The sequence below is a fragment of the Microvirga sp. genome, assembly GCF_014699075.1.
Classification (GTDB): domain Bacteria; phylum Pseudomonadota; class Alphaproteobacteria; order Rhizobiales; family Beijerinckiaceae; genus Microvirga.
The window spans coordinates 112640-170310 of sequence record NZ_JACXAB010000007.1; the positions used below are offsets into that span (position 1 = coordinate 112640).

Annotated in this window: 50 protein-coding genes (2 of these 50 running past the window's edge); 10 read left to right on the forward strand and 40 right to left on the reverse strand. The window is 64.6% G+C overall.

The genetic code is table 11. From position 1 onward, the window contains the following. From IC232_RS13470 to IC232_RS13490, 5 genes are all read right to left on the reverse strand, one after another. Positions 1-239, reverse strand: partial view of a CarD family transcriptional regulator gene (locus IC232_RS13470; protein ID WP_190845493.1) — the 5' portion only. Its footprint begins 343 nt before the window's first position; the window shows 239 of its 582 coding nt (coding positions 1-239); it begins with the start codon at positions 237-239; the stop codon falls past the left edge of the window. Between the two features lie 358 nt (positions 240-597). Continuing rightward, positions 598-936 (reverse strand): ferredoxin FdxA, encoded by a 339-nt coding sequence (fdxA, locus tag IC232_RS13475; protein WP_036358241.1) that lies wholly within the window; start codon positions 934-936, stop codon positions 598-600. Positions 937-987: 51 nt separating this feature from the next. Beyond that, entirely contained in the window at positions 988-1290 is a 303-nt protein-coding gene (locus tag IC232_RS13480) for an RNA-binding S4 domain-containing protein (protein WP_190845494.1), read from the reverse strand. Positions 1291-1302: 12 nt separating this feature from the next. Next, a complete protein-coding gene (locus IC232_RS13485) occupies positions 1303-4497 on the reverse strand; it encodes a helicase-related protein (protein ID WP_190845495.1) in 3195 nt (1064 codons plus the stop codon). Between the two features lie 193 nt (positions 4498-4690). Then, positions 4691-5551: a DUF3108 domain-containing protein gene (locus IC232_RS13490; protein ID WP_190845496.1), complete on the reverse strand. Its 861-nt coding sequence runs from the start codon at positions 5549-5551 to the stop codon at positions 4691-4693. Positions 5552-5784: 233 nt separating this feature from the next. Here IC232_RS13490 and rpmB point away from each other — a divergent pair, with 233 nt between their 5' ends. Together rpmB and IC232_RS13500 are read left to right on the forward strand one after the other, a co-directional pair. Further along, positions 5785-6075 (forward strand): 50S ribosomal protein L28, encoded by a 291-nt coding sequence (gene rpmB / locus IC232_RS13495; RefSeq protein WP_036358230.1) that lies wholly within the window; start codon positions 5785-5787, stop codon positions 6073-6075. Positions 6076-6265: 190 nt separating this feature from the next. Further along, a complete protein-coding gene (locus IC232_RS13500; RefSeq protein ID WP_190845497.1) occupies positions 6266-6889 on the forward strand; it encodes a queuosine precursor transporter in 624 nt (207 codons plus the stop codon). Positions 6890-6916: 27 nt separating this feature from the next. Here IC232_RS13500 and IC232_RS13505 read toward each other — a convergent pair whose 3' ends face one another. The 8 genes from IC232_RS13505 to IC232_RS13540 all read right to left on the reverse strand — a co-directional run bounded on the left by IC232_RS13505 (position 6917) and on the right by IC232_RS13540 (position 15861). Further along, positions 6917-7666 (reverse strand): peptidase, encoded by a 750-nt coding sequence (locus IC232_RS13505; protein WP_190845636.1) that lies wholly within the window; start codon positions 7664-7666, stop codon positions 6917-6919. 53 nt (positions 7667-7719) lie between these two features. Then, a complete protein-coding gene (locus IC232_RS13510) occupies positions 7720-8538 on the reverse strand; it encodes a transglutaminase domain-containing protein (protein WP_190845498.1) in 819 nt (272 codons plus the stop codon). A gap of 3 nt (positions 8539-8541) precedes the next feature. Beyond that, positions 8542-9486 carry an alpha-E domain-containing protein gene (locus IC232_RS13515; RefSeq protein ID WP_190845499.1) on the reverse strand — a complete coding sequence of 315 codons (945 nt, stop codon included), beginning with the start codon at positions 9484-9486 and terminating at the stop codon, positions 8542-8544. Between the two features lie 16 nt (positions 9487-9502). Then, complete coding sequence (locus tag IC232_RS13520; protein ID WP_190845637.1) at positions 9503-10900, reverse strand: circularly permuted type 2 ATP-grasp protein; 1398 nt, start codon at positions 10898-10900, stop codon at positions 9503-9505. Positions 10901-11107: 207 nt separating this feature from the next. Continuing rightward, positions 11108-12112 carry an esterase-like activity of phytase family protein gene (locus IC232_RS13525; RefSeq protein WP_190845500.1) on the reverse strand — a complete coding sequence of 335 codons (1005 nt, stop codon included), beginning with the start codon at positions 12110-12112 and terminating at the stop codon, positions 11108-11110. Then, positions 12109-14010, reverse strand: coding sequence for a cobaltochelatase subunit CobT (gene cobT, locus IC232_RS13530; protein ID WP_190845501.1), 1902 nt, complete (start codon positions 14008-14010; stop codon positions 12109-12111). The genes IC232_RS13525 and cobT overlap by 4 nt, the downstream gene beginning before the upstream one ends. A gap of 115 nt (positions 14011-14125) precedes the next feature. Continuing rightward, complete coding sequence (gene cobS, locus IC232_RS13535; protein ID WP_190845502.1) at positions 14126-15115, reverse strand: cobaltochelatase subunit CobS; 990 nt, start codon at positions 15113-15115, stop codon at positions 14126-14128. Between the two features lie 116 nt (positions 15116-15231). Continuing rightward, on the reverse strand, positions 15232-15861 hold the full coding sequence (locus IC232_RS13540; protein WP_190845503.1) for a J domain-containing protein: 630 nt from the start codon (positions 15859-15861) through the stop codon (positions 15232-15234). A gap of 90 nt (positions 15862-15951) precedes the next feature. Here IC232_RS13540 and IC232_RS13545 point away from each other — a divergent pair, with 90 nt between their 5' ends. Further along, complete coding sequence (locus IC232_RS13545; RefSeq protein ID WP_190845504.1) at positions 15952-16218, forward strand: BolA family protein; 267 nt, start codon at positions 15952-15954, stop codon at positions 16216-16218. Positions 16219-16354: 136 nt separating this feature from the next. Here IC232_RS13545 and IC232_RS13550 read toward each other — a convergent pair whose 3' ends face one another. Beyond that, positions 16355-17521 carry an acetyl-CoA acetyltransferase gene (locus IC232_RS13550; RefSeq protein ID WP_190845505.1) on the reverse strand — a complete coding sequence of 389 codons (1167 nt, stop codon included), beginning with the start codon at positions 17519-17521 and terminating at the stop codon, positions 16355-16357. A gap of 136 nt (positions 17522-17657) precedes the next feature. Here IC232_RS13550 and IC232_RS13555 point away from each other — a divergent pair, with 136 nt between their 5' ends. Next, positions 17658-18236 (forward strand): TIGR00730 family Rossman fold protein, encoded by a 579-nt coding sequence (locus IC232_RS13555; protein WP_190845506.1) that lies wholly within the window; start codon positions 17658-17660, stop codon positions 18234-18236. A 7-nt stretch (positions 18237-18243) separates the two neighbouring features. On the opposite strand, the gene IC232_RS13560 is transcribed toward IC232_RS13555, so the two are convergent. Together IC232_RS13560 and IC232_RS13565 are read right to left on the reverse strand one after the other, a co-directional pair. After that, the gene (locus IC232_RS13560) at positions 18244-19398 is read right to left on the reverse strand and encodes a 2OG-Fe(II) oxygenase (RefSeq protein WP_190845507.1); all 1155 of its coding nucleotides are present in this window, start codon (positions 19396-19398) and stop codon (positions 18244-18246) included. A 69-nt stretch (positions 19399-19467) separates the two neighbouring features. Further along, positions 19468-20370, reverse strand: coding sequence for a DMT family transporter (locus IC232_RS13565; RefSeq protein ID WP_190845508.1), 903 nt, complete (start codon positions 20368-20370; stop codon positions 19468-19470). A gap of 189 nt (positions 20371-20559) precedes the next feature. On the opposite strand from IC232_RS13565, the gene IC232_RS13570 reads away from it, so the two are divergent. The 3 genes from IC232_RS13570 (at position 20560) to IC232_RS13580 (ending at position 24212) form a co-directional block, all read left to right on the forward strand. After that, on the forward strand, positions 20560-21978 hold the full coding sequence (locus IC232_RS13570) for a D-alanyl-D-alanine carboxypeptidase family protein (RefSeq protein WP_190845509.1): 1419 nt from the start codon (positions 20560-20562) through the stop codon (positions 21976-21978). 183 nt (positions 21979-22161) lie between these two features. Further along, entirely contained in the window at positions 22162-23067 is a 906-nt protein-coding gene (locus IC232_RS13575) for a DMT family transporter (protein ID WP_190845510.1), read from the forward strand. Between the two features lie 5 nt (positions 23068-23072). Then, on the forward strand, positions 23073-24212 hold the full coding sequence (locus IC232_RS13580) for a CobW family GTP-binding protein (RefSeq protein WP_190845511.1): 1140 nt from the start codon (positions 23073-23075) through the stop codon (positions 24210-24212). A 337-nt stretch (positions 24213-24549) separates the two neighbouring features. On the opposite strand, the gene IC232_RS13585 is transcribed toward IC232_RS13580, so the two are convergent. The 3 genes from IC232_RS13585 to IC232_RS13595 form a co-directional block, all read right to left on the reverse strand. After that, the gene (locus IC232_RS13585) at positions 24550-25317 is read right to left on the reverse strand and encodes an ABC transporter permease (protein WP_190845512.1); all 768 of its coding nucleotides are present in this window, start codon (positions 25315-25317) and stop codon (positions 24550-24552) included. Positions 25318-25324: 7 nt separating this feature from the next. Next, complete coding sequence (locus IC232_RS13590; protein WP_210335356.1) at positions 25325-26116, reverse strand: ABC transporter ATP-binding protein; 792 nt, start codon at positions 26114-26116, stop codon at positions 25325-25327. 156 nt (positions 26117-26272) lie between these two features. Further along, positions 26273-27301: an ABC transporter substrate-binding protein gene (locus IC232_RS13595; protein ID WP_246812203.1), complete on the reverse strand. Its 1029-nt coding sequence runs from the start codon at positions 27299-27301 to the stop codon at positions 26273-26275. A gap of 305 nt (positions 27302-27606) precedes the next feature. On the opposite strand from IC232_RS13595, the gene IC232_RS13600 reads away from it, so the two are divergent. Further along, positions 27607-28614 (forward strand): TerC family protein, encoded by a 1008-nt coding sequence (locus IC232_RS13600; RefSeq protein WP_190845514.1) that lies wholly within the window; start codon positions 27607-27609, stop codon positions 28612-28614. Between the two features lie 103 nt (positions 28615-28717). Here IC232_RS13600 and IC232_RS13605 read toward each other — a convergent pair whose 3' ends face one another. Then, a complete protein-coding gene (locus IC232_RS13605) occupies positions 28718-29179 on the reverse strand; it encodes an Lrp/AsnC ligand binding domain-containing protein (RefSeq protein WP_190845515.1) in 462 nt (153 codons plus the stop codon). A 114-nt stretch (positions 29180-29293) separates the two neighbouring features. Between IC232_RS13605 and putA the strand changes: the two genes are divergently transcribed. Next, complete coding sequence (gene putA / locus IC232_RS13610; protein WP_190845516.1) at positions 29294-32392, forward strand: bifunctional proline dehydrogenase/L-glutamate gamma-semialdehyde dehydrogenase PutA; 3099 nt, start codon at positions 29294-29296, stop codon at positions 32390-32392. Between the two features lie 244 nt (positions 32393-32636). On the opposite strand, the gene IC232_RS13615 is transcribed toward putA, so the two are convergent. The 8 genes from IC232_RS13615 to IC232_RS13650 all read right to left on the reverse strand — a co-directional run bounded on the left by IC232_RS13615 (position 32637) and on the right by IC232_RS13650 (position 41188). Then, on the reverse strand, positions 32637-33149 hold the full coding sequence (locus IC232_RS13615; protein ID WP_190845517.1) for a 2'-5' RNA ligase family protein: 513 nt from the start codon (positions 33147-33149) through the stop codon (positions 32637-32639). Between the two features lie 57 nt (positions 33150-33206). Further along, a complete protein-coding gene (locus tag IC232_RS13620) occupies positions 33207-33608 on the reverse strand; it encodes a F0F1 ATP synthase subunit epsilon (RefSeq protein WP_190845518.1) in 402 nt (133 codons plus the stop codon). A gap of 116 nt (positions 33609-33724) precedes the next feature. Beyond that, positions 33725-35179 (reverse strand): F0F1 ATP synthase subunit beta, encoded by a 1455-nt coding sequence (gene atpD, locus IC232_RS13625; RefSeq protein WP_190845519.1) that lies wholly within the window; start codon positions 35177-35179, stop codon positions 33725-33727. A 22-nt stretch (positions 35180-35201) separates the two neighbouring features. After that, positions 35202-36074 carry a F0F1 ATP synthase subunit gamma gene (locus tag IC232_RS13630; protein ID WP_190845520.1) on the reverse strand — a complete coding sequence of 291 codons (873 nt, stop codon included), beginning with the start codon at positions 36072-36074 and terminating at the stop codon, positions 35202-35204. Positions 36075-36128: 54 nt separating this feature from the next. Continuing rightward, positions 36129-37658: a F0F1 ATP synthase subunit alpha gene (gene atpA / locus IC232_RS13635; RefSeq protein WP_190845521.1), complete on the reverse strand. Its 1530-nt coding sequence runs from the start codon at positions 37656-37658 to the stop codon at positions 36129-36131. Continuing rightward, entirely contained in the window at positions 37658-38230 is a 573-nt protein-coding gene (locus IC232_RS13640) for a F0F1 ATP synthase subunit delta (protein ID WP_190845522.1), read from the reverse strand. The genes atpA and IC232_RS13640 overlap by 1 nt, the downstream gene beginning before the upstream one ends. A gap of 208 nt (positions 38231-38438) precedes the next feature. Next, positions 38439-38999 (reverse strand): histidine phosphatase family protein, encoded by a 561-nt coding sequence (locus tag IC232_RS13645; RefSeq protein ID WP_190845523.1) that lies wholly within the window; start codon positions 38997-38999, stop codon positions 38439-38441. 26 nt (positions 39000-39025) lie between these two features. Further along, positions 39026-41188 carry a primosomal protein N' gene (locus IC232_RS13650; RefSeq protein WP_190845524.1) on the reverse strand — a complete coding sequence of 721 codons (2163 nt, stop codon included), beginning with the start codon at positions 41186-41188 and terminating at the stop codon, positions 39026-39028. A 54-nt stretch (positions 41189-41242) separates the two neighbouring features. On the opposite strand from IC232_RS13650, the gene IC232_RS13655 reads away from it, so the two are divergent. Further along, on the forward strand, positions 41243-42220 hold the full coding sequence (locus IC232_RS13655) for a tyrosine recombinase XerC (RefSeq protein ID WP_246812204.1): 978 nt from the start codon (positions 41243-41245) through the stop codon (positions 42218-42220). A gap of 119 nt (positions 42221-42339) precedes the next feature. Here IC232_RS13655 and IC232_RS13660 read toward each other — a convergent pair whose 3' ends face one another. The 12 genes from IC232_RS13660 to sdhA all read right to left on the reverse strand — a co-directional run. Beyond that, positions 42340-42966 (reverse strand): thymidine kinase, encoded by a 627-nt coding sequence (locus tag IC232_RS13660; protein ID WP_190845526.1) that lies wholly within the window; start codon positions 42964-42966, stop codon positions 42340-42342. A gap of 9 nt (positions 42967-42975) precedes the next feature. Next, positions 42976-44373, reverse strand: coding sequence for a dihydrolipoyl dehydrogenase (gene lpdA, locus IC232_RS13665; RefSeq protein ID WP_190845527.1), 1398 nt, complete (start codon positions 44371-44373; stop codon positions 42976-42978). Positions 44374-44492: 119 nt separating this feature from the next. Further along, positions 44493-45728, reverse strand: coding sequence for a 2-oxoglutarate dehydrogenase complex dihydrolipoyllysine-residue succinyltransferase (odhB, locus tag IC232_RS13670; protein ID WP_190845528.1), 1236 nt, complete (start codon positions 45726-45728; stop codon positions 44493-44495). A 69-nt stretch (positions 45729-45797) separates the two neighbouring features. Then, positions 45798-48758, reverse strand: a complete 2961-nt coding sequence (locus tag IC232_RS13675; RefSeq protein WP_190845529.1) for a 2-oxoglutarate dehydrogenase E1 component — start codon at positions 48756-48758, stop codon at positions 45798-45800. 60 nt (positions 48759-48818) lie between these two features. Further along, on the reverse strand, positions 48819-49706 hold the full coding sequence (gene sucD / locus IC232_RS13680; protein ID WP_190845530.1) for a succinate--CoA ligase subunit alpha: 888 nt from the start codon (positions 49704-49706) through the stop codon (positions 48819-48821). Between the two features lie 11 nt (positions 49707-49717). Continuing rightward, positions 49718-50917 carry an ADP-forming succinate--CoA ligase subunit beta gene (gene sucC, locus IC232_RS13685; RefSeq protein WP_190845531.1) on the reverse strand — a complete coding sequence of 400 codons (1200 nt, stop codon included), beginning with the start codon at positions 50915-50917 and terminating at the stop codon, positions 49718-49720. 69 nt (positions 50918-50986) lie between these two features. Beyond that, complete coding sequence (mdh, locus tag IC232_RS13690; protein ID WP_190845532.1) at positions 50987-51949, reverse strand: malate dehydrogenase; 963 nt, start codon at positions 51947-51949, stop codon at positions 50987-50989. Between the two features lie 233 nt (positions 51950-52182). Continuing rightward, a complete protein-coding gene (locus IC232_RS13695) occupies positions 52183-52812 on the reverse strand; it encodes a TetR/AcrR family transcriptional regulator (RefSeq protein ID WP_190845533.1) in 630 nt (209 codons plus the stop codon). Beyond that, positions 52809-54008, reverse strand: coding sequence for a cell division protein ZapE (zapE, locus tag IC232_RS13700; protein WP_312895162.1), 1200 nt, complete (start codon positions 54006-54008; stop codon positions 52809-52811). The genes IC232_RS13695 and zapE overlap by 4 nt, the downstream gene beginning before the upstream one ends. 316 nt (positions 54009-54324) lie before the next feature. Next, a complete protein-coding gene (locus IC232_RS13705) occupies positions 54325-54912 on the reverse strand; it encodes an AprI/Inh family metalloprotease inhibitor (RefSeq protein ID WP_190845534.1) in 588 nt (195 codons plus the stop codon). A gap of 184 nt (positions 54913-55096) precedes the next feature. Then, a complete protein-coding gene (locus IC232_RS13710; RefSeq protein ID WP_190845535.1) occupies positions 55097-55879 on the reverse strand; it encodes a succinate dehydrogenase iron-sulfur subunit in 783 nt (260 codons plus the stop codon). 15 nt (positions 55880-55894) lie between these two features. Next, a protein-coding gene (sdhA, locus tag IC232_RS13715) for a succinate dehydrogenase flavoprotein subunit (RefSeq protein WP_190845536.1) crosses the window boundary here: on the reverse strand, positions 55895-57671 show its 3' portion. 47 nt of this gene lie beyond the right edge of the window; only the last 1777 of its 1824 coding nucleotides appear in the window; the start codon falls outside the window, past its right edge; it ends in the stop codon at positions 55895-55897.

Sequence of the window (57671 nt, forward strand, 5' to 3'; positions counted from 1 at the left end):
GCTTTTTGGACCAGAGCCGGTTCGGCAAGCTTGCGCATGCCGACGCTGGAGGCTTTACCCGTGGGGACACGGAGGACCATCTTGTCCTTGTCGAAGGAGACGACGTACAGCTCCAGTTTGAAGCCTGCGATTTCCTGCTCTTCGATGGCCGTGATGCGGCCGACGCCGTGAGCGGGATAAACGATGGCTTCACCGGACTTGAACCCAAGGCGCTGGGCGGACTTCTTGGCGGTTGTCATGCGAGAGAGGCCTCCTTGCATGGCCCTTGCCTGAACGGCGAGGGAGCTGTTGCCCCACCGGACAGGGTCCCGGTGGAACGAGGATAGGATGTGAGTGTCGCGGAACTTGATTGCTCCGCTCGTCTCCCTGATGTAAGCCAGCGGCTACAAACGCTTATGCCCTTGACCAAGGCAGCAACGCTCCCTTAAGTCAAAGGACGCGAATCTTTGCTTCATGATGTGAACCGCCGGTCTGCAGGGACGGTGCACGGCTTGAGCGCAAGCGACGGCATTCACGGACCCTATCACAGTCCGGCCGAAAAAGCAAAAATATTTCAAAGCACAGCGTTAAAGACGCCCGTTTGAGACAAGCCTTAGCTTAGTCCCCTTCGCCGGGATTGGGCGAGAAGAACGCCTCGAACTTGCCTGCCACGCCGTCGAATTCCTTCGCATCGGCGGGCGCATCCTTCTTGAGGGTGATGTTGGGCCAGCTCTTGGCCATGTCGGCATTGAGCTTCAGCCACTGCTCGAGGCCCGGCTCCGCGTCGGGCTTGATCGCCTCGGCCGGGCATTCCGGCTCGCAGACGCCGCAATCGATGCACTCGTCCGGATGGATGACGAGCATGTTCTCGCCCTCGTAGAAACAATCGACCGGGCATACCTCGACGCAGTCCATGTATTTGCACTTGATGCAATTTTCAGTGACGACGTAGGTCATGCACGGTCCTTCGCAGGTCTGTTTCAGGCGAGAGATGAATATGGTGCCGCTCTAGCCCTTGTCAGGGTCGCTGACAAGCGCCGCATTGTCCTGGCTGAGATCCAGGTAGAGCAGCCTTGCTTCCGGTGCAGGGCCCCGGCGTTCGCCAAGCCCCTCGATCCGGACCACAAGGGTGGCCCGGGGCAGTGCGATGGTCACCACATCCCCGACAGCCACCGCCTTGGCGGCGCTGTCGGTGCGCTGTCCGTTGAGGCGGACATGGCCGTCGGTCACCATCTTGGCGGCCAGGGTCCGGGATTTCGCGAAGCGCGCGAACCACAGCCACTTGTCGAGCCGCTGACGGTCCTCACGCATGCCCTCAGAACCTCACTTTTTGCTGTCCTCGAGCTGAGCCTTGAGAGCCATCAGCTTGGCGAAGGGCGAATTCGGGTCCGGCTGCTTCTCACGCCGGTCGCGGCCGCCGTCCTGGCGGTTGTCAGGGCGCTTGTCGGGCCTCGGACCCCGGCGCTCCTCCCCGCGGCGGCCTTCTCCCTGATGGGGGGCACGCGGCGGACGGCTCTGCGGACGACCGCCCTCCCCTTGCGCTTCGCGGCGCTCGGGACGAGGCCGGCGCTCGCCTGTCTGATCGCCCTGGCCTCCTCCGTGGCGCGGGCGACGGTCGCCGCGATCTTGGCGCTGCTCCGTTCGGTCGGAACGCTCGCCGCGCTCGTGCCGGCCGCCACGGGCATCGCGACTGCGGTGAGCCTGAGCGCCTTCGTGATGGCGGCGGCCCTGGCGCCAGACCTCGATCATGCCAGGCTCGGCAGGGGCCGTTTCCGCAGCGGGTGCCTCGGTCGGTGCGTCCGCGGGAGCCATCGCCTCGCCTTCGGGCGAAGCCACGGCCTCGGCGGCGCTGGCCTCGACCTCCTGTTCGGAGACGGAGGCCTCGGGAGCCTCGACGGAAACCGCGCCGATTTCCTCGGTGCCGACCGCAGCCTGAGGCGTCTCGGCGGGAGCTGCCTCGGAGGGCGCTTCCTCGGCCGGAGCGGCAGCGTCGCCCCCAGGAGGCGCGGTTGGGGGCTCAATAGCCCGCGGGGCTTCAACGAGCGGCACGGTGATGGCAGGACCTGCACGACGATCCACCACATAGCCGAGCGACTTCAGGATCGTGGCGAAATCCTCGCCGGCGCAGCCTACGAGAGACGTCATCGCAACCGTCGGCACGAAGCCTTCGCCGTCAGCGGCACCTGCCGGCGGCTCGCCAGGGGTGATGCCGGGACGGTAGGCGATCGCCGGACGGATGAGATCGGCTAGGCGCTCCAGGATGTCAACCCGCACGGCGCGGCCACCGAGCACCCGGAAGCCTGCGGCCCGGTAGAGCCCATGACCGATCTCCGGATCGACCGGAATCGAGGTGCGGCCGGACTGGGCCAAATGCGCGATCTCGTCGATGCCCTTCTGGTCGAGGCCGCCGTTCTGCAGCGCCCAGAGCTGGGTTGCGAGCACGCGGGGTGCCGGCTTCAGCAGGGCCGGCAGGTAAAGATGATAGGCGCCGAAGCGCACGCCCGCCTTGCGCAGGGCGCCACGGGCATCCTGGTCGAGGCTGCGGACATCGTTGAGGACCTTGGACCGCTCCAGAACACCAAGCGCCTCACCGATCTGGAAGCCGATGCCACGCGCCAAGCCCGTGAGCTCCTGGCTGTCTTCGAGCTGCAGCAGAGGGCCGAGCAGGCGCACCACATAGGCCTTGAGCCAGGCGCGGAGACGGTTGTCCACCTTGTCCCGGGCCGGGCCCGTGAGATGCTCGTCCGAGAGGATACGAAGCTTGGGATCGAACAGTTTGTCGCCCGGCTCCAGCTTGGCCACCGGGTCGCCCATCCAGCGAATGGTGCCGTCGTTGGACAGCACGAGCATCGTATCGGGGGTTTCGGCGAATCGGTCCGCCCGGGCCTCGATCTCGCCGGCCAGCGCCTTGCTGGCGGCGTTGCGCAGGGTCTTGACCTCCGTGGTGTCGGCCTGGGGATCAGGCACGAAATGGAAGCCGTGCAGGTGACCGATGTGCTGACCCTCGACGGTGACATCGCCGGTGGTCGTAATTTCCGCTTCGAGCATCTTGTTCTCTCTCAAGCGCCGCATGAGAACGCTCGTCCGCCGGTCGATGAACCGTTGGGCGAGGCGTTCATGGAGCGCATCCGATAGCTTGTCCTCTACCTGACGCGCAACATCCTGCCAATGCTCCGGATCCTTCAACCAGTCGGGACGATTGGCGACGAAGGACCAGGTCCGGACCTGGGCGATGCGGTTGGAGAGGGTATCGATATCCCCATCGGTCCGATCCATAGCGGACAGATGGCGGGCAAACCAGTCGGCCGGGATGGCCCCGTCCTTCATGAGAAAACGGTAGAGCTGGCCGACGAGATCCGCATGGGTCTGCGGCGAAACTTTTCTGTAATCCGGCACCTGGCAGATCTGCCAGAGCCGCTCCACGGCGTATTGCGAGCGGGCCATGGCCTGGATGTCGTCCTCCCGGGCCAGAACCTCGAGGGAGAGGACGTCCTCGCCGGTGGGAGCCCGCACGAGCCCATGCTCCCGGGGCTGGCTGCCGAGCGAATCGCGCAGGCGCGCCAGCGAGGAGAAATCGAGATCAGGGTTGCGCCATTGCAGGATGCGCACCGGGTCGAAGATGTGGTTCTCGAGCGCCTGGACGGTCTCCGCGTCGAAGGGCGGGCAGCGGCCGGACGTGCCGAAGGTCCCGTCGCGCATGTAGCGGCCGGCACGGCCGGCGATCTGGGCCAGCTCGGGGTTGTTCAGCTTGCGGAACTGGAACCCGTCGAACTTCTTGTCGGACGCGAAGGCCACATGGTTCACGTCGAGGTTGAGGCCCATGCCGATGGCATCGGTGGCGATGAGATAATCCACGTCGCCGTTCTGGAAGAGCTCGACCTGGGCGTTGCGGGTGCGGGGCGAAAGCGCCCCGAGCACCACGGCCGCGCCGCCGCTCTGGCGGCGGATGAGCTCGGCGATGCCATAGACCTCCTCGGCCGAGAAGGCCACGATGGCCGAGCGCCGGGGCAGGCGCGACACCTTCTTCTCGCCGGCGAACGAGAGCTGCGACAGGCGCGGGCGGGTGACCACATGAACGCCCGGGATCAGCGCCTCGATCACCGGGCGCATGGTGGCCGAGCCGATGAGCAGCGTCTCCTCGCGTCCACGCTGGTTCAGCAGGCGGTCGGTGAAGACATGGCCCCGGTCGAGATCGCTGGCGAGCTGGATCTCGTCCACGGCCACGAAGGCAACGTCGAGATCCCGCGGCATCGCCTCGACAGTAGAGATCCAGTAACGTGGCCGGTCCGGCTTGATTTTTTCCTCGCCGGTGACCAGGGCGACGTTGTGAGCGCCCGCCTTCTCCACCACCCGGTTGTAGACCTCGCGCGCAAGCAGGCGCAGCGGCAGGCCGATCATGCCGCTGTCGTGGCCGAGCATGCGCTCGATGGCCAGATGGGTCTTGCCGGTATTGGTGGGGCCGAGCACGGCCGTGACGCCGCGCGAGCGCACCTGCGGGGGAAGGGAACGACGGGCCATGCCTGGATGTCGGGTAATCTTGAACGTCCCGGAGTAACGAGAGGCTGTACGGGCCGGATACGTGAGCCGGACGCCTTCTCTTCAAGGCAGCCAGGCCCTCGCGGCCGGCTGCGGGCTATGCCCTTATATGGGTGCGGGCGCCGCGTTCGCCACCCGCCACAGGTGCTTTCGCCAAGGATTCTCAGAGCTTAATTTATTGCACGGCCCCGGCCTGGACGGCCTCATCGGCCCGCACGGCCCGGCGCATCGGCCGGGACGCCTTGCCGTCGCCTTCGAGCGACCAGAGCGAGGCCTGCATCTCGCCAACGCCGATCATGGTGCGCACGGAAACCTTCAGAGGAAAGAGCAGGCGCGGGCCTTCGACGGGGGCAAGCCAGACGGACATGTCCCGGTTCTCCTGCATGAACTTGGTGGCCGGGCGCTCGGGCCTGTGGCCGGAGACCGGCACATAGCGGGCGTTGCAGACGAGAACCGGACCGGAATAGCCCCCCACCTCCACAGTCTTGGTCTCCGCATAGGTGAGAACCACGTTCATGCGGGAGGCTCCGTCGAAGACCGGAAGGGTCCGGTTGCAATTATCAGGATCGGTCAGGCCCTTCGATGCCAGCGCCGGCATGAGCAGCGCGCTCATGGGATCGACGACACCCTTCTTGTCCGCAGGCTGGACCGGGATCCGGTCCTCCTTGGGCTCAAGAGGTGGGTCGATCTCGACATCAGCCACCTGGCCGCCCTTCAATCCCATGCGAACGCTGCGCTGATTGTCGGAGGTCTTCGACACCACGGCGAAGCTCGTCGAGCGCGGGCCGGCTCCGGCAAGCGTGCCTGACGCGGAAGCCTCGCCCTTGCCGCCGGTCAGGACCATGGCGAGGCCGGTCAGCTTCGCATTGCCCTGCATCTGGTATTTCCGGCCCTTGAAGGACGAGACGAGGTCTGCTTTTCCTAGGGGCAAGCCCGCCAGGGAGAGGTCGTACGTCACCTTGAGGGTCTGCCCTTGAGCGAACGAAGCCGTTCCGGCAAAGGCCAGGGTGACGAGAGCTGAGGCGATGAGGCGCATAGGGCTGTTCCGATAGTCTATTCTGTTGCATCGCACGAGATTCGGAATAAATCGTGACCACGCGGCCGAAAAAAAGAGGGTGCGACGTCGCGCTATTCTTGACCCACACCCCTGTTTCGGCTTATAGGCTCGCACCTTCCAAGGACTTCTGGTGTCCGGCCGCGTGGGATCTGCGATCTTGCAAACCCGCGAATTGTGGTCGCGACCCTCACACGACGAATAGGATTGAACCCATGTCGCGCCGTTGCGAACTGACCGGCAAGGCCGTGCTGAGTGGCCACCTGGTGAGCCACTCGAACCGCAAGACGAAGCGGAAGTTCCTGCCGAACCTCTGCAACGTCACGCTCCAATCTGACGCCCTGCAGCGCTCCTTCCGCCTGCGCGTCACCGCCAATGCGCTTCGCTCGGTCGAGCACCGCGGCGGCCTCGATGCCTTCCTGGCCAAGGCCAAGGCTGAAGAGCTCTCCACCACTGCCCTGGCAGTGAAGCGTGAGCTCGAGAAGAAGCTCGCCGCTGCAAGCTGATCTCGGATCGCTAAAAATTGGCTTTGCGGGCGGCCTCAGTGCCGCCCGTTTTGCGTTAGTCTGCACATCGTCCAGATTGGTCCGGACGATGTGCAGCTTATTGGATTCAGCATCAGATGGATCTCAAAGGTGCAAATCCACTTTTGAGTCTGATGCTCAAGGCTTAAGCATTGCCTGGAAGGCCCGCCCCATGACCCAGATTGACCGCCGCGACTTCCTCATTGCGCTCACGGCAATGACCCTGGTCGTCCTCTCGTCGAATATTCTGGTCCAGCATCCCTTCACCCATTGGGGCATGGGCGACTACCTGACCTGGGGCGCCTTCAGCTATCCGTTCTCGTTCCTGGTCACCGACCTGTCGAACCGCCGCTTCGGGACACAGGGCGCCCGGCGTGTGGTCTATGTGGGCTTCGTGCTGGCCGTGGCTCTCTCCATCGTCCTGGCGACGCCGCGCATCGCCATCGCGTCAGGCTCCGCCTTCCTCGTGGCCCAGCTTCTCGACATCAGCATCTTCGCCCGCCTCCGCGACAAAGCCTGGTGGATGCCGCCCTTCATTTCCTCGGTGATCTCATCGGGGCTCGATACCGCGATCTTCTTCTCGTTCGCCTTCTATTGCGGCGTGGTGCCGGGCCTCGGCCTCACCATCAGCGAAATGCTGGGCCAGGCGGGGGTCGTGGACCAATGCATCGCCCTCCCGTGGGTTAATCTCGCCGTCGCGGATTACGGGGTGAAGCTCGCGCTGGCCGCCATCGCGATCGCCCCCTACGGCGCCATCCTGGCGTTCATGCGCCCGCGACTGCAGCGGGCGGCCTGATTTTAGGCGGCCATCCTTCATGGCCGTTCAGAGAGCCTCTTCCGCATAGGGCGGATGAGGGATGGCCTGATGCGCCGCGCGCAGGGCCGCCGACCAGCGCTCACGCAGGTCGCGGAAGTAAGGCTCATCCTCTTGGATCCTGTATGTCACGCCTGCCCTAAGCGCGGCGCGCTTGGCTACCACAATGTCAATTGGCAGGCCGACCCCCAAATTGGACTTCAGTGTCGAATCCATCGAGATGAGCCCGAGCTTCAGGGCCTCGACGAGGCTGGTGTCGTGGGCGATCGCCCGGTCCAGGATCGGCTTGCCATATTTGGGCTCGCCGATCTGCAGGAAAGGCGTGTCGATGGTTGCCTCTATCGCGTTGCCGGCCGCATAGATCTGGTAGAGCCGCATCTGACCATGGCCGATTTGCCCGCCAAGAAGCATGGTGACATCGAAAGTCATGCTGCGCTTCTCCATCTCGACCCCATCCATCTCATAGACACGACGGATGGCGCGTCCGACGAGCTGGACCGCCTTGAACATGCTCGAAACCGTGAAAAGAGTCTCGACCTCACCAGTCTCGGGATTCTCGATTCCGTCCGAGAGCAGCGACAGGACGGATTGGCTCGCCGAGAGATTGCCGGCCGTGGCCAAGGTGATCAGCCGTTCACCAGGCTTCTCAAACAGATGAAGCTTGCGGAAGGTTGCAATGTTGTCGACGCCAGCATTGGTGCGCGTGTCGGCGATCATCACAAGGCCGTCCTGCACGAGGATGCCGACACAATACGTCATGGGTGTTCCTCCAGGAGCCTTCTGGTCGAGCTGCTGCGTCGTCGGGGTCATTCTCACGCCTGTGCTTGACGGGCGCTTTCGATTCTCAAACGAACGTCGAGCGCTTCATGGGTAGCGCCGTAATAGCTTCCTCGGACCGGGGCCGCATCAAGATAATCGAGCCCGATGGCGAGCCGAACGTAGTGTTCCGTAGCGGAAACAGCATTGGTCGGGTCGAAACTCACCCAGCCGAGATCCGGCAGATAGGCTTCGACCCAGGCATGACCGGCCTCCTGCTCGATCTCTCCCGGCTTGTGAAGATAGCCGGAGACATAGCGGGCCGGAATTTTCAGGGAGCGCGCCGCGCTCAGGAAGATGTGAGTGAAATCCTGACAGACCCCATGACCGGCCGCGAAGGCTTCCGTCCCCAGGGTCGTGGAACTCGTGGCTTGCGTATCGAAGCGCAGGCGCTTGGGGATCGCGTTCATGAGCGCATGAGCTTGATCAAGGGGATTGGTGAAGTGGCCTGCCGTGACCTGGGCGAATTCGCGAATGTCAGCATCGGCGCGGGTCAGGGGCGTCTCGCGCAGATAGAATACCTCCGGAAAGCGCTCGACCCCTCCCCGGATGACACCGGCCGTATCCGTTGTCTCCACCTCGCCGGCCACACGCAGAACGATCTGGCTGACCGGCCCGGACACCGACAAGCTGTGGGCGATGTTGCCGTACCAGTCCTCCCGGCGCATGAGCCGCGCTTCGCCATCCATGTCGATGTTCCAGGACAGGATCGTCTGGCTGTCGCTGCCACGGGGCGTGAGCCGCAGGAGCTGGATCGCCGATCGTGCGGGCTCCCTATAGTGATAGACCGTCTCGTGGGTGATGCGGATGCGCATGGTTCAGCAAAGGTATTGGTTCGAGATGGCAAGGCTGAGCCGGTTGTTGTCCGCCAGGAAGTTCTGGAGAAACTCATGCAGCCCGTGCTGGAAGATATCCTCGATGTTTCGGTTCGTCAGCCGGGCATGGGTCGCTCGTGCCTGACGTTGCGCCGCGCCCGATGTGCCGTAGCGATGCGAAAGATCATCGAGATGGCGTGAAAGCGCACCATAGCAGGCGGCCAGCGACCGGGGCATCTCCTCGCGCAGGATCAGAAGATCCGCCACGAGCCACGGCCTCAGATTCTGGTGATAGACCCACTGGTAGCTGACCAGCGCCGAGACCGAGCGGAGAATGGCGGCCCATTGGTAATAGTCGATGCCGCCACCCACAGGCGCATCCTGCGGCAGGAGCACGTGGTATTTGACGTCCAGCACCCGTGCCGTGTTGTCGGCGCGTTCGATGTAGAGGCCCAGCCGCGAGAACCAGTAGGCATCGTTGCGCAGCATGGTGCGCATCGCCGAACCGTCGTAGCGAAGCGACGCCTCCTTCACGAGGTTCAGGAACCGCGGCAGATCCTCAACCTTGATCTTTCTTGCCTTGTAGCGACGCAGATCGAGCCAGGCGGAGTTGATGGCCTCCCACATCTCCGACGTCAGAGCAGAGCGGACGGAGCGGGCATTCTGGCGCGCGGTATCGAAGCTGTTCCGGATGCTTGAGGGATTGACCTCTGAGAAGGCCAGAAATTCGATCACGTTCTCGGGTGTCGCCTCATCATAGGCCGACCGGAAGTCATCGATTCCTCCAGCCGTGATGAGGGCCGACTCCCATTCATTGGTTTCCAGGCCGCTGTAGGAGATCGGCATCGATGCCATGCGATAGGCGACATCAAGGACACGTGCGGTATTCTCGGCCCGCTCCACGTAGCGAGAGAGCCAATAGAGGCTGTCCGCATCACGACTCAGCATGAAAGACGCTCCCTGCTCATTCGCTTAACACCCAGGTGTCCTTGGTTCCGCCACCCTGGCTCGAATTCACCACGAGGGAGCCTTCCGTCAGCGCCACGCGAGTGAGGCCGCCAGGCACGAGCCGCACGCCGTTCCGGCCGGTAAGCACGAAAGGTCGGAGGTCAACATGGCGCGGCGCCAAGCCCTTCTCCGTAAAGATCGGGCTTGTCGATAGGGCCAGCGTCGGTTGGGCGATGTAGTTGTCCGGATTGGACAGAACCCGCGCCTTGAAGTTCTCGCAAGCCTCCTTCGTTGCATGCGGCCCCACGAGCATGCCATAGCCGCCCGAGCCGTTAACCTCCTTCACGACAAGCTCGTGCAGATTGTTGAGAACATAGGAGAGAGCCTCCTGCTCGCGGCAGCGCCATGTCGGGACATTCTTCAGGATCGGCTCCTCGCCCATGTAGAAGCGCACCATGTCCGGCACGTAAGAGTACATAGCCTTATCGTCGGCAACGCCCGTTCCGGGCGCATTGGCGATCGCCACGTTGCCTGCTCGGTAGGCGGCGATGAGGCCCGGCACGCCGAGGGCGGAATCGGAACGGAAGACCAAGGGGTCGAGGAAGTCGTCGTCGATGCGGCTGTAGATCACGTCGACGCGCTTCGGCCCCTCGGTCGTGCGCATGTAGACCATCTCGTCGCGCACGAAGAGATCGCGCCCTTCGACCAGTTCCACGCCCATGCGATCGGCCAGGAAACTGTGCTCGTAATAGGCCGAATTGAAGGAGCCGGGAGTGAGCAGGACCACGGTGGGATCCCAGGGGGAACTCGCCGGTGCCACCGATTTGAGCGTGCCCAAGAGCTCGTCCACGTAGTTCTCGATGGGACGAATACGCTGCATGCCCACGAGTTCGGGAAAGAGCCGCATCATCACCTCCCGGTTCTCCAGCATGTAGGAGACCCCGGAGGGCGTGCGCAGGTTGTCTTCCAGTACATAAAAGTCTTGGTCATCGACCCGGACGATGTCGATGCCGGCGACCTGCACATAGATGTTGCTGTTGAGATTGAGCCCCTGCATCTGCGGGCGGTAATAGGGATTGAGATAGACCAGCTCCGGCGGAATGATCCCAGCCCGCAGGATGTCCCGCTGGCTGTAGATGTCCTTCAGAAACAGGTTGAGTGCCTTGACCCGCTGCTCCAGACCACGCGCGAGGCGACCCCATTCCTCGCCGGATAAAATGCGGGGAATGATGTCGAAGGGAATCAGGCGCTCCTCGGCTTCCACATTGCCATAGACCACGAAGGTTATACCGACCCGGCGAAAGAAGAGCTCCGCCTCTTCTCGGCGATGTTCGAGCAGTTGAGGCGGCGCCGACTTCAACCAGTCCTGCAGGACGCGGTAGGCATGCCTGCTTCGGCCATCGTGGCCGTTCATCTCGTCGAAGATCGCCCGTGCCGCCACCGGATCTCCTTAAGCTTTTCTGAAGCGAACACCCAATGCAGTGATTGGCATCAAGCCCGCAGAAAGAAAGCTTAGTTGCCTAAAACCTAGAGCTTCAAGCGAGATGAGGGAATACAGGCAGGCAAGGAATGATGAGAAAAGCAGCAGCTGCCCGCTGAAAAGGCAGCACTCCCTAGCGCCTCAGCCTTCAAGAGAGAACTCAAGCAACAGTGTTCTCTGCAACGTGCTGAAATTATCGTCGGAGATCAGCGAGAGAACCGTCTCGCCGCCCTCGCGGTGAACCGCCAGCCCTTCCATGTTGTCGACCTGGTGCGAGGGCTCGCTCTCGTAGAGGATATCCCCGTCGACACGCGCGCCCGCTCGGATGGCCGCCGCTTCGATGCGGCGCAGGCGGCACACGAACCCGCCGAACAGCGAGAACCGCCGCTCCAGGAGCACGGCGTCGCCATCGGGCAGGAAGGACAGGTCGGTGACGTCAAAGCCACTGGTGAGAGCCACCTGGAAGCCTCCCTGCCTGGGTCCTGTGAGAATGAACCCGCTGCCGCCCTCGGCGATGCCGACGAGAGCCCCGCTTAAGGGAGAGCGTTGTGGCGCAACGGCGACCGCCTCCAGGCCGCCATTGCTCGGCAGGTCCTGCAGGGCCTTCGGAACGGGAATTGGCACGCCCCGGATGATGCTGCCCGCGGCATTGCGCTCGAAGCGGACGACAGCATGGTTGCGCTCGGTGCCGATGAAGACGGCATCGCCTGCGAGCGCGAAGCTTTCCGTGTCGTAATAGCGCGACCGCCGCATCGGCACGCCGTTGCTCAGAATCAATGGAGACAGGACCGGGCCGGACAGGCCCGAGAGACGTCCGTCCGCCGTCTCGATCTGGGCTTTCATGATTTGCGCATTATCCGCAAGGGCGATGATCTCCTGCCCGTCGCCGGAGCGCCACAGGCCGGAAAATCCGCCGAAGGCCGACACATCGGAGCGCAGGATGGCCCCAGAGCGGAACATCAGTGCGCCGAAGCGACTGCGATCAGGATCGGTGGTCGAGAGGCGGCTGATCGGCTGCGCCTCCACGCGGATCGCCGTTGCCCCTTTGAAGGCCTGCGGGCGCTGCGCCAAGGCGACACCCGTGCAGGCAAGAGTCGCAGCAGTTGCACTGCCGCCGATCAGGAAGTTGCGCCGGGTGAGCCTCAAGCGTGCGCTCTGCGCCGGGGAGCCGCGCCACGGGCCGGCGGACCGGCATTCTCCTCGAACAGCTCCGCGAGCTTTTCGGTCATGACGCCGCCGAGTTCCTCGGCATCGACGATGGTCACGGCGCGGCGATAGTAGCGCGTCACGTCGTGGCCGATGCCGATGGCGATGAGCTCCACGGGCGAGCGGGTCTCGATCTCCTCGATGATGTAGCGCAGGTGCCGCTCGAGATAGTTGCCGGGGTTAACCGACAGGGTCGAGTCGTCCACCGGCGCACCGTCCGAGATCACCATGAGGATGCGCCGCTGCTCGGGCCTTCCAAGCAGGCGCTTGTGCGCCCAGTCGAGGGCCTCGCCGTCGATGTTCTCCTTCAGGAGACCTTCTCGCATCATCAGGCCCAGGTTCTTGCGCGCCCGCCGCCAGGGCGCGTCCGCCGACTTGTAGATGATGTGGCGCAGGTCGTTGAGGCGGCCGGGATTGGCCGGCTTGCCGGCCTGCAGCCACGTCTCGCGGGCCTGTCCGCCCTTCCAGGCGCGGGTGGTGAAGCCGAGGATCTCGACCTTCACGCCGCAACGCTCGAGGGTGCGCGCCAGGATGTCCGCGCAGGTGGCCGCGACCGTGATCGGACGTCCGCGCATGGAGCCGGAATTGTCCAGGAGCAGCGTCACCACCGTGTCGCGGAAGTTCGTGTCCTGCTCCTGCTTGAAGGAAAGCGGCTGGTACGGATCCATGATGATGCGCGGCAGGCGCACGGGATCGAGGGTGCCTTCTTCCAGGTCGAACTCCCAGGACCGGTTCTGCTGCGCCATGAGGCGGCGCTGCAGGCGGTTCGCCAGACGCCCGACCACGCCCTGGAGATGGGCGAGCTGCTTGTCGAGATAAGCGCGAAGGCGCGTCAGCTCGTCCGCGTCGCAGAGATCCTCCGCATGGATCATCTCGTCGAATTTCTGGCTATAGGCCTTGTAGTCGGGCCCGCGCGCCTCGTTGGACCGCGATGGCGGGCGCCAGGACTCGCCGGCATCCTCCGAATCGGCCTCTTCGGATTCCTCGGGCATCTCGCCGGAAGGACCATCGGCCTCCTCCGTGGCGCCATCCTCCATCTCGTCGCTGGAATCCTCGCTGACCTCGGTTTCAGCGCGGTCGCCTTGGCTTTCCTGCTCGGACTCGCCTTCGCCCTGCTGCTCCTGCTGCTCGGATTCGTTCTCGTCCTCGTTCTCCTCGTCCTCGGAATCCATGGACGCCTCGTCGGCCATGTCGAGGGAGGAGAGCAGGTCGCGGATGTTGCGGGCGAAGCTGCGCTGGTTCTCGATGTTCTTGAGCAGGCCATCCAGGTCTCGGCCCGCGCGGTCCTCGATGAAGTCGCGCCAGAGATCGACGATCTTGGCCGCCGAGGCGGGGGGCTTCTGCCCCGTCAGGCGCTCGCGCACCATGAGGGCGAGCGCATCCTCGAGCGGCGCATCGGCCCGGTCCGTGATCTCCTCGTACTTGCCGCCGCGATGGTAGCGGTCCTCCAGCATCGCCGTGATGTTGGAGGAGATGCCGGCCATGCGACGAGAGCCGATGGATTCCACGCGCGCCTGCTCGACCGCGTCGAACACGGCCCGCGCCGCCTGACCGTCAGGAGCCAGCTTCCGGTGCAGGGTGATGTCGTGGCAGGCCAGCCGCAGCGCCATGGCGTCGGCGTTGCCGCGCAGGATCGCCACGTCCTGCGCGGTCAGCCGCCGCGGCGGCTCCGGCAGGCGGGCCTTGTCCTGGCCCATGAGAACCGGACGGTCGGATGCGAAAGCCACCTCGAGATCGGGCTTGCGGGCAATGGCCTTCATGGTGCCGGCGATGGAGCGCTTCAGCGGCTCCGCCGGCGCTTCCTTCTTCTCACCTGGCTTGCGGTTCGAGATGGACATCGAATTCCTTCATCCGTCATCCCGGCCGGAGCGTAGCGGAGAGCCGGGATCGCCAAAACCAGCGAAACTCCCAAACGATCCCGGATCGCGCCCATGGCGCGTCCGGGATGACGCCTTAAGACAGCACCATGTTCACGGCGCTCTCCGGCAGTTCCTTGCCGAAGGAGCGCTGGTAGAACTCGGCCACCAGGGTGCGCTCGAGCTCGTCGCACTTGTTGAGGAAGGTGACGCGGAACGCGAAGCCCGTGTCGCCGAAGATCTCGGCGTTCTCGGCCCAGGTGATCACCGTGCGCGGGCTCATGACGGTCGAGAGATCGCCGTTCATGAAGGCCGAGCGGGTGAGATCGGCCACGCGCACCATCTTGTTGACGATGTCCCGGCCGGCCGGATCCTCCTGGTAGTGCTTCGCCTTGGAGAGGACGATGTCCACTTCCTTGTCGTGCGGCAGGTAGTTCAGCGTGGTCACGATGGACCAGCGGTCCATCTGGCCCTGGTTGATCTGCTGGGTGCCGTGATACAGGCCCGACGTGTCGCCCAGGCCCACCGTGTTGGCGGTGGCAAATAGCCGGAAGGCCGGGTGGGGCCGGATCACGCGCTTCTGATCGAGGAGCGTGAGCTTGCCCGACTGCTCCAGCACGCGCTGGATCACGAACATCACGTCGGGACGGCCGGCATCGTACTCGTCGAACACGAGGGCAACGTTGTTCTGCAGCGCCCAGGGCAGGATGCCGTCCTGGAAGGCCGTGACCTGCTTGCCCTCCTGGAGCACGATGGCGTCCTTGCCGACGAGATCGATACGGGAGACGTGGCTGTCCAGGTTCACGCGCACGCAGGGCCAGTTGAGGCGGGCGGCCACCTGCTCGATATGGGTCGACTTGCCGGTGCCGTGATAACCCGTGATCATCACGCGGCGGTTGCGGGCAAACCCCGCCAGGATGGCGAGCGTCGTATCCCGGTCGAAGAGATAGTCGGGGTCCAGATCGGGCACATGCTGTTCGGCCTGCGAAAAGGCCGGGACTTCCAGATCCGAGTCGATGCCGAAGACCTGTCGCACGGACACCTTCATGTCAGGCATCAAGGTCGCTGTCTCGGTATGTGCCGTCATAAGGGGCCTCTTGTTCGGATCGATGTCGTGAAGGTGTCATGGGCTTCTTAAACCCCATGACGGAATGGTGCAATTTCCTAATCGGCCTATCGACCCTGCCTGAAAGGATATTGTTTTTAGCAGAGACCGGCACTTTTGAGGGTGTCGTGCGCCTTGATGATGTCGCGCAGGCGCTCCTCGAAGGAACGGTCGCCGCCATTGGCATCCGGGTGAAAGCGCTTCACCAGGGACTTGTACTGGGCCTTGATGGCAGGCCCGTCGGCGGTATCGTCGAGGCCGAGGATGTCCAGGGCCCGGCGCACCGCCCCCGTATAGCGCGGGCGCTTCGGCTCGGGCGAGGCCCGGCGCGCGCGGGCCTGGGTGAAGTCCTCCCCGCGCAGAACCCCGAGCGGGTCGACATATTCCCACTCGCGGGGCTCGGCCTTGGCGCCCTGCCCCTCGCCAGCGGCCGCGGAGTTCACCCCCATGGCCCAGGTCGGACGGTGGCCGATGATGGAATCCTTCTGGAAGGCCGCAACCGCCGTGTCGGACATGCCGGAGAAATAGTTGTACGACGCGTTGTACTCGCGCACGTGCTGGAGGCAGAAGCGCCAGTACTGCCCCTCCCGGTCACGTCCCTTGGGTGCGCGGTATTCGCCGGCGGCCTTGCAGGCTGGATGCTCGCAGACAGGCCCCTTGGTCTCCTGCGGCTCGTCACCGGAAGACTTGATGCGGATGCGGTCGAAAAGAGGCGAGTTGAGATCCATGATTCAGCGATTATGAGTGTCTTGAGGCTTTGAGCCAAGGCCTGAGCGCTTTTGGCCGCAGACCCGTTCAAAAAGGATTGATCTATCAGCATGACCCTCGCCCACTGGATCACACAGACTTTGCAGGACAGCCTGCAGCCGACCGAACTGACCGTCACGGACGAATCAGAGAAGCATCACGGCCATGCGGGATGGCGGGAGGGCGGTGAAACTCACTTCCACGTTTATATCGTGTCTGAGGCCTTCTCCGGCAAGAGCCGGGTCGAGCGTCATCGCCTGGTGAACCACACGCTGAAAGGCGCTTTCGACAGGGGTCTGCACGCCCTGGCGATTCAAGCCAAGGCGCCAGGGGAGTAGACGGGACAGGTCAGTGTCATTCCCGGCCGGAGATGGCGAAGCCATCGGAGGGGAAGGGAATCCACCAGCACGCTCGGCGCCATGGTTCCCCGTCCCTCGCTCCGCTCGCCGGGCATGACAAAGCCCTGAGGCTTTGTCACTTGATCCGCTCAAGCACACTCACATAATTCGCCACCGCGGCGCCGCCCATGTTGAAGATGCCGCCGAGCACCGGGTTCTTCACCTGAATGCCGCCGGCCTCCTCGCAGAGCTGCATGGCGGAGAGCGCGTGCATGGAGACGCCTGTAGCGCCAATGGGATGGCCCTTGGCCTTGAGGCCGCCGGAGGGGTTCACCGGCAGCTTGCCGTCGCGGTTGGTCCAGCCTTCCTTGACGGCGACCGCCCCCTGGCCGCGAGGGGTCAGGCCCATGGCCTCGTACTCGATGAGCTCGGCGATGGTGAAGCAGTCGTGGGTTTCGACGAATGACAGATCGGAGAGCTGGATGCCGGCCTGGGTCAGAGCCCGCCGCCACGCTTCGGTGCAGCCCTCGAACTGGACGATGTCGCGCTTCGACATGGGCAGAAAATCCTGCGCGTGGGCCGTGGCCCGGAAGGCGACGGCGCGCTTCATCCGCAGCGCCGTCTCCGTGTCGGCGAGCACCAGGGCCGCGGCGCCGTCGGAGACCAGCGAGCAGTCGGTGCGCTTCAGGGGACCAGCCACGAACGGGTTCTTGTCGCTCTCAGCCCGGCAGAAGTCGAAGCCCAGATCCTTACGCATTTGAGCATAGGGATTGTCGACGCCGTTCTTGTGGTTCTTGGCGGCGATCATCGCAAGCGCATCAGATTGGTCGCCATAACGCTGAAAGTAAGTGCCGGCGATCTTGCCGAACACGCCGGCGAAGCCGCCCGGCGTCTCGCCATCCTCCGACACATAGGAGCAGCGCAGCAGGATGTTGCCGATCTCGGGCCCCGGCGTGCGGGTCATCTGCTCGACGCCGACGACCAGCACGGTCTTTGCGCGCTTGGCCTCGATGGTTTTGATTGCCTGATGCACAGCGGCCGAACCTGTCGCGCAGGCATTCTCCACCCGGGTCGCCGGCTTGAACCGGAACCGGTCGCTGGCCTGGAACACCAGGGAGGCTGTGAAGTCCTGAGCCGAGAAGCCGCCGTTGAAATGGCCGAGCACCACCTCGTCCACATCTTCGGCGGCAAGACCTGCATGCTCCAGCGCCTCGCTGGCGACACGGACGATCAGGCTCTCGACGGTCTCGGCATCGAGCTTGCCGAAGGGGGTATGAGCCCAGCCGACGATGCAGGCGGTCATGGAGATCTCCTCAAGAATTGTGCTGTTGAGGCACAAAGTGGCTCTCTTTGCGTCGTTCAGCAAGGTGGATGCCATCTTGAGATTAGCGCCAAGCTGCGGTTCATCATGGCGCGAAGCGAATCATGAGAGGCAGCCCATGCGCCTGTGCGTCTTCTGCGGCTCGAATGCCGGTCAGGATCCCGTCTATCTCGATACGGCACGCGCCCTCGGGGAGGCTCTGGCCGCGAGTGGAATAGGTTTGGTCTATGGCGGCGCCTCGGTAGGGCTCATGGGTGCCGTTGCCGATGCCGTTCTCGCCAAGGGCGGCACCGTCATCGGGGTGATGCCGCAGGCGCTGGTGGACAAGGAAATCGCCCACAAAGGTCTGAGCGACCTTCGGGTGGTGGGCTCCATGCACGAGCGCAAGGCCCTGATGGCGGAGCTCGCCGACGGCTTCATCGCCCTGCCCGGAGGCCTCGGCACCTTCGAGGAGCTGTTCGAGGTGTGGACCTGGGCGCAGCTCGGCTACCACCGCAAGCCCTGCGCGCTCCTGAATGCGGGCGGCTTCTACGACAAGCTCACCGACTTCCTGGACGACGTGGTGGAACGGGGCTTCGTGAAGCCGATCCACCGCGCCATGCTGATCGTGGAGAGCGAGCCCGTCGCCCTGATTGAGGCCATTCGTGCTTACGAACCGCCGAAGGTCGATAAGTGGATCAAGGCGGGCGAGCGCTAAGTCAGTCTTACGCTTTGTAGGCTCCCACACCCTCGCCGAGTTTCACGTTGTTGGCCTCACGCACCTTGGCCGCTTCCTCGTCATAGAGGAAGGGCAGGAAGGCGAAGCGGCGGCCTTTCGTGACCTTGGAGACCGCATGCAGGAGTGGGCAGGAGAACACCACGGCACCGCCGGGGGGCGCCTTGTAACTGCGCGGTCCGTATTCCGGGAAGCTCACCTCGCCACCCTCGAAATCACCGTTGAGGTTGATCGAGACCGCGAAGCGGCGATGGGCCGTGCCGCTCGTCGTGTTGTCCCGATGGGCACGGAAATGTCCTCCGTCCTCCGCGGCATAGCAGGAGACGATGTAGCGCTCCATGCGTGAGGGCTTGAAGAAATGCACCCGCTCGATCTCGGGATTGATGCGGCGGATGATGCGGTGCTGCACCTGCCGGATCAGGTTGGGATCTTCGATCGTGTAGTCCTTGCGGCGTTTGTGGTTTGGATCGTGCGCCGCAACGGTCTTGCCGTTGACCTCGCGCATGAAGCCGGATTCCTCACCGCCATGCTGCTCGTAAAGACCGATCAGGTGGCGGCACAACTCGGGTTCGAATACGTCCGGGATGACGAGGACAGGCGCCGGCAGCTCGAAACCGGCATAGTGGCTGACCGGCGGCAGGTCGCGGAGATAGGCCATCACCTTCTCCCGGTCGCTGCCGTCCTGCTCGAAGGGGAAGATGGCGCGCACGCGCAAGGATGGATTGAGCACCATCCAGAAGCGGCGGATCGGGACGGAACCCTGCCCCGGCTCGACATTCCGCGGCAGCGCGCCGTAGAGGCGCCCCACCGTGCCGTCGAAATCCCAGAAATGGCGGATGCCGGGCACGATCTGCTGCGCACGGCCCTCGGACTGATCCGACGGATCGACGCTCACGCCGAACAGGGCGATCTTCTCATCGTCGAAGAGGGAGCGGTGCTCCTCCTGAAACGACGCCAGGGTTGCGCGGCCGACCTCGTCCGAGCCCATCCCGTAGAAGCACAGGACGATGTAGCGGCCGGCCACCGTGTCGAAGCTGAAGTTCGGATTGCTGGTGGAGTTCTGTTTGAACCACGGAACCGGATCGCCCACCTGGAGAACGCGATAGGCAGGTTGCATGGGTGCAGGAGCGGCAGCGTCGGTCATCGGCGGTCCGAAATACAGTTACAATACATGTAACGTTGTTCGTTATCACGCGGCTGCCGCAGCGACAAGCTAACGTTGGGACATGAGGAGGAGCGCAACCCCTCCGAGAATCAGCAGCATTCCGGCCAACTCACGCCGGGTGGTCGCCTGAGCCAGGAAGTGGTGGGATACGGCCTGTGCCATCAGCACCTCCACCAGGGCGAGGGTGCGCACATTGGCCGCTGTGGTGAGCGCAAAGCCGATGAACCAGAACTGGGACGCCAGCGCTCCGAGAAAGCCTGCCCCCAAGGAGGGGCGCCACGCCGCAAAACTCGCCACCAGCGCCTTGCGATCAAAGAGGCCGAGCCACACGAGAAGGACAGTGGTCTGCAGGCCGAGCCCCCAGACCAGGGTCGTGGAAGCCCGGATGAGCGGCGAGCCCTCGTCGAGCGACAGGATCGCACCGCGAAAGCCGATGGCGGCCAAAGCGAAGAAGGCTCCAGAGGCGATTCCGAAGAGGACAGGCCTGAGGCCGGACGAGGTCAGGCTCGTGCCGGGCTTCACGGACATGAGCAGCACGCCGCCCGTGGCAACCGCGATGGAGAGAGCCATGGCCGGGGTGAGCGGGTCGCCGAGGAGCACCAGACCGAAGAGCGCCACCTGCACCGGTTCGGTCTTGGTATAGGCGGTGACGACGGAAAAGGCGCGCTCCCGCATGGCCGAGAGCATGAGCGCGGTGGCAAAAATCTGGGTCAAGGCACCCATGAGCACATAAGCAAGGAAGGCCGCATTGGGCGCAGGCGGCGCTTCACCGGTGGCGAACCACATCGCCGCCAAGGCCAGGAGCGCGAAGGGGAAACCGTAGAGGAAGCGGACCTGGGTCGCTCCTACGGTTCCAATGGTCTCGGTGAGGCGGCGCTGGGTAGCGTTGCGGCCGGTTTGCGCTGCTGCGGCCAGAAGAGTGGCGGGAATCCAGAGAAGGGATGCACTCATATCGATCTTCAATCCGCGCGGCTCTTGCCACTCTCTTGCCATGGAATTCGTTAAGAAGGGGAGTTTAAGCAATCAACAAGCGGCCTAACCTAGCCAAGGCCAAGGTTTGGCACTACAAATAGCCCAGCTGACAGGCGGGGCTTGATCCATCCTCTCCTATCGTCGAACGAAGCCAAGGAGTCGTTCCGCATGAACGTTAGCCGTGTCCTCCGCGTGACAGCCTTTGCCCTTGCCGCCCTCATGAGCGGTTCGGCTCTGGCCGCCGGCGGCCCTGCGCTTGTCGTTGAAGTCGAATCCGGCCGTGTTCTTCACGCCGAGAGGGCGACCGACCCCTGGTTTCCGGCTTCCATCACCAAGCTGATGACGGCCTATGTGGCCCTCGACAAGATCCGCTCCGGCCAGATGAGCATGGACACGCTTCTGATCGTGTCCGAGGGCGCCGCCGCCCTGCCCCCGTCGAAGATGGGCTTCAAGCCCGGCACGGAGATCCGGCTCGACAACGCTCTCAAGATCATGATGGTGAAGTCGGCAAACGACGTCGCAGCTACCATCGCGGAGAATATCGGCGGCTCCATCGACGGCTTCTCGGAGCTGATGAACGCCCATGCCCAAAAGCTCGGCATGGTCTCGAGCCGCTTCGCCAATCCCCACGGCCTGCCCGACGACCGCAACCAGACCACGGCCCGCGACATGGCGCTTCTCGCCCGCGCGCTGCTGCGGGAGTTTCCGGACCACAGGGACCTGTTCGACATCGGCGCCGTCCAGTTCGGCCGCCGCATCATGCGCAACACCAACGGCCTCATCGGCCGCTATCCCGGCGCTGACGGCATGAAGACCGGTTTCATCTGCTCGTCCGGCTTCAACGTGGTGGCAAGCGCCCACCGCGACGGCCGCCACCTGATCACGGTGGTGCTCGGCGCCCCTTCGTCCAACGAGCGCACCATCAAGGCCGCCGAGCTGTTCGACCGCGGCTTCAACAGCAAGGTGAACTTCACCAATCCGGAACTTGCGGCGCTCCCGGTCTCGGCCAATAGCAGCCCGCCGGACATGCGCCCGGTCATCTGCGACCGTCGCGGACCGGTGCCGCAGGAAGAGGACGCTCCGGCCGTTGCCGAAACCGACAGCAACATTCCGAACCTGTTCTCAACGGAAGTCATGGCCTTTGCCGGCACAGTTGCCGACAAGCCGGTGCGCACCGTGCTCGGGCCCCGCACCGCCGTGCAGCCGGAGCGGGTCTGGGTCGGCCTGAACCCTCCTTCCGAGGCTGAGATTGCCGCCCAGGCGGCGGCCGAGGCTGCAGCCGAGCAGGCGCGCAGGGCCAAGACCAAGAAGGCGGCGGCTCCCAAGAAGGGCAAGGCGGCAGCCAAGCAGGACGACGCGGCGCAGGACGACACCAAGGCTGCCGAGAGCGAGCCCGCAAAGCCCGCGGTCAAGAGCACGGACAAGGGCGGCAAGACCCCGCCGCGGGTCAGCGTCACCGTCAAGCCGGTGACGGGCGCGAAGCCGGAGGCCAAGCCCGCTGCGGACAGCAAAGCCAAGACGGACGCGAAGGCCAAGGCGCCCCAAAAGGCGGACGCGGCCGGAAAGCCGAAATCCGTCGCGAACTGATCCGACAGATCATCGTTTCTCTGCAACGCCCGGTCACCCACCGGGCGTTTTGCTTAGCGCGTCCAAGATGAAGCATCGGATCAATCCCAAAAGTGCAAATCCACTTTTGGGTCCGATACTCTAGCCCTTGCAATTCAGGTGCATCCGGGCAAACGCTTCGGACCCTGCCACGCAAGTTTCAAGATGAATCGCTCCTCCCCCGCCAGCGGCCTGCTCTTCGCTCTCGTCTCGGCGAGCCTCTATGGCTTCAACATCGTGTACGCCCGCATGGCCTCCTTTGCGGGTGCCAGCGGCTCGGCCATCGTGGTCTATCGGGTGTTCCTGATGCTCGTTCTGGTGGGCATCGTGGCTGCGCTCATGAGACAATCGCTCAAAGCAGCCAGGGAGGAGCGCGGCACTCTGCTGCTGCTCGGCATTGCCACGGCGTTCGTGGGCATCTGCTACCTCTCGTCCGTGGCGTATATCCCGGTCACAGTGGCGGCCGTGGTGTTCTACACCTTCCCGATCCTGATCGTGCTTGCGAGCCCCTTCGTGGAGGGCACGAAGCTCACGCCGACATTGCTGGGAGTCGTGGCCGTGGCCACCCTCGGCGTGGCCCTGGTCGTGGGACCGGCCTTTGGCGGTCTCGATTGGCGGGGCCTTGCCCTCGCCTTCGGGGCGAGCATCGCCACGGCGATCCAGTTCTTCGCCGCCGCGCGCTGCCGCAGGACCGGCGTCATGGCCAAGACTTTCTGGATCCATGTGCTCGTCCTGCCCACCGCAGCGCTCATCAGCCTGGCGGCCGGGCAGCTGGCGCCGCCCTCCTCTCTGGCGGCCGCCCCTTTCGCGGTCGCCATGACGATCGGCGGCTATATCTTCGGCTTCGTGCTGCAGTTCCTGGCGCTCGGGCGCATCACGGCGGTCGCGGCCGGAATCATCTATTGCACCGAGCCCGTGGTGGCCGCCATCTCGTCGGCTCTCATCCTCGACGAGGTCCTGTCGCCTTTGCAGATTGCGGGAGGCGCCCTTGTGCTGGGAGCCATCATGGCCAACGTTGTGCTGGAGCAGCGCCGCCTTAAAGGTGCGCCCCTGGTGCCGATTGCGGATTGAACCCGATGACGAACAGCCCGATGACCCCACCCGCTCCCCTCCCGCTCACCATCCTCACGGGCTTTCTCGGCTCGGGCAAAACCACCCTGCTCAACCGGCTTCTGAAAGAAGCCGCGCTGCAGGACAGCGTGGTGATCATCAACGAGTTCGGCGAGATCGGCCTCGATCATCTTCTGGTGGAGACGGTCGACGAGGGCATGGTGCTGCTCTCCGCCGGCTGCCTCTGCTGCACGGTGCGCGGCGACCTCATCGCGACCCTGGAAGATCTCCTGCGCAAGCGCGACAACGGCCGTATCATGCCGTTCAAGCGCGTGATCATCGAGACCACGGGCCTCGCCGATCCGGCCCCGATCCTGCACGCGGTGCTCTATCACCCGTATCTATCGATGCGCTACGCCGTGGAAGGCGTGGTCACTGTGGTCGATGCGGTCAACGGGTCTGCGACCCTTGACGTCCATCGCGAAGCCGTGAAGCAGGCGGCCGTGGCCGAGCGCATTGTCCTCTCGAAAACGGACCTCGTGAGCGATGAGGCAAAGCTCTCGGAACTGCGGGATAGGCTGCATCAGCTCAATCCCGGCGCAACCCTGCTTGCGGCGGATGCGCCGGCCGAGGCTGTCATCGCCGGTGGCCTCTTCGATCTCGACGGCAAGATCGCCGATGTGGCCGGGTGGCTGAAGACGGAAGCCGTCGAGCAAGCTGAACGCGAAAGCCACGCGCACCAGCACGGGCACCATCATCACGGGCATGATCATCACCATCATCATGACGTGAACCGGCACGACGAGCGCATCCGCGCCTTCTGCCTTACGAGCGACCAGCCGATCCGCCAGGGCACGCTCGACATGTTCCTCGATCTCCTGCGCTCGTCGCAAGGCGCGAAGCTGCTCCGCGTGAAAGGCCTTGTGGCGCTGGCCGAGGATCCGGAGCATCCGGTCGTCATCCATGGCGTGCAGCATGTGATCCATGTGCCGGCCGTGCTGCCGCGCTGGCCGAGCGAAGACAGGCGCAGCCGCATCGTGTTCATCGTGGACGATCTCGAACGTGAGACCGTGGAGAAGCTTTGGGACGCCTTCCTCGGCAAGCCCGCCGTCGACCGGCCCGATGCGGCGGCCCTGTCGGACAATCCGCTGTCGCTGAGGCGGTGAATACCTCTCGCCGACATCCAACAAGAGCCTCATCCTGAGGAGCGAGCTTGCTCGCGTCTCGAAGGACGAGGCGTTTCCAGTGCATCCTGGTAGCTCCTTAGAGACGCCGCTTTCAGCGGCTCCTCAGAGGCTGGCTCATAAATCCCTTCTGGCATGGGCATAGGCTTTCCCTCCCCCTTGTGGGGCGGGTCAGGGTGGGGGGTGTGAGCGCTAGACTGGACCAGCGAAGCGCCGGCACCCCCACCTCCAACTCCTCCCCACAAGGGGGAGGAGGGCTCGTCGGCGCTTTATGAGCCATACTCTCAGGATGAGGGTAGAGTGGTGTGAGGTGTTTACATCACGCCGCCATCTGCGAGCGCTGTGCCCAGCCGGTCATGGAGCGCTCCGCATAGGCCGTGATCGCGTACATGATGACGCCGAGCACCGCGAGCACCACGAGGGCGGCCCAGACGAGGGGCACCTCGAAGGCAGCCGAGGCCCGCGTGAGCAGATTGCCGATGCCCACATTCGACGCGTTCTGCTCGCCGATCACGGAGCCCACATAGGCCAGCGTGATCGCGACCTTCAACGAGCCGAAGAAATACGGCATGGCGCGCGGCACGCCGACCTTGAACACGATGTCGCGCTTCGAGGCGCCGAGCGCCCGCAGCACGTCCTCCATCTCGGGCTCCACCGTGGCGATGCCGGTCGCGACATTCACCACGATGGGGAAGAACGAGATCAGGAAGGCGGTCATCACCGGCGGCACCCAGCCGACGCCGAACCAGAACACCAGGATCGGCACCACGGCCACCTTGGGGATCGAGTTGAAGCCCACAAGCAACGGATAGGTGCCCGCATTGATGAGCCGCGAGGAGCCCAGCACCATCCCGAGCAGGAGGCCGAAGCCGACCGCGAGGCCGAAACCCGCCAGCGTCATCCAGAGGGTGTGCATGGCGTGGTAGGCGAGCTGGCTGCGGTATTCCCACACGGCCCAGAGAATCGTGGAGGGCGCCGGCAGGATGAAGCTCGAGATCTTCAGCACATGGCAGAGGATCTCCCACAGGGCGAAGAACCCGACGGTGAAGACCCAGGGCGCGAGGGCAAGCTTGTTCTTGGTTTTCATGGGATCCTCACGCCGCCTGGCGCGCCTGCGCGATGTGGCCGCGCAACTCGTGAACGAGGGCAGAGAATTCCGGCGTATAGGTGATCTCGAGATCACGCGGCCGCGGGAACTCCACCTCGCGCTCGGCCACGATGCGACCGGGCCGGGCGCTCATGCAGAAGATGCGGTCCGCCAGGAACGCCGCCTCGCGCAGGTCATGGGTGACGAGAATGATCGTCACCTTCTGGGCCGCATGCAGGTCGCGCATCACGCACCACAATTCTTCGCGGGTGAAGCTGTCGAGCGCGCCGAAGGGCTCATCGAGCATCAGGAGCTTGGGTTCGTGGATGAGCGCGCGGCAAAGGGAGGCCCGCTGCTGCATGCCGCCTGACAGCTGCCAGGGGAATTTGTGCCCCTGCCCCTTGAGACCCACCTGGGCGAGCAGGCTCTCGGCCTTCGCCACATATTCCGCCTTGTGGCGGCGCAGCCGCGAGCGATGCGGCTCCACGATTTCGAGCGGCAGCAGGATGTTGTCGAGGGTGGTGCGCCAGGGCAGCATCGTCGGGTTCTGGAACGCCATGCCGGCGAGCTTCACCGGCGCTCCCACTTGCCTGCCGTCCACGATCACCGTTCCCTCGACGGGAAACTGCAATCCGGTGGCGAGCTTCATCAGAGTGGACTTGCCGCAGCCCGAAGGACCGACGATGGCGGCGAACTCGCCCTCGTGTACCTTGAGATTCAGGTTCTGGACAGCAGGCAGACCGTCCTCAGCCCGCGCATAGACGTGGGTCACATCGTGGATATCGACGAAAGCAGACAACGGGCACTCCGTGGTCTCACCCTCCCTTTGAGGGGGAGGGTCGGCCGTCAGGCCGGGGTGGGGTGAGTAGCGCGACCTTGCAGGACGTGGCGTTTCCACCCCACCTCGCTCGCCTATGCTCGCGACCCTCCCCCTCAAGGGGAGGGTAAAGAACGATCAGTTCACCTTGCGCTGATCGGCGGCGGGGAGGAACTGCTCCGTGAACACCGCGTCCACTTCGGGCTTGGCCTTGTAGGTGAAGGTCAGGCCGATCTGGTCGAGGGCCTTGGCGAAACGGGCCTTGTCGATGCCGCCGAAACCGTTCTCCTTCACCCACGGGGTGATCATGTTCTGCTCCAGCACCATCTTGAGGCGCTCGAGCTCCACGTCCTTCTTGGCGACGTCGTTGCGCTTGACAACCGCGTCGACAGCGCCCGACGGATCCTTCACCGTGTCCTGCACGCCCTTCATGATGGCGCGCAGCAGGCCCTTCACAGCCTCGGGCTTTTCTTGAGCGAACTTCTGCGAGACGATGATCGTGTTGCCGTAAAGATCGACGCCGTAATCGCTCATGAGCAGCACGACGATGTCGTCCGCCGGCACGCCGCGGGACTTCAGGTTGATGTAGGACGACATGGAGAAGCCGAACACCGCATCGACCTCACCCTGCGCCAGCATGGGCTCGCGGACCGGAAAGCCCACGTTCTCGAACTTCATGGTGGTATCGTCGATCTTGTTCACGGCCTTGAAGATCGGCCATTGCGCGTAAGCGCCGTCAGCGGCCGGCGCGCCGAACTTCTTACCCTGGAGGCTCGACACCTCCTTAGCAATGCCCCGGCTCTTGCGCCCGATGAGGGCGAAGGGCGGACGGTCGTAGATCACCATCACGGCCTTGATGTCGGTGCCGGGATTCTCGTCGCGGAAGCGCACGAGGGAGTTCACGTCGCCGAAGCCCACGTCATAGGTGCCCGACGCCACGCGGGAGATCGGCTCGCGGGATCCCGCCGCCGGATCGATGGTGACGTCGAGGCCCTCGGCCTTGAAGTAGCCCTTGTCGAGGGCAACCGCGAACGGAGCGGCCGGCCCCTCCCAGCGCCAGTCCAGGGAGAACCGCACCGGGGTCTGGGCCTGGGCAGCGGAGCCGAGAAGCACGGCAGCGCCCGCCAGCATGCCCTTGATCCACCCTGCCTTTATCGAACGATCCAAGAACATCACCGTCACCTCTGTTTTTATGGCCTTGAGCCTTCTGGCGTTCTTTGTCGCCAGCTGCCTTGTTCTTGACCATGCAATCAGATCGGTGCTTCGGGTCAAGTCTCTTGCCAGGGCATCCCTGCTGCCGGGACGTGCATTTGACAAAAAATTGAGCAGGAATTCTCACGGCCAAGGCTCTTGACGGGGTTCAGAGCTCTCCCCACCTTGATCCCATCGGCGACCGGGCCCCTCTGGCAGGACGCAACCGCGACTGCGATGTCGGAGCCGATGCTTGAACATAAGCAATCAAAGGTCCGGTTATGCCAGAATTCCTGCTCATGGAATGGCTGGGGAAGCCCGTCTGGATGTGGACGGCTTTCCTGAGCCTTGTCGTTTTTCTCCTCGCCTTCGATCTCGGTGTCCTGAACAGAAAGGACAAAGAACTCGGCGTGAAGGAGAGCCTTCTCCTCTCTGCCTTCTATATCGGCATCGCGATGCTCTTCGGTGCCTATATCTGGTGGTCCTTCGAGACCGGCCTCCTGGTGACCCAGGACGGCACCCATGCGGGCATCTCCTACTTCACGGGCTTCTTCATCGAAAAGTCCCTGTCGATCGACAATGTCTTCGTGATTTCGCTGATCTTCAGCTATTTCGCGATTCCCAGAGCGTACCAGTACCGCGCCCTTGTCTGGGGCATCATCGGCGTCATCGTCCTGCGCGGCATCATGATCGCCTTAGGCGCCGCTTTGGTGCAGGAATACTCCTGGATGCTCTACATCTTCGGCGCGTTCCTGATCGCGACCGGCATCAAGATGCTGATCGTGCCCGATAGCGATCCGGACATCGAGAAGAACCCGCTCGTCCGCTTCCTGCGCAAGCACATGCGGGTGACGAACCGCCTTCATAACCAGCACTTCTTCGTGCGCGAGCCCGACCCGAAGACAGGCAAGCTCGTCACCTGGGCGACGCCGCTCTTCCTGGCTCTCGTGGTGATCAACGTCGCCGACCTGATCTTCGCGGTGGATTCGGTGCCGGCGATCTTCGCCATCACCACGGATACCTTCGTGGTCTACACGGCCAACATCATGGCAATCCTGGGCTTAAGGGCGCTCTACTTCGCGCTCGCCGCCATGGTGCACCGGTTCCACTACCTGAAATATGCCCTGGCGCTGGTGCTCGTGTTCATCGGCGGCAAGATCTTCTGGAACCAGCTCGTGGGCAAGCTCGATCCCACCATTTCGCTCGGCGTGACCCTCGCCCTGATCGCCGGTGGTGTCCTCTTCTCACTGTGGAAGACGAAGGACGAGCAGGCGGCCATTTCCGGGTAAGGCATAGTGGGAGGGTGAACGCCCTCCCATTTCGTTTTCCGCTCCTCATTGTCATTCCGGGCTCGCCTTTGGCGCCCCGGAATGACAGCAATGATATGTCTGTTTATACCGGCAACATCCCGTCGCTCTTGACCTCTTCCATCACCGCGTAGGTGCGGGTCTCCTTCACGCCCGGCAGGGCGAGAAGAATGTCGCCGAGGAAGCGGCGGTAGGCGGCCATGTCGGCCACTCGGGTCTTCACCAGATAATCGAAGCCGCCCGCCACCATGTGGCATTCCAGAACTTCTGGTGCGCGCTTCACGGCCTCGGCGAATTTCTCGAAGACGTCTGGCGTGGTCTTGTCGAGGGAGACTTCCACGAAGACCAGGAGGCCAAGCCCCAGCCGGTGCGGATCAAGCCTTGCCCCATAGCCGGCGATGAAGCCGTCCCGCTGCAGGCGCTTCACGCGGTCGCTGGTGGAGGTGGGCGACAACCCAACCTTTTCCGCCAAGTCCACGGTGGCGATGCGCCCATCGGCCTGAAGGGCTTTGAGGATCTTGCGATCGGTACGGTCCAAGTCCGTCATTTTCACGGTCTTTCAGGATGATGGCCGCTTTTACTAAGGCAAAGAGGGTGATTTTTCCATCGAAGCACGCCTCTTGCCCACCTATATTCCGGGAAACATCCAGAGGATCTTCCGATGCGTCCTTCCCCCAGCACCGCCCAGCCCTTCAACCCGCCCTACGCTGAGGACGACAAAGCCCTTGCGACCCGGCTTCTCGCCAGCTCCCGCTTGTCGCCGGAGCGGGAGAAGCGCGTGGATGAGCAGGCCACGCGCCTGATCGAGGCCATCCGCGCCAAGGGCGGCGGGCTCGGCGGCGTCGAGGAGATGCTGCGGGAATACGCGCTCTCCACCAAGGAGGGGCTGGCGCTCATGGTGCTGGCCGAGGCGCTGCTGCGCGTGCCGGATGCCGCCACCGCCGACCGGCTGATCGAGGACAAGCTGGGACAGGCCGATTTCGCCGGCCATGAATCCAAGTCCGACGCCTTTCTCGTCTCGGCCTCGGCCTGGGCGCTCGGCATCACCGCGCGGGTGATCCAGCCCGGCGAGACCCCAGAGAGCATTCTGGGCCAGCTCACCAAGCGCCTCGGCCTCCCGGCCGTGCGCACGGCGACCCGCCAAGCCATGCGGGTGATGGGCAACCACTTCGTGCTCGGCCAGACCATCGAGGAGGCCCTGAAGCGGGCGGGCACCTCGAAGGGCCGCGTCTACCGCTATTCCTTCGATATGCTGGGCGAAGGCGCCCGCACCACCGACGATGCCCACCGCTATTTCGACTCCTATGCGTCGGCCATCGACGCGATCGGCCGCTCCGCCGGCAACGAGCCCCTGCCGAACCGCCCCGGCATCTCGGTGAAGCTGTCCGCACTCCACCCGCGCTACGAGGCCACGAGCCGGGAGCGGGTGATGCGCGAGCTCGTGCCGCTCGTGATCGAGCTGGCGCAAAAGGCCAAGGCTTACGACCTCAACTTCACCGTTGATGCGGAGGAGGCCGACCGGCTGGAACTGTCGCTCGAGGTGATCGAGGCGGTGCTCGCCGATCCGTCGCTCGCCGACTGGAAGGGCTTCGGCCTGGCCATCCAGTCATACCAGAAGCGCGCCGGGTCGGTGATCGATGCCATCGCGGCCATGGCCGAGAAATACGACCGCCAGCTCATGGTGCGCCTCGTGAAGGGCGCCTATTGGGACACGGAGGTGAAGCGCGCCCAGGAGCGCGGGCTCGACGACTACCCGGTCTTCACCCGCAAGGCGATGACGGACCTGCACTACATGGCCTGCGCCGAGAAGATGCTCAGCTTGCGCCCGCGCATCTACCCGCAATTCGCCACTCACAACGCGCTCACCGTCGCGTCCATCATCGAGCGCGCCGGCGGCACCGAGGGCTACGAATTCCAGCGCCTGCACGGCATGGGCGAGGCGCTCTATGCGCGCCTGCTCGAAGACAATCCCGGCCTTGCCTGCCGCGCCTATGCGCCGGTGGGCGGTCACCGCGATCTTCTCGCCTATCTCGTGCGCCGCCTTCTGGAGAACGGAGCCAACTCCTCCTTCGTGTCCGTCGCAGCCGACCCCAACGTGCCTGTCCAGGCGCTCTTGAAGCGGCCAGCTGACATCATTGTGTCCGCCGACAAGGCGCGTCATCCCAAGCTCCCGCTGCCGCGCGATCTCTATGGACCCGAGCGCACAAATTCACGAGGCGTGGAGTTCGGCCACCAAGCTTCTCTCGATGCGCTGCTCGTGGAGATCGGGAAGAGCGGCCAGCAGAACTTCAAAGCGGAAGTTCTGATCGACGGCAAGGCGGCGTCCGGCACGTCCCGCCCGGTCGTCAGCCCCATCGACGGCAGCACCGTTGCGGGCCAGGTGACGGAAGCCTCGCCCGAGGTGGCGGACCGCGCGATGGCGGCAGCTCAGAAGGGCTTTGCAAGCTGGAGCCGCACCGATGCGGACACCCGCGCCAAGGCATTGCAGCGTGCGGCCGATCTCCTGGAAGAGCGGCGCGGGGCACTGCTGCACCTGCTGCAGGTGGAAGCCGGTAAGACCCTCGACGACGCGCTCTCGGAAGTGCGCGAGGCGGTCGACTTCCTGCGCTATTACGCCGTTCAGGGTCGCACCCTGTTCGGCAATGGCGACCTCATGCCGGGGCCTACGGGTGAGAGCAATATGCTGCGCCTGCGCGGCCGCGGCGTGTTCGTGGCGATCTCGCCCTGGAACTTCCCGCTCGCCATCTTCCTCGGGCAGGTCAGCGCCGCGCTGATGGCCGGCAATGCGGTCGTGGCAAAGCCCGCCGAGCAGACGCCGCTGATCGCCGATCTCGCCGTGCGCATTCTGCACGAAGCCGGCGTGCCGAAGACGGCCCTTCATCTCGTGCCGGGCGATGGGCGCGTGGGTGCGCGTCTTGTGGAGCATGAGCGTGTGGCCGGCGTGGTGTTCACCGGTTCGACGGAGGTGGCGCGCATCATCAACCGCACGCTCGCCAACAAGGACGCCGCCATCGTGCCACTGATCGCCGAGACCGGCGGCATCAACGCCATGATCGTAGACGCGACAGCGTTGCCTGAGCAGGTTGCCGATGACGTGGTGACCTCGGCGTTCCGCTCCGCCGGCCAGCGCTGCTCGGCACTTCGCCTGCTCTGCGTGCAGGAGGATGTGGCCGATCGCATGATCGAGATGATCGCCGGCAATGCGCGCGAGCTGAAGCTCGCCGACCCGCGCGAGATCTCCACCCATGTGGGCCCGGTGATCGACCGCGAGGCGAAGGACAAGCTCGATGCGCATATTGCCGACATGAAGCGCCAGGCGAAGGTGCACTACGCCGGCGATGCGCCTGCGACCGGCACCTATGTGGCGCCGCATTTCTTCGAGCTCAACAAGCCGCACGATCTGGCCCAGGAAGTGTTCGGCCCAGTGCTGCATGTGGTGCGCTACAAGGCGGATCGCCTGGAGGAGGTGCTGCGGTCGATCGAGGGCACGGGCTATGGCCTGACGCTCGGCGTGCATTCGCGCATCGACACCACGGTGGAGCGCGTGATCGAGGCTCTGTCGGTGGGCAATGTCTATGTGAACCGCAACATGATCGGCGCGGTGGTCGGCGTGCAGCCCTTCGGCGGTCATGGCCTCTCCGGCACAGGCCCCAAGGCGGGCGGTCCGCACTACCTCCTGCGCTTTGCCACGGAGCAGACGGTGACGATCAATACGGCCGCCGCCGGTGGCAACGCGAACCTGATCGCCATGGGTGAGTAGGGCGAGGCACCTCGCTTCATTGTTCTGTCGTCATCCCCGGACTTGCTCCGGGGATCCGCGTCTTCGCTTTCCGCTTCTCCAACCTCATCCTGAGGAGGATTGCGTAAGCAATCTGTCTCGAAGGAGGTTACAGTGCTCTCTGGAGGCTCCTTCGAGACGCCGCTGCGCGGCTCCTCAGGATGAGGGCAGTGTTTCTAAGACGTGGATGGCCGTGACGAGCACGGCCATGACGTTCCGTTGGGAGTCAAAACGCAAACGGAAAGCTGCGGACCTTCTCCCACGGCCCGCCGCGATACCACCATAGGTCCAGCCCCATTCCTATGACCTCGAACGGCTGAAATCCGTCAGCCAAATCCTCCAGCAGAGCCCGTGCCTGTGTTGGATCGACCTTGTTCTGCACCGTCACATGCGGGTTGTGGTTCTGACGGTCCTGAGGCTTGAGCCAGTCGTTCCATGTCAGCGCGAGATGACGGCGTAACTCGCTCAGCTCAGAGGATTCGAGCTTATACGCGACCCCGCGCCCGAGGGAACGCAGACCTGTCACATCGAGCGCGAAAGGTTCCTGACCGGAGATCGCGGCCTCGGTGTCATGCTGAATTTCCGCGAGGTGCTCGCCCGGCAGAGCATGGAACAGTGTCAGGTGTGCCGGGATGAAGTTGCGCTCCTTGGGGAAGTAGCGCCGTCGCTGCTCGTCGAAGAAAGCAAAGGCACGCTCGTCGAGCTGGAGCGTGAGGATGAGAGGCGCTGTTGTGTTCATGACAAGAAAAACCCGGCTTGGTGCCGGGTTGTTTCAGATCTCAAGCTGACAATTGTTTTAGAAGTTCAGCGCCGCCTTGGCTTCACGCAGCTGCGCGACCGCCGACTCGGCCGCGTGCTTGGCAGCCTGATCGTTGGTGGAGTCATAGGCCATTTCGGCCTGAAGGATCTCGTGATCCAGGATCTCCTGCGTCAGTTCCTCGGCCGGGAGAGCCCGCTCGGCCAGAACCGTCAGGCCGTTCTGGTTCACATCGGCGAAGCCGCCACGCACCAGGATCCGACGACCATTGCCGGGCGTGCTGGTGATGACGAGGAAACCGGTCTTGAGAGCCGTCATGGTCGGCGCATGACCGGCCAGAACAGTCATGTCGCCTTCCGTGGCCGGCAGCACAACCGCATCCACGTCGCCGGAGAACAGCACGCGCTCAGGAGAGACGAGTTCGAAATTGAAGGTAGCCATCTATCTGAGCTCCTCGTCACCGCGATCATGATCGGGCATCGTTTGGGAGATACGCTTGGACAAAGTGATCCCGGAGTCGTGTGAATCACACGACTCCGGGATGCACGAGAGTTGAATTAAGCAGCTTCGGCGGCGAGGCGCTGGGCCTTCTCGACGGCTTCCTCGATGGTGCCGACCATGTAGAAGGCAGCTTCGGGGAGGTGGTCGTACTGGCCATCGACCAGACCCTTGAAGCCCTTGATGGTGTCTTCAAGGGCGACGAGCTTGCCGGGCGAGCCGGTGAACACTTCCGCCACGTGGAAGGGCTGAGACAGGAAGCGCTCGATCTTGCGGGCGCGGGCTACGGTGAGCTTGTCCTCTTCGGAGAGTTCGTCCATGCCCAGGATCGCGATGATGTCCTGGAGCGCCTTGTAGCGCTGCAGCACCTGCTGGACCTGACGGGCGGTGTTGTAGTGCTCCTCGCCGACGATGGCGGCGGACAGCATGCGCGAGGTCGAGTCGAGCGGGTCCACGGCCGGGTAGATGCCCTTCTCGGCGATCGAACGCGACAACACGGTCGTGGCGTCGAGGTGGGCGAAGGAGGTGGCCGGGGCCGGATCGGTCAGGTCGTCGGCGGGCACGTAGATGGCCTGCACCGAGGTGATCGAACCCTTGGTGGTGGTGGTGATGCGCTCCTGCAGGGCGCCCATGTCCGTGGACAGGGTCGGCTGATAGCCCACGGCCGAAGGAATACGGCCGAGAAGCGCCGACACCTCGGAGCCTGCCTGGGTGAAGCGGAAGATGTTGTCCACGAAGAACAGCACGTCCTGACCCTGGTCGCGGAAGTTCTCGGCGACCGTGAGGCCGGTGAGCGCGACGCGGGCGCGGGCGCCCGGGGGCTCGTTCATCTGGCCGTACACAAGGGCGCACTTGGAACCGGCAGCCGAGCCGCTCTCACGCGGGTCAACGTTCACCTTCGACTCGATCATCTCGTGATAGAGGTCGTTGCCTTCGCGGGTGCGCTCGCCGACGCCAGCGAACACGGAGTAGCCGCCGTGGGCCTTCGCGACGTTGTTGATGAGCTCCATGATCAGCACGGTCTTGCCGACGCCGGCGCCGCCGAACAGGCCGATCTTACCGCCCTTGGCGTAGGGAGCGAGCAGGTCGACGACCTTGATGCCGGTGACGAGGATCTGGCCCTCTGTGGACTGCTCGGCATAGGAAGGAGCCGGCTGGTGGATGGCGCGGGTGCTTTCACCAACGATGGGGCCAGCTTCGTCAACCGGCTCGCCGATGACGTTCATGATGCGGCCGAGCGTTGCGGTGCCGACCGGCACGGAGATCGGAGCACCGGTGTCGGTGACCGGCTGGCCGCGGACGAGACCTTCGGAGGTGTCCATGGCGATGCAGCGCACGGTGCTCTCGCCGAGCTGCTGCGAGACTTCGAGAACGAGGCGGCTGCCGTTGTTCGAGGTCTCGAGCGCGTTCAGGATCTCCGGCAGGTGACCTTCGAACTGCACGTCGACGACAGCGCCGATGACCTGGGTGATGTGACCGGTCGCCTTGCGGGCGGGGGTAGCGGTGTTGGCCATGATTGGCTCCTCTCGGATTTCGTCAGAGCGCCTCGGCGCCCGAGATGATTTCGATCAGTTCCTTGGTGATCATCGCCTGACGCGACCGGTTGTAGGTCATCGTCTGCTTCTTGATCATTTCGCCCGCGTTGCGGGTTGCACTGTCCATGGCGCTCATGCGGGCGCCCTGTTCGGAGGCTGCGTTCTCCAGGAGCGCGCGGAAGATCTGCACGGTGAGGTTCCGCGGCAGGAGCGTCGCCAGGATCTCGCCTTCCTCGGGCTCGTAGTCGTAGACCGCGTCGGACGACGTGCCGGAAGCCTCGATCTGAGCCGGGATGATGTGCTGCGCCGTCGGGATCTGGGCGATCACCGAGCGGAAGCGCGAGTAGAACAGGGTCGCCACGTCGAACTCGCCGGCCTCGAAGCGGGCGAGCACCTTCTGGGCGATCATGTCGCCCTGCTCGAAACCGAGCTGGCGCACGGAACGCAGGTCGATGAGCTCGATGATCTGCTGGGCGAACTGGCGACGAAGAATATCGTAGCCCTTCTTGCCGACGCAGATGATCTTGACCGTCTTGCCCTCGGCCATGAGCCGGTTGGCATGATCGCGGGCAAGACGCGCAATCGAGGAGTTGAACGCACCGCAGAGACCACGCTCGGCGGTGCAGACGATCAGCAGGTGAACGCGGTCGGAACCGGTCCCGGCGAGCAGGCGCGGCGTCTCGGGCCCGACGACGATGCCGGACGCGAGGTTGCCGAGCACCGAGGACATGCGCTCCGCATAGGGACGCGCGGCCTCCGCCGCGGTCTGCGCGCGGCGCAGCTTCGCGGCGGCCACCATCTGCATGGCCTTGGTGATCTTCTGCGTCGCCTTGACCGAGGCGATGCGGTTACGAAGGTCTTTTAAGCTCGGCATCGAGCGGCCCTACCCTCTCCGGAGTTCCGGCTGGATCTTACGCAAACGGTGTCTTTACGAGAAAGACTTGGCGAAGTTCTGGACGATGTCCTTGAGCTTCGCTTCCGAGTCGCTCGACAGGTCCTTCGAAGCGCGGATGGCATCAAGGAGATCAGCGTGCTTGCCGCGCAGGAGCGAAAGCAGACCGTCCTCGAAGGCGCGCACCCGGTTGAGCGGAAGCGCATCGAGGTAGCCGTTCACGCCGGCGTAGATCACGGCGACCTGCTCTTCCATCTTCAGCGGCGAGAACTGCGGCTGCTTCAGGAGCTCGGTCAGGCGCGAACCACGGTTCAGCAGGCGCTGGGTCGTGGCGTCGAGGTCGGAGCCGAACTGAGCGAAGGCCGCCATCTCGCGGTACTGCGCCAGCTCGCCCTTGATCTTGCCCGCGACCTTCTTCATCGCCTTCGTCTGGGCCGAGGAGCCCACGCGCGACACCGAGAGGCCGACGTTCACCGCCGGGCGGATGCCCTGGTAGAACAGGTCCGTCTCGAGGAAGATCTGGCCGTCGGTGATCGAGATCACGTTGGTCGGGATGTAGGCCGACACGTCGTTGGCCTGCGTCTCGATGACCGGCAGAGCGGTGAGCGAGCCCGCGCCCTGGCTGTCGTTGAGCTTCGCAGCGCGCTCGAGCAGGCGGGAGTGCAGGTAGAACACGTCGCCCGGGTAAGCCTCGCGGCCCGGCGGACGGCGCAGCAGGAGCGACATCTGACGGTAGGCGACGGCCTGCTTGGACAGGTCGTCGTACACGATCACGGCATGCATGCCGTTGTCGCGGAAGAACTCGCCCATGGCGCAGCCCGAGAACGGCGCCAGGAACTGCATCGGAGCCGGGTCCGACGCGGTGGCCGCGATGATGATGGAGTATTCCAGAGCGCCCTGCTCTTCGAGAACCTTCACGAACTGGGCGACCGTGGAGCGCTTCTGACCGACCGCGACGTAGACGCAGTACAGCTTCTGGCTCTCGTCGTTGCCCTGGTTGAGCGGCTTCTGGTTGAGGATCGTGTCGAGCACGACGGCGGTCTTGCCGGTCTGGCGGTCGCCGATGATCAGCTCGCGCTGGCCGCGGCCGACCGGGATCAGGGCGTCGATGGCCTTGAGGCCCGTGGCCATCGGCTCATGCACCGACTTGCGCGGAATGATGCCGGGAGCCTTCACGTCCACGCGGCGACGCTCAGTCGACTGGATCGGGCCCTTGCCGTCGATGGGGTTGCCGAGCGCGTCGACGACGCGGCCGAGCAGGCCCTTGCCGACCGGCACGTCCACGATGGCGCCCGTGCGCTTCACGGTCTGGCCTTCGGCGATTTCACGGTCGGAGCCGAACACCACGACGCCGACGTTGTCGGTCTCGAGGTTGAGGGCCATGCCGCGCACGCCGCTCTCGAATTCGACCATCTCGCCGGCCTGAACCTTGTCGAGGCCGTAGCAACGGGCGATACCGTCACCGACGGACAGAACCTGCCCGACTTCGGTGACTTCAGCTTCGGTACCGAAGTTCTTGATCTGCTCTTTGAGGATCGCGGAGATCTCAGCGGCTCGAATGTCCATCAGTGGACCTCTTTCATCGCTAGACGAATGGAATTGAGTTTGGTGCGCACCGAGGCATCCACCATGCGGGAGCCCATCTTCACGATGAGGCCGCCGATGAGGCTCGGGTCGATTTTGACGTCGACGGAGACGTCAGCCTTGGCGACGTCGCGCAGCGCCGCCTTGATCTCGTTCAGAACGGTGTCGGACGGCGCCTCCGCCAGGGTGACCTGCGCCCGGACGATGCCTTTGGCGTCGGACACCAGGTTCTGGTAGGCGTGGATCATGTCCGGCAGGGCGAAAAGCCGACGCTTGGACGCCACGAGACGGATGAAATTGCCCGCAAGGCCCGAAATGCCGGCCTTGTCGAGAATGGCACCGATCGCGTTCGACTGCTCTTCAGCCGTGAAGATGGGGTTGAGGATCAGGCGCTGCAAGTCGTCGCTGCCACGGATCAGCCCCTCGAAGCGGGCGAGATCGCCGGCGACGGCGTCCACCGTATTCGCCTCGCGGGCGACTTCGAACATCGCCGAAGCATAGCGCAACGCTACGCCCGACAGGAGGGGTCCATCATGGGAACCGCTTTGCGCCACGTAACCGTCTCTCTTGTCATAACGGGCCTCGGACCGGGAAAGCCTGCGAATGCGGCATCCGGGAGACCCGTCAGGTGTGGAAATGAGCCCGGGACGGGAGCCTTCTCCGCCCGTCAGGCGAGGGTGCACTAGCATGGGTTTTTCTGAGGCGCAAGGCGAGCTGAGCCCTGTTCGGCAGGTAAAAACCGGGTGCCTGTCGGGGCGGGGCCTAAAGTTCCAGGGTGGCGACTTCGCAATTGGTGAGGAACCGCCCGACGAGCCTGCTGAAGAAGGTGCCGTGGCCCACCACGGCGATCATCGTCTCCGGTCTCTCCGCCAGCCAGCCCCGGAACCGCTCGACGCGCTCCTCGAACACATGGGCGGGCTCGTAGACGAAGCCCCGCTCGTTCACCTCCCCCTCGTTATGCCACCAGACCTCGTCCAAATGGCCGAAATGGAGGTGGGGGAAATCCTGGGCCAGATGGGAGACCGCCCGACCCACGTCGCAGCTGCTCTCCAGGTGCTCCCGGTGGAGGCATTCCACCAGGATCTTCGGAGACGCGGGATGGGTCCCGAACAGCCCCATGGTGGTCTGGATCGCCCGGGTGAGCGGCGAGGTCACGACAAGTTCATAAAGATGCTGGCGCAGCTCCGGCGCCCGCTCGGCCACCTGCTGCCGGCCAAGCTCGGTGAGAGGCGCATCGAAATGCCCCGGATCTTCGCCATGCTCGGCCCAGTGGGCGTTGAAGGTGGATTGGCCGTGGCGGATGCAATGGACGATCTTGGGCATGGTACCTGTCTTGATGATGTGTTCGTTTAAAGAAAGCTCTGGGGATCTACGTCGATGGACACCCGCGTGTTGCCACGGATCTTGGGGCAGCGGGCCATCCAGCCGCGCAGGTAACCCTGGAGGTCCACCTCCCGTTCGGTCTTGACCAGAAGACGGAAGCGATAGCGGCCGCGGATGAGGGCGAGCGGGGCCTCGGCGGGCCCGAGCACCGTGACACCGGGGGGCGGCTCGGCCACCAGCGCCATGGCGCGGGCGTGAGCCTCGGCGGCCTCGCGCTCGGCGGCCGAGACGATGAGGGAGGCCAGGCGCCCGAAGGGCGGCAGGCCAGCCATTTCCCGCACCCGGGTCTCCTCTTCGTAGAATCGCTCCGCATCGCCGGAGATTAGGGCGGCGATCACCGGATGGTCGGGCTGCCAGGTTTGGACCAGGGCGCGGCCCGGCTTTTCGCCACGCCCGGCGCGGCCCGTCACCTGCTGGAGCATCTGGAACGTGCGCTCGGCGGCGCGGGGATCGCCGGAGGTCAGGCCGATATCGGCGTCGAGCACACCCACCAGGGTCATGAGCGGGAAGTTGTGCCCCTTGGCCACGAGCTGGGTGCCGATGACGATATCGAACTCGCCCGCCGCGATGGCGGCCAACTCCGTTCGCAGACGCTCCGTGCCACCGGGGAAATCGCTGGAGAGCACAATGCAGCGCTTGTCCGGAAACAGCTCCGTCGCCTCTTCGGCGATCCGCTCGACGCCGGGGCCGCAGGGCACCAGCGAATCGACGCTGCCACATTCGACGCAGGCCTGAGGCGTGCGCTCCACGTGACCGCAATGATGGCAGACGAGGGAACGCCGGAACCGGTGCTCCACCAGCCAGGAGGAGCAGTTCGGGCATTCATAACGGTGGGCGCAATTGCGGCAGAGGGTCAGCGGGGCATAGCCACGCCGGTTGAGGAAGAGCAGCGCCTGCTCGCCTTTCGCCACCGTGTCTTCCACGGCGGCGACGAGGGTCGGCGAGAGCCATCGCCCTTTGGGGATGGCCTCCTTGCGCAGGTCCACGGCCCGGATCTGCGGCATGGAGCGGCCGCCGAATCGCTCCGGCAGGCGCACGTGGCGGTAGCGCCCGCGCTCCACATTGACCCGGCTCTCGATGGACGGCGTGGCCGAGGCCAGAACGACGGTGGCGTTCTCGATCTTGCCGCGCACCACCGCCATATCGCGGGCGTGGTAATGCACCCCGTCGTCTTGCTTGTAGGCGGTCTCGTGCTCCTCATCGACCACGATGAGGCCAAGATCGGCATAGGGCAGGAACAGGGCCGAGCGGGCGCCCGCCACCACCTTCACCTCACCGGACGCAATGGCCGCGTAGAGCCGCTCGCGTCTGCGGCCTGTGACGCCGGAATGCCAGGTGGCGGGCTTCACGCCGAATCGGGCGGCGAACCGGTCGAGAAACTGGGCCGTGAGCGCGATTTCCGGCATGAGGATCAGGGCCTGCCGGCCTTGGCGCAAAGCCTCGGCCACAGCCTCAAAATAGACCTCCGTCTTACCGGAGCCCGTAACGCCCTCCAGCAGGATCACGGGCGGATGCTCCTCGCCCATGGCGGCAACGAGCTTCTCCGCCGCCTCGCCCTGCCCGTCCGAGAGAGCGGTGTCGCCGAAGGCGGGATCGGGCATCTCGGCCACGGGCTCGGCCAGAAGCGCCACCGTCTCCAAGGCCCCTTCATCGATCAATCCGTTGACGACCCCGGCACTGACACCCGCCGCCTGGGCGAGCTCGCTCTTGAGCCGCACGGCGCCGTCCTGCGCGATCTCGACCACCTTCTGCCGCGCAGGCGTCATGCGTTTCGGGAGGGCGCCCGCCAGCCGCACGCCGACCCGGGCGACCTCCTGCCGGTCGGCATCGGGAACTTTAAGCCCCATCGCAAGCGCCGAGCCCTTGGGCGCGAGCGTGTACCAGGCAATCCAGTCCAGAAACTTGCGCATCTTCGCCGACAGATTCGGCGCGTCGATGACGCCCGTCACCTTCTTGAGGTTGCCGCCCTGGCCCTCCCGCAAGCCCCAGACGACGCCCGCCACCTCGCGATTGGCGAGCGGCACCTGCACCACGTCGCCCTCCTCAAGGCCGAGGCCGTCCGGCACGGCATAGGAATAAGCCGTGTCCAGCGCCAGCGGGATGAGGACATCGGCGATGCGGCTTGTCATTCGGGAGAGGTTAACCTGTGGCTGTTAGGGTCCTGCCTTGCATAAATGGGACCTATGTCAAGCAGCGCCACACAGAATGCTCTCGATCTGGTTCTCCCCGGCGCAGACGACACCCGCCGGGAGGCGATGGCGTGGCTCGCCTCGCTGGCCAAGGAGCGGCGGCTCTCGGGAAAGACCGTCGAGGCTTATGCCCGGGATCTGCGCCAGTTCCTGGCCTTCCTGACGAACCATCTCGGCGAGCCGCCGAGCGTGAAGGGCATCCTGGGTCTGAAGCCCCTGGACATCCGCGCGTTCCTGGCGGCCCGGCGGATGGACTCGGTGGGAAGCCGTTCGCTCATGCGCCAGCTCGCCGCTCTTCGGTCCTTTGCCCGGCATCTTGAGCGGGAGGGCCATGGCACGGCCTCGGCCTTTGCGGCGATTCGCACCCCCAAGGTGGAGAAGAACCTGCCGCGCCCCCTCTCCGCCTCCTCGGCCGTGGCCGTTACGGATGCACAGGCGCGGGCATCCGAGAACCGCAAGCCCTGGATCCTGGCCCGGGACGCGGCTGTATTGTCCCTGCTCTATGGGGCGGGCCTGCGCATCTCCGAGGCGCTCGGCCTGCAGCGGCGGGACGCGCCCGTGAACGGCCTCGACGCCATCACCGTCACCGGCAAGGGGGCTAAGATGCGCAGCGTGCCGGTGATCCCGCCGATCCAGCGGGCGGTGGAGGAGTATCTGGCACTCTGCCCTTATGCGATCCCGCCCGAGGGGCCGCTTTTCGTCGGTGCCCGCGGCGGACCGCTCTCGCCGCGGATCATCCAGCTTGCCGTGGAGGAGCTGCGCGGCGCCCTGGGGTTGCCCGACAGCGCCACGCCCCATGCGCTCCGCCATTCCTTCGCGACGCATCTGCTGGCCAAGGGCGGCGACCTGCGCGGCATCCAGGAGCTTCTGGGCCACGCCTCGCTCTCAACGACGCAGCTCTACACGAAGGTGGATGCGGCCCGCCTGATGGACGCGTTCAACGCCGCCCATCCGAGGGCGCGGGTAAAATGAATTGTCGGGTGTCATCCCGTGGCTGCGCAGCAGAACCCGGGATCGCAAGACGAGACTAGCGCCTGATCCGGCATACGATCCCGGATCTTCGCTCCGCTTCGTCCGGATGACGCGGAGGATCACTCCGCCGCGACAACGGCCTCGGCCAAAAGCTGCCGCGCCGCGGGTCCGATGTCGCCGGCTGTCCAATGGGGTCGACAGACGGAGACGTAGCGGCCCTCGCCGCCGATCTCGACCACCGGGCCTGAGCGGACGGCTTCGCCGTTGCGGTCGTATTTCAGGATCATCGTGGCCTTGCGGCCGCAATGGCAGAGCTGCTTGATCTCCTGGAAATCCTGCGCCAGCGCCATCATGGCGATGATCGCGTCGCTGAACAGCGTGCCGTAGACGTTGTTCTTCAGCCCATAGGCCATCACGGGCACGTTCAGCTCGTCCACGATCCAGGCGAGCTGGCGGACCTGGTCGGCGGTCATGAACTGGACTTCATCGACCAGCACCACCGTGACGGGCTTCTTGGCATGCTCGGCCGCCACGATGGCGCCGATGTCGTCGACCTTCCGCAAGGGGATCGCATCGGCCTCAAGGCCGATGCGCGACTTCACCTTGCCGACGCCGAAGCGGTCGTCGATCAGGCTGGTGAACAACAGCACATTGCCGCCGTTCTCGATGTAATTGTAGCGAACCTGCAGGAGATGGGTCGTCTTGCCTGCATTCATCACCGAGTAGATGAAGTGGAGCTTTGCCATCCTGCGATCTTACATGTGAATGGCGCGCTTCTCCACCGCGAGGGCTGCTTCCTTCACAGCTTCCGCGAGCGTCGGGTGCGCATGGCAGGTGCGGGCCATGTCTTCGGAAGATGCCCCGAACTCCATGGCGATCGCCGCCTCGTGGATGAGATTGCCGGCTTCCGCGCCGACGATATGGACGCCGAGGACCTTGTCGGTGGTGGCATCGGCCAGGATCTTCACGAAGCCGTCCGTGGTGCGGTTCACCTTGGCGCGGCCATTGGCCGTGAAGGGGAACTTGCCCGCATTATAGGCGATGCCGGCGGCTTTCAGCTCCTCCTCGGTCTTGCCCACGGAGGCGACCTCAGGGAACGTGTAGACCACGCTCGGGATCACGTCGTAGTTCACATGACCCGCCTTGCCGGCGAGAATCTCCGCCACGGCAACACCCTCGTCCTCGGCCTTGTGGGCGAGCATGGGGCCGGCGATCACGTCGCCGATGGCGTAGATGCCGGTAACATTGGTGGAGAAATGCGCATCCGTCTGGATGCGGCCGCGGTTGTCGAGCTGGACGCCCACCTTGTCGAGGCCGAGCCCCTGCGTGTAGGGCACGCGTCCGACCGCCACCAGCACCACATCGGCCTCGATGGTCTCCGCATTGCCTCCGGCGGCGGGCTCGACCGTGAGCGTCGCACCGTTGCCGGTCCGCTCGACCTTGGTGACCTTGGCACCGAGCTTGAACGCAAAACCCTGCTTGCCGAGGATGCGCTGGAAGTTCTTGGCGACCTCGCCGTCCATGCCGGGCAGGATGCGGTCGAGATATTCCACCACCGTCACTTCGGAGCCCAGGCGGCGCCATACGGAGCCGAGCTCCAGGCCGATCACGCCCGCGCCGATCACCACGAGGCGCTTCGGCACGCTCTCGAGTTCGAGCGCTCCGGTGGACGACACCACCACCTTCTCGTCGATCTCGATGCCCGGCAGGCGGGTGACGTCGGAACCCGTGGCGATGACGATGTTCTTCGTCTCGAGCACCTGGTTCGAGCCGTCCTCAGCCGTCACCTCGACCTGGCCCGGAGCCGCGATACGCGCCGTGCCGGTGAAGGCATCGATCTTGTTCTTCTTGAGCAGGAACTCGACGCCCTTGGTGTTGCCGTCGACGCCCTCCTGCTTGAAGGCCAGCATTGTCTTGAGATCGAGCGTCGGCGCGCTCACGCCGATGCCCATGTCGGCGAAGTGCTGCGCATCCTGGAACATATGCGAGGCATGCAATAGGGCTTTCGAGGGAATGCAGCCGATGTTCAGGCAGGTGCCGCCATGGGTCTTGCGCTTTTCCACCACGGCCGTCTTGAGGCCGAGCTGCGCGGCGCGAATGGCGGCCACGTAGCCGCCGGGGCCGGTGCCGATGACGATGAGATCGTAGGACATCTTTTGTCTCCACTTAAACGTCATGCCCGGACTTGATCCGGGCATCCACGTCTTTGCTTTGCGTTGCAGGCGTGGATGGCCGGGACGAGCCCGGCCATGACGCTAAAAGGTTGGTGTTCTTACAGATCGAGCACGAGGCGCGCCGGATCCTCCAGGGCTTCCTTGACCCGCACGAGGAAGGTCACGGCTTCCTTGCCGTCGACGATGCGGTGATCGTAGGAGAGCGCGAGATACATCATCGGGCGCACCACCACTTGGCCGCCCCGCACCACCGGACGGTCCTCGATGCGGTGCATGCCGAGAATGCCCGATTGCGGAGCATTGAGGATCGGCGTCGACATGAGCGAGCCGTAGATGCCGCCGTTGGTGATGGTGAAGGTGCCGCCCTGCATCTCGTCGATGGAGAGCTTCCCGTCACGAGCGCGCTTGCCGAAATCCGTGATCTTCTTCTCGATGCCGGCAACCGACAGGTCGTCCGCATCGCGCACCACAGGCACCACGAGGCCCTTCTCGGTGCCGACCGCGATGCCGATGTGGTAGTAGTTCTTGTAGACGAGATCCTGGCCGTCGATCTCGGCGTTCACCGCCGGCACGTCCTTCAGCGCCTGGATCACCGCCTTGGTGAAGAAGCCCATGAAGCCGAGCTTGGTGCCGTGCTTCTTCTCGAACACGTCCTTGTACTGGCTGCGCAGGTTCATCACCGCGTTCATGTCCACGTCGTTGAACGTGGTCAGCATGGCGGCGGTGTTCTGCGCATCCTTGAGGCGGCGCGCGATCGTCTGGCGCAGCTTCGTCATCTTCACGCGCTCTTCGCGCTCCGCATCGCTCGGCGCGGAAGGCGCACGCACCTGAACCGGCGCGGCGGGTGCGGAGGCTTGAGCGCCGCCCGTGGCAATCGCCGCGAGCATGTCGCCCTTGGTCACGCGGCCGTCCTTGCCGGTGCCGCCGACATTGGCCGGGCTCACGCCGCTCTCGGCGGCAAGACGGGCCACGGCCGGGCCGTGATCCTGGGCGGCGCCGGGAGCAGCAGTTGCCGGAGCAGGCGCTGCAGCGGGAGCGGCCTTGGGCGCTTCAGCCTTGGGGGCGGCTGCAGGGGCAGCAGGAGATGCCGCCGCACCGCCGTCGACGATGGAGCCGAGCACCGCGCCGGGGCTCACCGTCTCGCCGTCCTTGGCGATGATGTCGCCGAGGGTTCCGCTCGCGGGCGCGTTGACCTCGAGGGTGACCTTGTCGGTCTCCAGCTCGAGCACGGGCTCGTCGGCCTTCACGGGATCGCCGGGCTTCTTGAACCAGCGGCCGATGGTGGCCTCTGACACGGATTCGCCAAGGGTGGGTACGCGGATTTCGGTTGCCATGATCGTCTTTTGGTCTTTGCGGGGCTGGTGTCCCAGCCCCTCGGAATCGGATGAGAGCTCCCGCGGGTGTTAAGCCGCGAAAGCCTCGTCGAGGAAGGCCTGCAGCTGGGCCTGGTGCTTGGACATGAGGCCTGTGGCGGTGGCGGCAGAAGCGGGGCGGCCCACATAGCGGGGACGATCCACCTTGGAGCCGGCCGTCTTGAGCACCCACTCGAGATAGGGCTCGACGAACATCCAGGAGCCCATGTTCTTGGGCTCTTCCTGGCACCACACCACGTCGGCCTTCTTGAAGCGGGCGATCTCGGCCGCCAGCGACTTCGCCGGGAACGGATAGAGCTGCTCGACGCGCAGCAGGTAGACATCGTCGATGCCCCGCTTCTCGCGCTCTTCGAGCAGGTCGTAATAGACCTTGCCCGTGCAGATCACCACGCGGCGGATCTTGTCGTCCTTCACCAGCTTGACGACGTCGCGCCCGGTTTGAGCGTCGTCCTGCAGAACCCGGTGGAAGTAGGTGCCTTCCGAGATGTCGCTGAGCGAGGACGTGCAGCGCTTGTGGCGCAGCAGGCTCTTCGGCGTCATCAGGATCAGCGGCTTGCGGAAGTCGCGCTTCAGCTGCCGGCGCAGGACATGGAAGTAGTTCGACGGCGTGGAGCAGTAGCTCACCTGCATGTTGTCCTCGGCGCACATCTGGAGGAAGCGCTCCAGACGGGCGGAGGAGTGCTCCGGTCCCTGGCCCTCATAGCCGTGCGGCAGCAGGCAGACGAGGCCCGACATGCGCAGCCACTTGCGCTCGCCCGACGACACGAACTGGTCGAACACCACCTGCGCGCCGTTAGCGAAGTCACCGAACTGCGCTTCCCACAGGGTCAGGGCATTCGGCTCGGAGAGGGTGTAGCCGTACTCGAAGCCGAGCACCGCCTCTTCCGAGAGCATCGAGTTGATGACCTCGTAGCGCCCCTGATCCTCGCTGATGTGGTTGAGGTTGGTGTAGCGCTCCTCGTTCTCCTGGTCGGTGAGCACCGTATGGCGCTGCGAGAAGGTGCCGCGCTCCACGTCCTGACCGGAGAGGCGCACGCGGTGGCCCTCCAACAGGAGCGAGCCGAAGGCCAGAGCCTCGGCCATGGCCCAGTCGAAGCCCTCGCCGGTCTCCAGCATCTTCTTGCGGTTGTCGAGGAAGCGCTGGATCGTGCGATGGAGGTGGAAGCCGTCCGGAATGGTGGTGAGCGCCTTGCCGATCTGCTGCAGGGTCTCCGCCGACACACCGGTCTGCCCACGACGGGGATCGTCCTGGTCCTCGCGCACGGCCTTGAGGCCCGACCAGCGGCCGTCGAGCCAGTCGGCCTTGTTGGGCTTGTAGTTCGACGCGATGTCGAACTCGGCATCGAGCTTGGAGCGCCAGCTCGACTTCATCTCCTCGAGCTCCGCCTCGGTGACCACGCCCTCGGCGAGGAGCTTCTTGGAATAGAGCTCCACGATGGCCGGATGCGACCGGATCTTGCGGTACATGAGCGGCTGGGTGAAAGCCGGCTCGTCGCCCTCGTTGTGGCCGAAGCGGCGGTAGCAGAACATGTCGATGACAACAGGCTTCTGGAACTTCTGCCGGTACTCGGTCGCGACCTTTGCGGCGAAGACCACCGCTTCAGGATCATCGCCGTTCACGTGGAAGATCGGCGCCTCGACCATCTTCGCCACATCCGACGGATAGGGCGAGGAGCGCGAGAAGCGCGGATCGGTGGTGAAGCCGATCTGGTTGTTGATGATGAAGGAGATCCAGCCGCCGGTGCGGTGACCGCGAAGTCCGGACAGCCCGAAGCATTCCGCCACCACCCCTTGGCCGGCAAAGGCCGCGTCGCCGTGGATGAGGAGCGGCATGACGGCGGTGCGGTTGTCAGGCGTGCAGCCATGCTGGTCCTGCTTGGCGCGCACCTTGCCGAGCACCACCGGATTGACGATCTCCAGATGCGACGGGTTTGCGGTCAGCGACAGGTGGACGTTGTTGCTGTCGAAGGTGCGGTCCGACGAGGCGCCGAGGTGGTACTTCACGTCGCCCGAGCCTTCCACGTCGTCAGGCGCGAAAGAACCGCCCTTGAACTCGTGGAACAGAGCCCGGTGCGGCTTGCCCATCACCTGAGTGAGCACGTTGAGGCGGCCGCGATGGGCCATGCCGAGCACGATCTCCTTCACGCCGAGATTGCCGCCCCGCTTGATGATCTGCTCCAGCGCCGGAATCAGCGACTCGCCGCCATCAAGGCCGAAGCGCTTGGTGCCGGTGTAGCGGACATCCAGGAACTTCTCGAAGCCTTCCGCCTCGACGAGCTTGTTGAGGATGGCGCGCTTGCCCTCCTTGGTGAAGGTGATCTCCTTGTCGGGCCCCTCGATGCGCTCCTGGATCCAGGCCTTCTCAGCCGGGTCGGAGATGTGCATGAACTCGACGCCCAGCGTCTGGCAATAGGTGCGATCGAGGATCGCGACGATCTCGCGGATCGTGCCGAACTCGAGGCCGAGCACGTTGTCGAGGAAGATCTTGCGGTCCCAGTCGGCTTCCGTGAAGCCGTAATGGGACGGGTGCAACTCCTGATCGTTGGGGCGCGGGTTGATCTCAAGCGGGTCGAGCTTGGCGTGCAGGTGACCGCGCACGCGGTAGGCACGGATCAGCATGATGGCGCGCACGGAGTCGCGGGTCGCCTGCTGCACGTCGGCCTGGCTGATCTCGGCGCCCTTCTCTTGAGCCTTCGCCTTGATCTTGTCGCCGACCGCCTTCTCGACCTGAGCCCAGTTGCCGTCGAGGGCCGAGACGAGTTCGCCATTGGCGTGAATCGGCCAGTTCGCCTTCTCCCAGGACGGGCCTTTGGCGGCTTTCTCGACAGCCTGCTTGTCGTCCTTCAAGGCGCCGAAGAAGGCCTGCCACTCGGCGTCGACCGAGGAGGGATCCTGCTCGTAGCGGGCGTGAAGGTCCTCGATATAGGAGGCGTTCGCCCCATAGAGGAAGGCGGTGTTGAGAAGCTTTTCGTTGGCGTCTTGGCGTGCCATGACAATACTCGATTTCAAAATGACTGTGGGCCGCCCCGGGTTCGAGGCGGCCTTTATCGGTTATTGGCCCTTGAGAACCTCGACGAGGGTCTTGCCGAGGCGGGCCGGCGACGGCGACACGCGGATGCCCGCGGCCTCCATGGCGGCGATCTTGTCTTCCGCACCGCCCTTGCCGCCGGAGATGATGGCGCCGGCATGGCCCATGCGGCGTCCGGGAGGAGCCGTCCGGCCGGCGATGAAGCCCACCATCGGCTTCTTGCGGCCCTTCTTGGCCTCGCGGGCGATGAACTCGGCCGCCTCTTCCTCGGCTGAGCCGCCGATCTCACCGATCATGACGATCGACTGAGTCTTCGGATCGGACAGGAACATGTCGAGCATCTCGATGAACTCGGTGCCCTTCACCGGATCGCCGCCGATACCGACCGCCGTCGTCTGGCCGAGGCCTTCATTGGTGGTCTGGAACACGGCCTCGTAGGTGAGCGTGCCGGAGCGCGATACGATGCCGACCGAGCCGGGCTTGAAGATGTTGGCCGGCATGATGCCGATCTTCGACTCGCCCGCCGTCACGATGCCGGGGCAGTTCGGGCCGATGAGGCGCGACTTGGAGCCCTGGAGCGAGCGCTTCACGCGCACCATGTCCTGCACCGGAATACCTTCCGTGATGCAGACGATGAGCGGGATCTCGGCCTGGATGGCCTCGCAGATGGCGTCGGCCGCGCCCGGAGGCGGAACGTAGACCACCGAGGCGTCGGCCCCGGTCTTCTCGCGCGCTTCCATGACCGTGTCGAACACGGGCAGGCCAAGATGCGTGGAGCCGCCTTTGCCCGGCGAGGTGCCTCCGACCATCTTGGTGCCGTAGGCGATGGCCTGCTCGGAATGGAAGGTCCCGTTCTTGCCGGTGAAGCCCTGGCAGATGACCTTGGTGTCTTTGGTGATGAGGATGGACATCGGGTCGAACCTTACTTTCCGCCGCGCACGGCGTTCACGATCTTCTGGGCGGCGTCGTCGAGGTCGTCCGCCGGGATCACGTTGAGGCCGGACTCGCGGATGATCTGCTTGCCCTCTTCCACGTTGGTGCCCTCGAGGCGCACCACGAGCGGAACCTGCAGGCCGACGGTCTTCACCGCGGCGATCACGCCGCGGGCGATGACGTCGCACTTCATGATGCCGCCGAAGATGTTGACCAGGATGCCCTTCACGTTCGGGTCAGCCGTGATGATCTTGAACGCCGCCGTCACCTTCTCCTCGGAGGCGCCGCCGCCGACATCCAGGAAGTTCGCCGGCTCTTCGCCGTAGAGCTTGATGATGTCCAGAGTCGCCATGGCGAGGCCGGCGCCGTTGACCATGCAGCCGATGGTGCCGTCCAGCGCGATATAGGCGAGGTCGTACTTGGAGGCCTCGATTTCCTTCTCATCCTCTTCCGTGATGTCACGCAGCTGCACCACGTCAGGGTGACGGTAAAGGGCGTTGCCGTCGAAGGAGATCTTGGCGTCGAGGCACTTCAGGTGCCCGTCCTTGGTGACGATGAGCGGGTTGATCTCAAGCATCTCCATGTCCTTCGCGATGAAGGCTTTGTAGAGCTTTGCAACCACGTCCTCGGCTTCCTTCGCGAGCGGGCCGGTGAGGCCGAGCGCCTTGGCGACGGTGCGTCCGTGGTGCGGCATCACGCCGGTCGCGGGATCGACCGAGAAGGTGAGGATCTTTTCAGGGGTGTCGTGGGCGACCTGCTCGATGTCCATGCCGCCTTCGGTGGAGACCACGAAGGCCACGCGGCCGGTCTCGCGGTCGACGAGCATGGAGAGGTAGAACTCCTTCTCGATGTCGGAGCCGTCCTCGATATACAGACGGTTGACCTGCTTGCCGGCTTCGCCGGTCTGGATCGTGACCAGCGTCTTGCCGAGCATCTGCTGGGCAAACTGCTTCACCTCGTCCACGGACTTGGCGAGGCGCACGCCGCCCTTCTCGCCGGCGTCGGCTTCCTTGAACTTGCCCTTGCCGCGGCCGCCTGCATGGATCTGGGATTTCACGACCCAGAGCGGCCCGCCGAGTTGCTTGGCCGCAGCCTCGGCCTCGTCGGCGGAGAAGATGGCAACGCCGTTGGAGACGGGCAGGCCGAACTCCTTCAGGACCGCTTTGCCTTGATATTCATGGATGTTCATTCGTTTCTCTCCGCAGCAGCGGTTGAAGACGTGGATGGCCGGCACAGGGCCGGCCATGACGTGCAAGATTTAAGCGAGGGTCGAATTGATCTGCTTGCAGGCATCGACGAGGCCCTGCACGGACGCCACCGACTTCTCGAACATGGCCTTTTCCTCGCCGGAGAATTCGACCTCGACGATGCGCTCGACGCCGTTCTCGCCGATCACGATCGGAACGCCCACGAACATGTCCTTCACGCCGTACTGGCCGTTGAGATAGGCCGCGCAGGGCAGGACGCGCTTCTTGTCCTTGAGGTAGCTCTCGGCCATGGCGATGGCGGACGCGGCCGGCGCGTAGAAGGCGGAACCGGTCTTGAGCAGGTTGACGATTTCGCCGCCGCCCTTGCGGGTGCGCTCGACCATGGCGTCGAGCTTGGCTTGGCTTGTCCAGCCCATCTTCACCAGGTCGGGCAGCGGGACGCCGGCAACCGTGGAGTAGCGCACCAGCGGCACCATGTCGTCGCCGTGGCCGCCGAGCACGAAGGCAGTCACGTCCTCGACCGACACGTTGAACTCCTCGGCCAGGAAGTGGCGGAAGCGGGCCGAGTCCAGCACGCCGGCCATGCCGACGATCTTCTCAGGGCGGATCCCCGAGAACTTCTGAAGCGCCCACACCATGGCATCGAGCGGGTTGGTGATGCAGATGACGAAGGCGTTCGGGGCATATTGCTTGATGCCGTTGCCGACCGCTTCCATGACCTTCAGGTTGATGCCGATGAGGTCGTCGCGGCTCATGCCCGGCTTGCGCGGCACGCCTGCGGTCACGATGATCACATCGGCGCCTGCAATATCGGCGTAGTCGTTCGCGCCCTTGTACTTGGCGTCAAACCCGTCGACCGGCGCGGATTCCGCGATGTCGAGACCTTTGCCCTGAGGAATGCCTTCCGCGATGTCGAAGAGAATGACGTCGCCGAGTTCCTTCAAGCCGACGAGATGGGCGAGCGTCCCGCCGATCTGGCCTGCACCGATGAGCGCGATCTTTTTCCGGGCCATAGTGTGTCCTTGGGTTTGCCTTGGATGGTTGGCATGAGCCTTTTGAGGTGGCGCTGTATGACACCAGAAATGGGCAGCCATCAAGCGATCAAAAGGTTAACAGGCCAGGCTGTGAGACCCAGGAAAAGTGTTCTCAAGCTTAACAATCAGGAAATACTTCGTAATTACAGGAACTTGCTGAGCTGATACGGCGGTAAAATTCCTGTTACAAATTTTGAAATTTGTAACTCACGCTACACGCTGCCGTTCGCCAGGGCTCTCAGAACCACCCGGATCATGGTGGCAAGCCGCTGGTCGAGAATGTCCTGCGGCACCTCTGCATCCAGGCGCACGGTCAGCGGATTGATGAAGCGATAGACCGCATCGCTGATGAAGGCGTGGGCCTTTTCCCGGTCCCGAGGGTCGAACTTGCCCGTCACGATGCCCTCGTCCAGCACCCGCTCGATGAGCTGGCGCATGCGGGCCCGGTGCTTTCGCACGAGGGGACGCGAGGTTTCGGTGGCGGTGCAATAGACGTCGAAGAGGTGGCGATCTTCCTTCAGGAGCTCCCGGTGGATCTGCGCCCAGGCCTGGATCAGGCGTTCAAGCTTGTCGTCGGCGGGATCGGGGGAGTCTGCGATGTCGGCAATCGTCGCCTCCAGCTCCCGCAGCCACTGGCCGGCGACCGCATCGATGAGGGCGGCCTTATTGGTGAAGTAGCGGTAGACATTGGCGTGGGTCATGCCGGCCGCGTCCGCAATGCCCACGACGGTGATGTGCTTGGGGCCGAACTCCCGGAGCTGGCTGGCGGCGATGGAGAGCAACCGGGTGTCGGCCGGGGCGGAGTCTGCCCCCTTCCCCAGGTGGCCTGCCGGCCGCTTCATGTCTCGGCAAGCCCGGTCGAGTGTCCCCGATCGGCCGAGTCCGAGCGGCCATGCGGCAGGGACAGGTATTCCTCCGAGCGCATCTCGATGAGGCGGGAGACTGTGCGGTCGAACTCGAACGCCTCGCGGCCGGAATCCGCATGGTAGAGCTCATGCACCTCGGCCTCAGCTGTAGCCAGCAGCTTCACATGGGCATCGTAGAGGGCATCGATGAGCATGATGAAGCGCTTGGCCTCGTTGCGCCGCTCGAAGGCCATCTTGGGGATGTTCTCCAGGATGACTGTGTGGAACTCCTCGGCGACCGCCAGGTAATCGGCGGCTCCCAGGGGTTTCGCGCACAGATCCTCAAAGGAGAAGCGCGCCACGCCGCCGGCTGCCTGCGGCACCTCCACCGGGTGGCCCTTCACGGTCAGGGTCACAGGCTTGCCCTGCTCCCGGCCCGTGAGGCTCCTGAAGGCGCGGGTCAGAGCTGTGTGAGACTGCTCATCGGCCGGTGTGTAGAAGACCGGGCTGCCGGCGAGCTTTTCGAGCCGGAAATCCGTGCGGGATTCGAGCTTCGCTACCGCCATCCGCTCCTGCAGGAGACCGATGAACGGCAGGAAGAGCGCTCGGTTGAGACCACCTTCGTAGAGCCTGTCCGGCTCCACGTTGGAGGTCGCCACCACCACGACCCCATGGGCGAAGAGCGCCGTGAACAGGCGCCCGAGGATCATGGCGTCGGCGATGTCGGTGACGGTGAACTCGTCGAAGCAGAGCACCCAGGCCTCTTCGGCGAGGGCCGACGCCACGGGCGCGATGGGATCGTCACCCGAGACTTCCCCGCTTTTAAGCTTCTGCCGGTAGACATGAATGCGCTCATGCACGTCGGACAGGAAGGCGTGGAAATGGACCCGGCGTTTGCGCCGCACCGGCAGCGCCTCGAAGAACAGGTCCATGAGCATGGTCTTGCCGCGCCCGACCGAGCCCCAAACATAGAGCCCCTTGGGCGGCGCATGGTCCTTGCTCTTCTTGCCGAACAGCCAGCCGAGCGCGCTGGGCTTGCGGGCGAGACGATGATTGGCGAGGCTTTCCGCCAGCGCTTCAAGCCGCTTGAGCAGCGCCACCTGCGCCGGATCGCGCTCGATGGCACCGGACGTGACCAAGGCGTTGTAGCGGGCCGTGATGGAGCGGGGCGAGGAGAAGGAGGGATCGTTCACGGGATGATCGATAACCCTACGAAGCGTTGAACGCAAACGTCTTGAGGCCCCTTTCCCCCCTCCCCCTTGCGGGGAAGGGCAGGGGTGGGGGTGGTTAGACTGGGGGAGACCTTTCCGTCATGGCCGGCCTTGTGCCGGCCATCTCGATGCGGTGGAGCTCGGCGTTTCATGGCATCGGGATCACCGGCACAAGGCCGGTGATGACGTGGTCAAGAATGCCTCGGCGATATCTATCGAGCGCAGCGCTCCGACGTTTCGACCCTCACCCGGCTGCTGCGCGATCACCTCTCCCCCTTACAGGGAGGGAAACACCCCGTCACCGCGAGAGCGACAGCGGTGCGCCGGACTTGGCGAGAACGCCGCTCAGCGAGGCGGACGAGCCGCGCAGGCGCGCCGCAACCGCGCCGCCGGTCTGGTAGAGATAGACCTCGCCGTCGCGATAATCCCAGGCATTGACCCGGGACAGATCCTGGTTGGAGCAGCCCGAGGCCGAGGCCCGGTAGAGGTCGAGCGCCGGCGAGCTGGAAAGCTGGATGCGGCAGCTGCCGCCCGACGTTTGGGCGCTCCAGTTGCCGACCATCGCGGTGCGGCTCGACGGCGCCGGGGCTGCTGCAGGCGCGGGCGCCGACACGGTCGGCGGTGGGGGAGCGGGCGGCAGGCCGGCGATGTCGGTGCCACCAGTCGGGGGAGCCATCGGTTCGGCAGCAAGGGGTGCACCGGCGACAGGCGGCAGCGGCGTGGCTTCGACCGGCCCGGACGGCACCGCCTCGACCGGAGGCGCCTCGATGATCGGGGCGGCGTTCGCGCTGCGAACCGGCGGGCCGCTGAGACGGGTCGAGGAGCATGCTCCGAGGGCCAGAGCGGAGCACATCACGGCCGTCGCGAGACAGTGGTCAATCTTCATCGTGGTCCTCTCGTGCGGCGCCGTCATTCAGGGACGGCTTGATCTTCGGTCCAGGCTATCAGGAGGAATATGAACCTAGACCAACATTGTTCCGGCTTCGACATATGGGATCGCAAACCATAAAAAAAGGCGCCATCGGCGCCTTTTGATCAAAGTGTTGCCAGGAGGCGTCACCAAGGACGCATCAGACCGCGCGGGCGATCATCATCTTCTTGATCTCGGCGATGGCCTTCGCCGGGTTCAGACCCTTCGGGCAGGTGTTCGCGCAGTTCATGATCGTGTGGCAGCGATAGAGCCGGAACGGATCATGCAGGTTGTCGAGGCGCTCGCCGGTGGACTCGTCGCGGCTGTCGATGAGCCAGCGATAGGCCTGGAGCAGGGCAGCCGGCCCCAAGAACCGGTCGCCGTTCCACCAGTAGCTCGGGCACGAGGTGGTGCAGCAGGCGCACAGAATGCACTCGTAGAGGCCGTCGAGCTTGGAGCGCTCCTCGGGAGTCTGGCGCCACTCGGTCTCGGGCTCCGCCGTCTGCGTCTGCAGCCAGGGTTCGATGGCCGCGTGCTGGGCGAAGAAGCTCGTGAGGTCCGGCACCAGATCCTTGAGCACCGGCATGTGCGGCAGCGGGTAGATCTTGATGGTGTCGCTGTCGCAATCGTCGATGCCGAGCGTGCAGGCCAGCGTGTTCTTGCCCATGATGTTCATGGAGCAGGAGCCGCAGATGCCTTCGCGGCAGGAGCGGCGGAAGACCAGCGTAGAATCGACGTTGTTCTTGATCCACAGCAGCGCGTCGAGAACCATCGGGCCGCAATCGTCGCGGTCGACATAATAGGTGTCGATGCGCGGATTGGCGCCGTCATCCGGGTTCCAGCGATAGATGCGGAACGCCTGAAGGTTCGCCTCACTGGCCGGCTTCGGCCAGGTCTTGCCTTCGGTGTACTGGGAGTTCTTGGGAAGCGTGAACTGAGCCATCGTTTTTCGTCTTCCTTAGTACACGCGAGCCTTCGGCTCGATGTACTGGATGTCGTTCGACATGGTGTAGGTGTGCACCGGGCGGTAATCGAGGGTCACCTTGTGGGAGGTGTCGTCGAGCCACGCGAGCGTGTGCTTCATCCAGTTCTTGTCGTCGCGCTCGGAGAAGTCCTCGCGGGCATGCGCGCCGCGGGATTCCTGGCGGTTGGCCGCGCCTTCCATGGTGACCACCGCCTGGCCGATCAGGTTGTCGAACTCCAGCGTCTCGAGGAGATCGGTGTTCCAGATGAGCGAGCGGTCGGTAACCTTCACGTCGGCGGCCGCAGACCAGACCTGGTGGATGAGCTGCTTGCCCTCCTCCAGCACCTCGCCGGTGCGGAACACCGCGCAGTTGTTCTGCATGGTCTTCTGCATCTGGAGACGCAGCTCCGCGGTCGAGGTCGAGCCGTTGGCATAGCGGAACTTATCGAGGCGCGAGAGCGCGAGCTCGTCGGCGCTCTTCGGAAGGTCCGTGTGGCGGGCGTTCGGCTCCAGGATCTCGGCACAACGCAGGCCCGCCGCGCGGCCGAACACCACGAGGTCGATGAGAGAGTTGGAGCCGAGGCGGTTCGCGCCGTGCACGGACACGCAGGCGGCCTCGCCCAGCGCCATCAGGCCCGGCACCACCGTGTCCGGGTTGCCGTTTTTGAGCGTCAGAACTTCGCCGTGATAGTTCGTCGGGATGCCGCCCATGTTGTAGTGCACGGTTGGCAGGACCGGGATCGGCTCCTTGGTGACGTCCACGCCCGCGAAGATCTTGGCGCTCTCAGAAATGCCGGGCAGGCGCTCGTGCAGGATCTTCGGGTCGAGATGGTCGAGGTGCAGGTAGATGTGGTCCTTGTTCTTGCCCACGCCGCGCCCGGCGCGGATCTCCATGGTCATCGCACGCGAGACCACGTCACGGGATGCGAGGTCCTTGGCGGACGGTGCATAACGCTCCATGAAGCGCTCGCCTTCCGAGTTGGTGAGGTAGCCGCCCTCGCCGCGCGCGCCCTCGGTGATGAGGCAGCCCGAACCGTAGATGCCGGTGGGATGGAACTGCACGAATTCCATGTCCTGCAGCGGCAGACCGGCGCGCAGCACCATGGCGTTGCCGTCGCCCGTGCAGGTATGGGCCGAGGTGGCGGAGAAATACGCGCGCCCGTAGCCGCCCGTCGCCAAGATCGTCATGTGGGCGCGGAACCGGTGGATCTCGCCGGTGGACTGATTGAGGGCCACGACGCCGATGCAGCGGCCGTCGGAATCCATCATCAGGTCGAGGGCGAAATACTCGATGAAGAAGTTGGTCTGGTTGCGCACCGCCTGGCCGTAGAGCGTGTGCAGGATCGCGTGGCCCGTGCGGTCGGCGGCCGCGCAGGTGCGCTGGGCCGTGCCCTTGCCGAACTCGGTGGTCATGCCGCCGAAGGGGCGCTGATAGATCTTGCCCTCGCTGGTGCGCGAGAACGGCACGCCCCAGTGCTCCAGCTCGTAGACGGCAGCGGGCGCGTTGCGCACGAGATACTCGATGGCATCCTGGTCGCCGAGCCAGTCCGAGCCCTTCACAGTGTCGTACATATGCCAGCGCCAATCGTCCGGCCCCATGTTGCCGAGCGAGGCCGAGATGCCGCCCTGCGCCGCCACCGTGTGCGAGCGGGTCGGGAACACCTTGGTGATGCAGGCGGTGCGAAGGCCCGCCTGCGAGCAGCCGACGGTGGCGCGAAGGCCCGCGCCGCCAGCGCCCACGACCACCACGTCGAAGGTGTGGTCGATGATG

Bases quoted from the DNA above. Each gene is read 5' to 3' on its own strand.
- fdxA (WP_036358241.1), bottom strand. From the start codon at position 936: ATGACCTACGTCGTCACTGAAAATTGCATCAAGTGCAAATACATGGAC.
- IC232_RS13480 (WP_190845494.1), bottom strand. From the start codon at position 1,290: ATGCGTGAGGACCGTCAGCGGCTCGACAAGTGGCTGTGGTTCGCGCGC.
- IC232_RS13485 (WP_190845495.1), bottom strand. From the start codon at position 4,497: ATGGCCCGTCGTTCCCTTCCCCCGCAGGTGCGCTCGCGCGGCGTCACG.
- IC232_RS13490 (WP_190845496.1), bottom strand. From the start codon at position 5,551: ATGCGCCTCATCGCCTCAGCTCTCGTCACCCTGGCCTTTGCCGGAACG.
- rpmB (WP_036358230.1), top strand. From the start codon at position 5,785: ATGTCGCGCCGTTGCGAACTGACCGGCAAGGCCGTGCTGAGTGGCCAC.
- IC232_RS13500 (WP_190845497.1), top strand. From the start codon at position 6,266: ATGACCCAGATTGACCGCCGCGACTTCCTCATTGCGCTCACGGCAATG.
- IC232_RS13505 (WP_190845636.1), bottom strand. From the start codon at position 7,666: ATGACGTATTGTGTCGGCATCCTCGTGCAGGACGGCCTTGTGATGATC.
- IC232_RS13510 (WP_190845498.1), bottom strand. From the start codon at position 8,538: ATGCGCATCCGCATCACCCACGAGACGGTCTATCACTATAGGGAGCCC.
- IC232_RS13515 (WP_190845499.1), bottom strand. From the start codon at position 9,486: ATGCTGAGTCGTGATGCGGACAGCCTCTATTGGCTCTCTCGCTACGTG.
- IC232_RS13520 (WP_190845637.1), bottom strand. From the start codon at position 10,900: ATGAACGGCCACGATGGCCGAAGCAGGCATGCCTACCGCGTCCTGCAG.
- cobT (WP_190845501.1), bottom strand. From the start codon at position 14,010: ATGTCCATCTCGAACCGCAAGCCAGGTGAGAAGAAGGAAGCGCCGGCG.
- cobS (WP_190845502.1), bottom strand. From the start codon at position 15,115: ATGACGGCACATACCGAGACAGCGACCTTGATGCCTGACATGAAGGTG.
- IC232_RS13540 (WP_190845503.1), bottom strand. From the start codon at position 15,861: ATGGATCTCAACTCGCCTCTTTTCGACCGCATCCGCATCAAGTCTTCC.
- IC232_RS13545 (WP_190845504.1), top strand. From the start codon at position 15,952: ATGACCCTCGCCCACTGGATCACACAGACTTTGCAGGACAGCCTGCAG.
- IC232_RS13550 (WP_190845505.1), bottom strand. From the start codon at position 17,521: ATGACCGCCTGCATCGTCGGCTGGGCTCATACCCCCTTCGGCAAGCTC.
- IC232_RS13555 (WP_190845506.1), top strand. From the start codon at position 17,658: ATGCGCCTGTGCGTCTTCTGCGGCTCGAATGCCGGTCAGGATCCCGTC.
- IC232_RS13560 (WP_190845507.1), bottom strand. From the start codon at position 19,398: ATGACCGACGCTGCCGCTCCTGCACCCATGCAACCTGCCTATCGCGTT.
- IC232_RS13565 (WP_190845508.1), bottom strand. From the start codon at position 20,370: ATGAGTGCATCCCTTCTCTGGATTCCCGCCACTCTTCTGGCCGCAGCA.
- IC232_RS13570 (WP_190845509.1), top strand. From the start codon at position 20,560: ATGAACGTTAGCCGTGTCCTCCGCGTGACAGCCTTTGCCCTTGCCGCC.
- IC232_RS13575 (WP_190845510.1), top strand. From the start codon at position 22,162: ATGAATCGCTCCTCCCCCGCCAGCGGCCTGCTCTTCGCTCTCGTCTCG.
- IC232_RS13580 (WP_190845511.1), top strand. From the start codon at position 23,073: ATGACGAACAGCCCGATGACCCCACCCGCTCCCCTCCCGCTCACCATC.
- IC232_RS13585 (WP_190845512.1), bottom strand. From the start codon at position 25,317: ATGAAAACCAAGAACAAGCTTGCCCTCGCGCCCTGGGTCTTCACCGTC.
- IC232_RS13600 (WP_190845514.1), top strand. From the start codon at position 27,607: ATGCCAGAATTCCTGCTCATGGAATGGCTGGGGAAGCCCGTCTGGATG.
- IC232_RS13605 (WP_190845515.1), bottom strand. From the start codon at position 29,179: ATGACGGACTTGGACCGTACCGATCGCAAGATCCTCAAAGCCCTTCAG.
- putA (WP_190845516.1), top strand. From the start codon at position 29,294: ATGCGTCCTTCCCCCAGCACCGCCCAGCCCTTCAACCCGCCCTACGCT.
- IC232_RS13615 (WP_190845517.1), bottom strand. From the start codon at position 33,149: ATGAACACAACAGCGCCTCTCATCCTCACGCTCCAGCTCGACGAGCGT.
- IC232_RS13620 (WP_190845518.1), bottom strand. From the start codon at position 33,608: ATGGCTACCTTCAATTTCGAACTCGTCTCTCCTGAGCGCGTGCTGTTC.
- atpD (WP_190845519.1), bottom strand. From the start codon at position 35,179: ATGGCCAACACCGCTACCCCCGCCCGCAAGGCGACCGGTCACATCACC.
- IC232_RS13630 (WP_190845520.1), bottom strand. From the start codon at position 36,074: ATGCCGAGCTTAAAAGACCTTCGTAACCGCATCGCCTCGGTCAAGGCG.
- atpA (WP_190845521.1), bottom strand. From the start codon at position 37,658: ATGGACATTCGAGCCGCTGAGATCTCCGCGATCCTCAAAGAGCAGATC.
- IC232_RS13645 (WP_190845523.1), bottom strand. From the start codon at position 38,999: ATGCCCAAGATCGTCCATTGCATCCGCCACGGCCAATCCACCTTCAAC.
- IC232_RS13650 (WP_190845524.1), bottom strand. From the start codon at position 41,188: ATGACAAGCCGCATCGCCGATGTCCTCATCCCGCTGGCGCTGGACACG.
- IC232_RS13655 (WP_246812204.1), top strand. From the start codon at position 41,243: ATGTCAAGCAGCGCCACACAGAATGCTCTCGATCTGGTTCTCCCCGGC.
- IC232_RS13660 (WP_190845526.1), bottom strand. From the start codon at position 42,966: ATGGCAAAGCTCCACTTCATCTACTCGGTGATGAATGCAGGCAAGACG.
- lpdA (WP_190845527.1), bottom strand. From the start codon at position 44,373: ATGTCCTACGATCTCATCGTCATCGGCACCGGCCCCGGCGGCTACGTG.
- odhB (WP_190845528.1), bottom strand. From the start codon at position 45,728: ATGGCAACCGAAATCCGCGTACCCACCCTTGGCGAATCCGTGTCAGAG.
- IC232_RS13675 (WP_190845529.1), bottom strand. From the start codon at position 48,758: ATGGCACGCCAAGACGCCAACGAAAAGCTTCTCAACACCGCCTTCCTC.
- sucD (WP_190845530.1), bottom strand. From the start codon at position 49,706: ATGTCCATCCTCATCACCAAAGACACCAAGGTCATCTGCCAGGGCTTC.
- sucC (WP_190845531.1), bottom strand. From the start codon at position 50,917: ATGAACATCCATGAATATCAAGGCAAAGCGGTCCTGAAGGAGTTCGGC.
- mdh (WP_190845532.1), bottom strand. From the start codon at position 51,949: ATGGCCCGGAAAAAGATCGCGCTCATCGGTGCAGGCCAGATCGGCGGG.
- IC232_RS13695 (WP_190845533.1), bottom strand. From the start codon at position 52,812: ATGAAGCGGCCGGCAGGCCACCTGGGGAAGGGGGCAGACTCCGCCCCG.
- IC232_RS13705 (WP_190845534.1), bottom strand. From the start codon at position 54,912: ATGAAGATTGACCACTGTCTCGCGACGGCCGTGATGTGCTCCGCTCTG.
- IC232_RS13710 (WP_190845535.1), bottom strand. From the start codon at position 55,879: ATGGCTCAGTTCACGCTTCCCAAGAACTCCCAGTACACCGAAGGCAAG.